The sequence below is a fragment of the Pseudoalteromonas sp. S2755 genome (genome assembly GCF_005886535.1).
In the GTDB taxonomy this organism is placed as follows: domain Bacteria; phylum Pseudomonadota; class Gammaproteobacteria; order Enterobacterales; family Alteromonadaceae; genus Pseudoalteromonas.
Genome location: NZ_PNDS01000136.1, coordinates 1 through 41,201, shown reverse-complemented (window position 1 = coordinate 41,201; position 41,201 = coordinate 1). Strand labels below are relative to the sequence as shown.

Annotated in this window: 37 protein-coding genes; 19 read left to right on the top strand and 18 right to left on the bottom strand. The window is 43.1% G+C overall.

What is annotated here, in order from left to right:
- The first annotated feature begins 352 nt into the window (after window positions 1-352).
- Window positions 353-1,291, top strand: a complete 939-nt coding sequence (locus tag CWC03_RS19445) for a phosphotransferase (protein WP_138583283.1) — start codon at window positions 353-355, stop codon at window positions 1,289-1,291.
- A 3-nt stretch (window positions 1,292-1,294) separates the two neighbouring features.
- A complete protein-coding gene (locus CWC03_RS19440) occupies window positions 1,295-2,125 on the top strand; it encodes an EamA family transporter (RefSeq protein ID WP_138583282.1) in 831 nt (276 codons plus the stop codon).
- Between the two features lie 21 nt (window positions 2,126-2,146).
- Here the strand turns inward: CWC03_RS19440 and CWC03_RS19435 are convergent, their stop codons facing one another.
- Window positions 2,147-3,790 carry a S8 family serine peptidase gene (locus CWC03_RS19435; RefSeq protein WP_138583281.1) on the bottom strand — a complete coding sequence of 548 codons (1,644 nt, stop codon included), beginning with the start codon at window positions 3,788-3,790 and terminating at the stop codon, window positions 2,147-2,149.
- 142 nt (window positions 3,791-3,932) lie between these two features.
- Window positions 3,933-4,994, bottom strand: a complete 1,062-nt coding sequence (locus tag CWC03_RS19430; RefSeq protein WP_138583280.1) for an ABC transporter substrate-binding protein — start codon at window positions 4,992-4,994, stop codon at window positions 3,933-3,935.
- A 188-nt stretch (window positions 4,995-5,182) separates the two neighbouring features.
- Here CWC03_RS19430 and CWC03_RS19425 point away from each other — a divergent pair, with 188 nt between their 5' ends.
- The 4 genes from CWC03_RS19425 to CWC03_RS19410 all read left to right on the top strand — a co-directional run bounded on the left by CWC03_RS19425 (window position 5,183) and on the right by CWC03_RS19410 (window position 12,417).
- Complete coding sequence (locus tag CWC03_RS19425; RefSeq protein ID WP_138583279.1) at window positions 5,183-5,575, top strand: cytochrome b562; 393 nt, start codon at window positions 5,183-5,185, stop codon at window positions 5,573-5,575.
- Between the two features lie 275 nt (window positions 5,576-5,850).
- Window positions 5,851-7,299, top strand: a complete 1,449-nt coding sequence (locus CWC03_RS19420; protein ID WP_138583278.1) for a basic secretory protein-like protein — start codon at window positions 5,851-5,853, stop codon at window positions 7,297-7,299.
- Between the two features lie 196 nt (window positions 7,300-7,495).
- The gene (locus CWC03_RS19415; RefSeq protein WP_138583277.1) at window positions 7,496-10,324 is read left to right on the top strand and encodes a TonB-dependent receptor domain-containing protein; all 2,829 of its coding nucleotides are present in this window, start codon (window positions 7,496-7,498) and stop codon (window positions 10,322-10,324) included.
- Between the two features lie 17 nt (window positions 10,325-10,341).
- On the top strand, window positions 10,342-12,417 hold the full coding sequence (locus tag CWC03_RS19410; RefSeq protein WP_138583276.1) for a basic secretory protein-like protein: 2,076 nt from the start codon (window positions 10,342-10,344) through the stop codon (window positions 12,415-12,417).
- A gap of 57 nt (window positions 12,418-12,474) precedes the next feature.
- Here CWC03_RS19410 and ykgO read toward each other — a convergent pair whose 3' ends face one another.
- Together ykgO and CWC03_RS19400 are read right to left on the bottom strand one after the other, a co-directional pair.
- Window positions 12,475-12,615 carry a type B 50S ribosomal protein L36 gene (gene ykgO / locus CWC03_RS19405; RefSeq protein ID WP_010373066.1) on the bottom strand — a complete coding sequence of 47 codons (141 nt, stop codon included), beginning with the start codon at window positions 12,613-12,615 and terminating at the stop codon, window positions 12,475-12,477.
- Window positions 12,616-12,620: 5 nt separating this feature from the next.
- Complete coding sequence (locus tag CWC03_RS19400) at window positions 12,621-12,878, bottom strand: type B 50S ribosomal protein L31 (protein ID WP_010373063.1); 258 nt, start codon at window positions 12,876-12,878, stop codon at window positions 12,621-12,623.
- Window positions 12,879-13,330: 452 nt separating this feature from the next.
- Here CWC03_RS19400 and CWC03_RS19395 point away from each other — a divergent pair, with 452 nt between their 5' ends.
- Window positions 13,331-13,585 carry a hypothetical protein gene (locus tag CWC03_RS19395; RefSeq protein WP_010373062.1) on the top strand — a complete coding sequence of 85 codons (255 nt, stop codon included), beginning with the start codon at window positions 13,331-13,333 and terminating at the stop codon, window positions 13,583-13,585.
- Between the two features lie 46 nt (window positions 13,586-13,631).
- On the opposite strand, the gene CWC03_RS19390 is transcribed toward CWC03_RS19395, so the two are convergent.
- The gene (locus CWC03_RS19390; RefSeq protein ID WP_017216736.1) at window positions 13,632-14,285 is read right to left on the bottom strand and encodes a DUF6058 family natural product biosynthesis protein; all 654 of its coding nucleotides are present in this window, start codon (window positions 14,283-14,285) and stop codon (window positions 13,632-13,634) included.
- A gap of 174 nt (window positions 14,286-14,459) precedes the next feature.
- On the opposite strand from CWC03_RS19390, the gene CWC03_RS19385 reads away from it, so the two are divergent.
- From CWC03_RS19385 to CWC03_RS19365, 5 genes are all read left to right on the top strand, one after another.
- Complete coding sequence (locus CWC03_RS19385; RefSeq protein WP_138583275.1) at window positions 14,460-15,374, top strand: dihydrodipicolinate synthase family protein; 915 nt, start codon at window positions 14,460-14,462, stop codon at window positions 15,372-15,374.
- A 55-nt stretch (window positions 15,375-15,429) separates the two neighbouring features.
- Complete coding sequence (locus tag CWC03_RS19380; RefSeq protein WP_138583274.1) at window positions 15,430-16,713, top strand: DEAD/DEAH box helicase; 1,284 nt, start codon at window positions 15,430-15,432, stop codon at window positions 16,711-16,713.
- Between the two features lie 245 nt (window positions 16,714-16,958).
- Complete coding sequence (locus tag CWC03_RS19375; protein ID WP_138583273.1) at window positions 16,959-17,855, top strand: helix-turn-helix domain-containing protein; 897 nt, start codon at window positions 16,959-16,961, stop codon at window positions 17,853-17,855.
- A gap of 130 nt (window positions 17,856-17,985) precedes the next feature.
- Entirely contained in the window at window positions 17,986-19,773 is a 1,788-nt protein-coding gene (locus CWC03_RS19370; protein ID WP_249314083.1) for a CDC27 family protein, read from the top strand.
- 266 nt (window positions 19,774-20,039) lie between these two features.
- The gene (locus tag CWC03_RS19365) at window positions 20,040-21,236 is read left to right on the top strand and encodes an alpha/beta hydrolase-fold protein (RefSeq protein ID WP_138583272.1); all 1,197 of its coding nucleotides are present in this window, start codon (window positions 20,040-20,042) and stop codon (window positions 21,234-21,236) included.
- Window positions 21,237-21,303: 67 nt separating this feature from the next.
- Here the strand turns inward: CWC03_RS19365 and CWC03_RS19360 are convergent, their stop codons facing one another.
- The gene (locus tag CWC03_RS19360) at window positions 21,304-21,735 is read right to left on the bottom strand and encodes a nuclear transport factor 2 family protein (RefSeq protein ID WP_138583271.1); all 432 of its coding nucleotides are present in this window, start codon (window positions 21,733-21,735) and stop codon (window positions 21,304-21,306) included.
- A 432-nt stretch (window positions 21,736-22,167) separates the two neighbouring features.
- Complete coding sequence (zapE, locus tag CWC03_RS19355) at window positions 22,168-23,250, bottom strand: cell division protein ZapE (RefSeq protein WP_138583270.1); 1,083 nt, start codon at window positions 23,248-23,250, stop codon at window positions 22,168-22,170.
- A gap of 53 nt (window positions 23,251-23,303) precedes the next feature.
- On the opposite strand from zapE, the gene CWC03_RS19350 reads away from it, so the two are divergent.
- From CWC03_RS19350 to CWC03_RS19340, 3 genes are all read left to right on the top strand, one after another.
- On the top strand, window positions 23,304-23,903 hold the full coding sequence (locus tag CWC03_RS19350) for a Crp/Fnr family transcriptional regulator (protein ID WP_138522891.1): 600 nt from the start codon (window positions 23,304-23,306) through the stop codon (window positions 23,901-23,903).
- 61 nt (window positions 23,904-23,964) lie between these two features.
- Entirely contained in the window at window positions 23,965-24,606 is a 642-nt protein-coding gene (locus CWC03_RS19345; protein WP_138583269.1) for a nitroreductase family protein, read from the top strand.
- Entirely contained in the window at window positions 24,603-25,052 is a 450-nt protein-coding gene (locus CWC03_RS19340) for a DMT family transporter (protein WP_138583268.1), read from the top strand. Before CWC03_RS19345 ends, CWC03_RS19340 begins: the two co-directional genes overlap by 4 nt.
- Here the strand turns inward: CWC03_RS19340 and CWC03_RS19335 are convergent.
- From CWC03_RS19335 to CWC03_RS19310, 6 genes are all read right to left on the bottom strand, one after another.
- Window positions 25,049-25,666, bottom strand: a complete 618-nt coding sequence (locus CWC03_RS19335) for a glutathione S-transferase family protein (protein ID WP_128726608.1) — start codon at window positions 25,664-25,666, stop codon at window positions 25,049-25,051. The genes CWC03_RS19340 and CWC03_RS19335 overlap by 4 nt on opposite strands.
- A 222-nt stretch (window positions 25,667-25,888) precedes the next feature.
- Window positions 25,889-27,493, bottom strand: coding sequence for an AbgT family transporter (locus tag CWC03_RS19330; protein WP_171040286.1), 1,605 nt, complete (start codon window positions 27,491-27,493; stop codon window positions 25,889-25,891).
- 124 nt (window positions 27,494-27,617) lie between these two features.
- Entirely contained in the window at window positions 27,618-29,096 is a 1,479-nt protein-coding gene (locus CWC03_RS19325) for an FAD-binding domain-containing protein (RefSeq protein ID WP_138583267.1), read from the bottom strand.
- Window positions 29,089-29,418 carry a hypothetical protein gene (locus CWC03_RS19320; protein WP_138583266.1) on the bottom strand — a complete coding sequence of 110 codons (330 nt, stop codon included), beginning with the start codon at window positions 29,416-29,418 and terminating at the stop codon, window positions 29,089-29,091. The genes CWC03_RS19325 and CWC03_RS19320 overlap by 8 nt, the downstream gene beginning before the upstream one ends.
- Window positions 29,411-29,674, bottom strand: coding sequence for a DUF3081 family protein (locus tag CWC03_RS19315; protein ID WP_138583265.1), 264 nt, complete (start codon window positions 29,672-29,674; stop codon window positions 29,411-29,413). The genes CWC03_RS19320 and CWC03_RS19315 overlap by 8 nt, the downstream gene beginning before the upstream one ends.
- Window positions 29,675-29,718: 44 nt before the next feature.
- Window positions 29,719-30,258 carry an isochorismatase family protein gene (locus CWC03_RS19310; RefSeq protein ID WP_240036227.1) on the bottom strand — a complete coding sequence of 180 codons (540 nt, stop codon included), beginning with the start codon at window positions 30,256-30,258 and terminating at the stop codon, window positions 29,719-29,721.
- 103 nt (window positions 30,259-30,361) lie between these two features.
- Between CWC03_RS19310 and CWC03_RS19305 the strand changes: the two genes are divergently transcribed.
- Window positions 30,362-31,315 (top strand): ribonuclease Z, encoded by a 954-nt coding sequence (locus CWC03_RS19305; protein WP_212748163.1) that lies wholly within the window; start codon window positions 30,362-30,364, stop codon window positions 31,313-31,315.
- Here CWC03_RS19305 and CWC03_RS19300 read toward each other — a convergent pair.
- Window positions 31,312-32,625: a DUF2252 family protein gene (locus CWC03_RS19300; protein WP_138583264.1), complete on the bottom strand. Its 1,314-nt coding sequence runs from the start codon at window positions 32,623-32,625 to the stop codon at window positions 31,312-31,314. The genes CWC03_RS19305 and CWC03_RS19300 overlap by 4 nt on opposite strands.
- A 3-nt stretch (window positions 32,626-32,628) precedes the next feature.
- On the bottom strand, window positions 32,629-33,459 hold the full coding sequence (locus tag CWC03_RS19295) for a polyphosphate kinase 2 family protein (RefSeq protein WP_138583263.1): 831 nt from the start codon (window positions 33,457-33,459) through the stop codon (window positions 32,629-32,631).
- A 358-nt stretch (window positions 33,460-33,817) separates the two neighbouring features.
- On the opposite strand from CWC03_RS19295, the gene CWC03_RS19290 reads away from it, so the two are divergent.
- On the top strand, window positions 33,818-36,721 hold the full coding sequence (locus tag CWC03_RS19290) for a hypothetical protein (RefSeq protein ID WP_138583262.1): 2,904 nt from the start codon (window positions 33,818-33,820) through the stop codon (window positions 36,719-36,721).
- A 23-nt stretch (window positions 36,722-36,744) separates the two neighbouring features.
- Here the strand turns inward: CWC03_RS19290 and CWC03_RS19285 are convergent, their stop codons facing one another.
- Together CWC03_RS19285 and CWC03_RS19280 are read right to left on the bottom strand one after the other, a co-directional pair.
- Window positions 36,745-37,686 (bottom strand): formylglycine-generating enzyme family protein, encoded by a 942-nt coding sequence (locus CWC03_RS19285; RefSeq protein WP_138583261.1) that lies wholly within the window; start codon window positions 37,684-37,686, stop codon window positions 36,745-36,747.
- A 129-nt stretch (window positions 37,687-37,815) separates the two neighbouring features.
- Window positions 37,816-38,721 (bottom strand): formylglycine-generating enzyme family protein, encoded by a 906-nt coding sequence (locus CWC03_RS19280; protein ID WP_138583260.1) that lies wholly within the window; start codon window positions 38,719-38,721, stop codon window positions 37,816-37,818.
- A 214-nt stretch (window positions 38,722-38,935) separates the two neighbouring features.
- Between CWC03_RS19280 and CWC03_RS19275 the strand changes: the two genes are divergently transcribed.
- Window positions 38,936-39,478, top strand: coding sequence for a cysteine hydrolase family protein (locus tag CWC03_RS19275; protein WP_138583259.1), 543 nt, complete (start codon window positions 38,936-38,938; stop codon window positions 39,476-39,478).
- A gap of 160 nt (window positions 39,479-39,638) precedes the next feature.
- On the opposite strand, the gene CWC03_RS19270 is transcribed toward CWC03_RS19275, so the two are convergent.
- Window positions 39,639-39,998, bottom strand: coding sequence for a hypothetical protein (locus CWC03_RS19270; protein WP_138583258.1), 360 nt, complete (start codon window positions 39,996-39,998; stop codon window positions 39,639-39,641).
- Between the two features lie 226 nt (window positions 39,999-40,224).
- Between CWC03_RS19270 and CWC03_RS19265 the strand changes: the two genes are divergently transcribed.
- A complete protein-coding gene (locus tag CWC03_RS19265; RefSeq protein ID WP_138583257.1) occupies window positions 40,225-41,115 on the top strand; it encodes a hypothetical protein in 891 nt (296 codons plus the stop codon).
- Window positions 41,116-41,201: the final 86 nt, after the last annotated feature.

Genomic DNA, 41,201 nt, shown 5'->3' with positions numbered 1-41,201 from the left:
AGCACTGAGCAGCCCCCCTCACTAGATATAATAAAAAATGCAATAATTCTCCAACCAATTTTAAGTGTTAAATACCATATTAGCGTCGTTAAAAATTTGTTATTTAGAACAACTAAATAGCAAAATTTTTGCCTTGCCTACATGGATGTAGGTACCTTGGCGTGAGCAGGATGCGGAAGCGGTGTTATCGACAAGACTTTCTCGCCTTAAAAGAGATCTCTTAGTTATGCAAGTCGGTATTCGTGATAGTAAGTGAAGGGTTGTACTGTGTTTGAGTAACCTGAATTGGACAATAAAAAGATTGGCTTTTATTGAACAAGTCTCAGGTTAAATAACAAAAAGGTGTAACACAGTGAAAATAAGTATTCCAAACGATGTAATTTCTGCGCCTATTTCAACACAGCCAGAGCAACAATTATGGAGCGGTTGTGGTGATATGTTATTTATCGATCATGATGCTGGGAAGCTTGCAATTAAGCGCACTAAAGTCCCCAGTGACATTGCACATCAGAGAATTGAACAATCTTCAGTGGCGCTTTCGCGTAAAGCTAAGTCTTATCAGGTAGAACGTCACTTTTACAAACATCATGCATGCGAGCTACTCTCGCCCTGCAATACACCGAGCTATTTGGGAGAAGGGGTAAATGAAGGGATGGATTACATCATCTTTAGAGACTTCTCAACTCAAGGTTTTTCGCAAACTACTAAGCCGTCCGAATCACAAATATTAGCGGTGATAGGGTGGTTAGCTAAATTCCATGCTCACTTTTTACAAAGCCCCGCAGAGCATGTGTGGGAACAAGGAAACTATTGGCACCTAGATACACGGCCAGATGAGCTTGAGCGAATGCAACACAGTAGTATTAAACAAGCGGCACCTCGATTACGAGATCGTATCAAAAATAGCCATTGGCATACTTGGATCCATGGCGACGCTAAACTTGCTAATTTTGCCTTCAACGGTGACCAAGCACTAGGATTCGATTTTCAGTATGTCGGAAAGGGTATTGGTGTGTCGGATTTAATGCTGTTTATTACGTCTGTACTGGACGAAAAAGCGCAGCTCCTCCATGCCGATGAGTATCTCAAGTTGTATTTGGATATGTTGAGAATAGAATTATTGGGCAAAGCGGCCTCGATTGATATTGCTCAGATCCTTTCCGAGTGGGAATTGTTGTGGCCGGTAGTGTGGGCTGACTTTTATCGTTTTCTGCTGGGTTGGAAACCGGACCATGTAAAAATTAATGATTACATGAAATTTCAAACGGAAATTGCATTACAACAGGGATAACCAATGGCTATAGCCTTATTCAGTGCGTTAAATTGGGCTGCATTTGATTTTTTACGAAAAAGGCTAGCAAGCCATTATTCAGCCGCGCAAATGTCGGTGATATTTAGTCTCTTAGTCTTACCTGCATACATTGGTTATTGGTTGGTTGTTGACAAACAGCTCCCAAGTTCCGCTTATTTAGCGCCTGCGATAGCGAGCGGAGTTTTGGCTGCAATTGGTAGTGTAAACTTTATTCAGGCACTTGCGCTTGGACGAATGGCGGTTATTCTGCCTCTTTTATCCATCACTCCAGCACTTGCTGGCGTGTTTGCTTGGCTGCTGCTCGGAGAACCTTTAACCGTACTGCAGTCAGTGCTAATTGCTGCGATTGTCTTCGCTTCGTTTTTATTGCAAGGAGGCAGATTCTCTTTTCAAGAGCCTGGTGCAAAACAAGTTGCAATCACCTCTGTTTGCTGGGGGCTTTGTATCGTGTTCGATAAAGAGGCTTTGCAATACAGCTCGCTTTCTTTTCATGCTGGGTTTCTAACCTTTATGGTATTTTTTGTTAATCTGATCTTGCTCCGACCACAGTTTAAAAATCAAAATTTCCGCGCACATTGGTTACTCTGGGCTATTTCTTCGGTGGTATTCGCTGCTGCGGTTCTCTTTCAATTGCAGGCGTTAACGGAAATTCAGCCGGGGCTTGTTGAGGGGTTGAAAAGAGCCATTGGCATAGTCAGCGCGAGTATGCTTGGGATGTGGTTTTTTAAAGAGGCAATTTCAACAAAAGAATGGCTTATGATCTCTGTTATTCTGTGTTGTAGTGCAATGTTGGCGTTAAATAGTGGCGCTTAAGCGCCACTTAAAACAACGCGCTTATTTACATTGCGCGACTTTAGTCCAAACGTTTGAGTAGATTTCAGGGCTTGCGCCTTGTGACCAGAACGTAGCACGGTATTCAAAGCCCTTGAATGAAACTCGGTCGCCCGTATTATAGAACTTAGTTGCACTCCATTCTTGGATACCATTACACCCAGCCGGTGCATCACTAACGGTAACTGCTAGGGTCTTAGAAGCAGTTCTGTTGTTTGCAGCTGTCACAGTGAGTGTCACTTGATATGTACCAGCACTAGCGTAGGTGTGTGATGGGTTGGTTTGTGAGCTTGTTGCACCGTCACCAAACTCCCACTGATAACTACCTGCTGTTGATTGGTTGTTAAATGTCGCTGTGAGGCCGGACACGCTGAAGTTAAAGTTTGCATTGACTGCACCTGAGGTATCACAACCATTATTTGTTAAATAATCAACCGCCGCTTTTGCTTGTACAATACCATAGCCGTAAGAAGTATCACGGCCTGCTTGGCCTTTGTCTTTTGCTGTTGTATTCAACACTTGGCGAATTTGCTGAGCAGTACATTGTGGGAAGTGGCTCCACACTAAGGCAGCGACACCAGAGACATGCGGCGTTGCCATTGAAGTCCCGCTAATACTGCGATACGCGCCATTATTCCATGTTGAGTTTACACCAACACCTGGGCCTGCAATTTCTACTTGGCTGTTGTATTGAGAGAAAGAGGCTTTTGACTCAGAACTGTCTACTGCTGCTACAGACACGACTGCATTATACGATGCCGGGTAGCTCAACGAGCTATTACCCGCGTTGCCAGCAGCTGCAATATGTAGCATGCCGCGCTGATAACTTTGTTCAAACGCATTACGCTCTGCTGTAGAGCTGCCGCTACCACCTAAACTCATGCTGGTTACATTGGCGCCAGCCTGCTCACACTGTTCAATTGCTTTAATGAGATCGGAACCATATGCCCAGCGGCCTTGGTCATTAAACACCTTAACAATATGAAGACCTAGTTGCCCTGATGGATTTACCCCAACTACACCTGTACCATTACCACCTAAAGCGGCGATTGTGCCGGCAACGTGTGTTCCGTGACCGTTACCATCGTTACTCCACACACCTGTGTCGTAGTTACCATAGCCGTCATTACCAGTAACGCCTGTGCTAGGTAAGTCTTGATGACCTAGCGTATAACCTGTATCCATAATACAGACTTTACGGTTGCCGCTGTAGCCATCAGATACTTGGTTAGCTTGCACCATATTAATACCGTAAGGTGTGGTTTCAGCAAGTAAATCAATTGCTGAAGTTTCTACGCTTGGCAAATAACGTTTAGGGTCAATTTCTACTTGCGCAACATTGCCGCTTGCTTGTAGCTGTTGCATTTGCGCAGAAGAAACTTCGGCGACATATGCATTAATGCTTGGCAACGTGTTGACTGCAGCACTGCCTAAGGTTGAGTAGGCTGCTTCAGACAACGCCTGCGCTTTAAACTGTGCCGCTTCTGCTTGATTTAAGCGCACTGGTAGAACATTTGGTGTTGCACTGTCTTTTAACGTGACGATAACGCGCTGTGTATCTGCGTGAGCAACTGAAAGGCTTGCACAAACGCAGGCACTGAGGGTTGAAAGCTTAAGAAGTTTTACTACTGTATTACTGTTTTTCATATTTCACCTGTTTTACATGTTGTTTACGTTTGTTACTAAAACAGGTGTTGACATCGCTGTCAATGTGTAAGGATTAGGCAGGTTTAAATTGCATGATCTTTCTTGGTTCTGTTTAATGCATTAATTAATCTTTCTTAAATTCTCAGTTTTTTATATTATTATTGTGATTATTTTTATTAAGTGAGTGAGTTAGTTCTGTAATGGTAAATTGCGCTGGATCGTTAATGTAACGTAAAAAGTCCAGGTGTTCAGGAAAGTTTCCATGTATGGCATGATACAAAGGTAGGGAAGCGTCATTCAACGATTCGAAAATAGGTAAGGTTACGCTGTCTATTGGTGTGAAGTCTCTATGATATTGTGCTAGTCGAGCTAAGGTATAGGCCCCAAGCAATACATGCCCTCCAATCGAAACATCTAACTTAGGCGCAATACCTTCATCCCAGTTAATCCCACCTATGACGATCTTACGGTTTAATTCTTTAGCAGCGAGTAATGCGCCATAAGCAATAGGATCATTGGCAGCCCAAACTGTTGTGATTGCGGGATCTCGCTGTAACCACGCTTTAGTGAGTCGATAAGCTTCATTCTGAGACCATTGACAATTTGCCTCTGCGATTAATTCTAGCTCTGTATGGTGCTCAAGATAAGCACGCATGCCTTTTTGTCGGTCTAATGCCGCAGTCGTCGCCACGTCACCTAGCAAAGCTAATACATGTTGCGATGGATTGGAGGACCTAAGCGCTTTTCGCGCAAGTTGACGCATTAATTTAAAACCAGCTTGGAAATTGTCTGGCTCAATGGTGCCAATAATTTGGTGTCCTGCCTTTAACAAAGCCACTTCCTCTGTTTTGGTCGGTCCATTAAGCAAGAAAATAATCTTAATGTTGGTGGCTTTAGTGTTTAACAAATAGGGAACGACACTCGACTTTTCGTTAACCAGCACAAGGTAATCAGCATCACTTTTCAAGGCTTGCTCTACGAGCGATTTCATCAAAATATGGTTGCGCTGTGCATAGCTAATTTTAAGGGAAATATTCATGTTAGCAGCGGCCGCAGTCATCACGTTGCTGACGTTATACCAAAAGTCCCCAGTAGGGTTTTTTGTTGCAAAGCCGGGGTTTACAAATTGAACGTTGAATCGTTGTGCAGATAGCACGGCCATCGGCGATAAGAGTAAAAAGATGAACAACAATTTTCGGATCATAAGTCTCTACATTTTTGATATTCAAAAGTGTGCTGCTAAATACGCTACAAGTATAGCTTACGCTAGAATCGTAGCGTTATCTGCCTGTGTTTTGAATGCTATTTAGGATCAGCATATTTTTCATAGCATTGAATTTAGCTCATGCGTTAATTGCTTTATACTAGCGGGCAAAGAGTAAGGGGACTTTGATGAGAAAAATCGTATTTATATTCGTGTTGTTGTTTTCGATGTCAGGGGTTGCGCATGAGTCAAGTGAGCTGAATAAAACCATGAAGGAAATGGGGCATATTTATAAGCAGGCTATGGAAGCGCAATCAGCTCAAGAAATGCAAGCGCACTTAACTGAGCTAACGACACTCGTTAATGAAAGCAAGCAATTTCAGTTTAAGCAAGAGGTGTCTGCCGAGTCAGTTGAGGGCTTGAATAAAGTACTCGAAACCATTACTAAAGCGAGCCAAGAAGTAGACTCAGGAAAAGTTGAGAAAGCCCGTGAAATGCTATTAAAAATTGATGAGTTGAGAAAGCAATACCACAAACTACACGAGCCGCCGAGCTTTTGGGAATTATTATTCGGTAGTTAACCTGAGATTCGAATAGTTATCCTATCGCTGTGGTTATTTCTTGTTCTATCACAACAGCTTGACTTATCGATCTTGGCTTTAGTTGAGCATGACAAAATACTAGCGAGCCGTGGCTTTACCTCTCAGGCTCGTTAGTCCTCCATAAGATCCAAAATCGATGAAATAGCGTTATCCTTTTCTGCACTTATTAGAAATTACGCAAAAATCTACTCAAAAGAAGTTGCATTATCAATTGGAACGATCCAGTATATTTGTTTTTAATCTGGGAAATTTCAATGAAAACCTCCTCATTAGCCAGTCTAATTTTACTTTCATCTTGTAGCTCCTCATTAGCGAATGCCAATGCGCTCTACGACATCACCGAACGCGATACATTCTCTGTAACGAGTGACGTAAAGGAGCAAATCCAAGGTGAGGGGATAGAGCAATTAGTTGATAGGTCGTTAAAAAGCAAATTCTTATCTAAGCAATCTAGCGCCGAGATTGTATTTGATTTGAAAGACGTAAAAGCGCTTAGACAATATCGTCTCACCTCAGCCCAAGATGCACCCGCCCGAGACCCAAAGCATTGGACTGTAGCCGTGTCTATAGATGGTAAGGCATGGCAAGAGGCTGATAAGCGCAACAATATGGTATTTTCAAGGCGAGGTGAAACACTCGCTTTCAACCTACCCAAAACAACGGATGCGAGGTACGTACGCTTTACTGTAGCACAAGAAGGTAAAACACAGTGGGGCGACCGCTTTTTGCAAATCGCTGATCTGGCGCTCTATGCACAAACAAACTTACCGCTGGCAAATTTTACTGCAGATAAAACCGTCGCCAAGCTTAATGAGCCAATTTCTCTGCAGTCGATATCTGCAAACTCACCTACAGAGCTGAGTTGGAGGGTTGAGGGCAAAACGATGCTGCCAACCACAAAAAGTGTTGAAGTAGTTTATGACAAGCCAGGTAACTACTATGTTACTCTAATGACTAAAAATGCGCATGGCTCCGATCTTAAAACCCGTGCGAACTATTTAAAAATATACGATCCAACTCAACCATGGAAAGGCTTTGAGCCGCCAAAGGTCAAAGTGGTTATCGAAGATACTGAGTCGGCAGGGTCGAAACGCCTGCAAGCACTATTTCCTGATATAGCCAGTACGGTGGATGACGTAACTCGCCAACTGGCCCCAAGGTTGTACAAACACTTTGCAGAGCTGCCAGAGTTTGAGCAAGTCACATTTAGGCTGAAGTGGATGGACACAATAGCGTATCGCTCTGGAGACGAAACAAATATGGAAATTGTGTTTAGCTCAAAGTACATCACCGAAAAGCTCGCCGCACAGTCTGATGAGCAAGTGGAATACGAACTCCTTGGTGTGCTCTGGCACGAACTTACCCATGGATATCAGCTATTTCCAAAAGAGAGAAGTTATTCTGAGCCCGATGTACATGCATTTATTGAAGGAATGGCGGATCTCATTCGCATTCAAGCGGGATACCATAAAACCCGTTCACCTAAGCCGTCGGATTCTTGGGTTGGTGGATACACAAATACCGGGTTCTTTCTCGCATGGCTCGCTGAGTCACATCCAGATTTTGCCTATCGTTTTAATCAAACTGCGGTAGAAATAGAGGATTGGTCATTTGAAAATGCAATAAAGTCAGTGACAGGAGAGTCTCTTGATAAGCTCTGGTCTCGCTATCAAAGTGAGCTAACTGCTAAGAAATTGCAGTGAATCAGTAAGGACTAAATAATTATAATTTGTCATCACTGTGCTGTAAATGTACATAATTTGTTGACAGACTTGTTTTATTGCTCATAATTGGAACGTTCCTTTTTTGTGTTTCAGCCTAAAGCTTTGTTGGTTTTGCTACGGGAGAAATAAAATTTTAATAAAAAATTGGAACGTTCCTTTAAATTGTGGGGGTCTTATGACAACAATAATGTATAAACATAGCCTGATCGCCGCTGCTGTTCTTGCAGCGGTAGCAACTAACTCAGTAACAGCCGCAACAGATGAACAAGCAGAAGAAATAGAACGTGTTGAGGTGACAGGATCGCGTATCAAGCGTATCGCCATTGAAGGTGTGACCAATGTTCAAAGTCTCTCTTCCGCTGATATGGTCAGAAGTGGCTTTAACACAGTATATGACGCACTGAGTAGTATTTCAGCCGCCAATGGCGCTGTTCTCGGTGAAGTAGAAACTGGCTCCTATACACCTGGTGCCAAAGAGTTAAACCTATTAGGCGTTGGACCTGAATACACACTTATTCTTGTTAATGGCAAACGCTTGGCCTATTACCCAATGCCTTACGGTGGCCAAACCAATTTTGTTAATCTCGATATGTTGCCAACGGCGATGGTAGAACGCATCGATATTCAATCTGGCGGCGGCTCTGCAATCTATGGTTCAGACGCAATGGCTGGGGTAGTCAATATTATTACCAAAAAAGGTATGGACGAGCATGTCGTTGAAGCATTCTACGGCCAAGATACCTATGGTACGGGTGATAAAAAAGGCTTGTCGTTTGTTGGTGGTTTTGAGCAAGACAACTTTACGTTTGACTACTCACTAGAATACAAGACGGAAGAGGCGCTAACTGGTGCCGACAGACCTTTTCATGACAGCGTTTGGGATAATCCAGACCCAACAAACAAGCGAGAGCTTAATCGTTCAATTACTGTATGGGCAGAAAACACCGAGTTCAAAAATCAATATTCAGCGCAGTACTGCAACACTGATGACAATCCACACCCGACTGCAGTTCAGCACTTTATTAGCCGCAATGATTACGGCCTAAGCTGTGGGTGGGATGAAACCGGTAACAATTTGCTCCGTAACCAAGTTGAAACCATGAGTTTGTATATCAACTCGGTGTACAGTATCAACGACGAACACAGTTTTTTTGTTAACGGATTTTATATCGATCAAGAAAAGAAAGGAGCACGAAATCCGTTCTTCTTTGCTCATGCAGAGTCAATTCACGGATCTATGTTTTGGGATCCTGATATCAAAAATAAAGCTGGTGGCTACGGCGCTCCAGTTAAGTATATGTGGCGGATAGTGAATGATTCAGAATATACAAATGATGGTTTAGGTCGGGTATACGATGATAAATCTTATTCATTTAGTTTTGGTCTTGAAGGGGAGATAGCAGATTACTATTACTCCGTTGGCTTCAGCCGTTCACAATACGATTTCTCTGATAGGTACTTGCACCACACGGTTGAAGGAAATAACTGGCTAAAAGGACCAAAGTTGGGAGAGGTTGATGGTATGCCAATCTACCGTCCAAATTACCAAGCTTTTTTTGCGCCTCTGACCCAGGACAATATGTATAACATGGCTGATTGGGCAACCTACGATGGCTTGTCGTTTAATGAAACTCTAACTGCAGATCTGTCTGGGGATTTATTTGAATTGCCAGCAGGATTTGTGTCTTTTGCAGCGTATATTGAGCTGATGAAAGAAGGGACGAGCGCGACGCCAGATAGCAGAATATTAAATAAAGAATTTGTCGGTCTAACAGGTGTTATCACCGATGGTGAACGTAACCGTTATGCAGCTGCGACAGAATTTATGATCCCTATTACTGAACAGATCTCTAGTGAAATAGCGCTGCGTTATGACCACTATGATGATATTTCTGATGTTGGTGGGGCATTCACTTATCAAGTCGGTTTTAAGTATTCTCCTACTGACGCGCTGATGCTAAGAAGTGCGTATGGCACAACGTTCCGTGGTCCTAGCATGAGCTCAGTATATCAAGGGTTTGCTGGTAACTTTGGACGAGGCTCGGACAGAGTGATTGCAGATGCATGTCTACGTTTTCAAACCACAGGGGATCCCGCTCAATATAATGCTGATGCATTAACTATCAGCTGTGCAGACTTAGACACAACAAATAGCAATGAGCCAAAGCTAGATGCTGACTTTGAGACAATCTCGGCAGGCGATCCAACTTTAAAAGAAGAGTCTGGTCATTCATTAACCTTTGGTCTGGTGTATGAGTACTCCCCTGAGCTGTCATTCAATGTTGATGTTTATGACATTGTCTTAAAAGACAAAATTACTCGACTTGGGTCTGGCGAAATTCTTGATAACGTCTGGAAATGTGAAAACGGCCTAATTGATTCATCCTCTGCTAAATGCGCCAATATGCAAGACAGAGTACAGCGTTTTAACCAAGATGGTCTGGCAACCGACTGGTTAGGGAACACGAAAAAAGGGTTACCGTACACCGCAGCAATTATCAGAGAAGGTTATATAAACGCTGCGGAAAGGCAGCATGGCGGTGTCAACTTTGGTGTGAAGGGCACGTTTGAGTCAGAACTTGGTGAGTTTATTTATAAGCTTGATTACAGCCATGTTTTAAAGAAAAAAGAAAAGCTTCGTCCCGAAGATCCGCTTGAAGATGTGTTAGACAGTCAAGATAACTATAACTTCAAAGATATGGCATCGTTTAACCTGACTTGGCAGTTGGAAAAGACCGCAATTTCATGGCAGGTAAATTATAAAGGAAAAAATTGGAACGGTGCTGATTTTGGTCAAAGAGAAAAGTTACCAGCATGGATAAAGCATAACCTAACCATTGGTCACTATATCAATGACAACACGCGAGTGATGTTTACGGTTCAAAACTTATTAAATGCAATGCCACCTCAGGACGACTCGTTTAGAAGTTACCCATTCTATAAAGCGGGTAATTATGACACGAACGGGCGCGAGTTCTTACTAAAAGTTAACTACCAATTTTAATAATAAAGGGTAACGAAATGAGAAAATTAATGCTATCAGCGGTGGCAATGGCCGTCGCTGCGACACTAATAGGCTGTAATGATGGGTCTGAATTTGTTGAACGTGACAAGCCTGAACAAACTCAATCATCTGGGCAGCCAGACTCTGGTGCACTGCGTAATATCACCTTAGATACTGGGGTTGAGATAGAGGCTATTTTAGCAGATGGTGTACAAGCCTCACCTGCAGGTGAAAGTGTCGACAAACTTATCGACGCTAACACGAGTACAAAATTCCTGGCTTTTGCGTCAAACGTCACTGTAGTGTTTAAAGCCGCTACAGAGATTGAACTTAGAGAATATAGCTTTACGTCAGCAAACGATGAAGCGAACCGAGATCCAAAACAGTGGGTAGTATATGGCTCAAATGATAAATCAGAGTGGATTGAGCTGGACTCAAGAGCGGGAGAAATATTCTCTGCTCGAGGACTGACTCGCAATTTTGAATTGGCCGAAAGCGGCGAAAAGTATCGCTATTTCAAATTTGATTTAGTACATGGTGGTACAGATAGCTATGGTGCTGATATTACGCAACTAGCGGAACTCGAAATCAAAACGGTATCGGATATTCCTATCGTCGCATTTAATGCGACAAACACGACTCCTGAAGTCTCTGAGTATATTGTTTTTAGAGATGAGTCGCTAGTTAACCCGACTCACTGGCAGTGGACGTTTGAAGGTGGTATTCCTGCGACAAGTACAGAGCAAAGCCCATTGGTTAAGTTTGAAGCTTTAGGGCCAAAAACCATTACACTGGTTGCGAGTAACGACAAAGGGGAAGCGACATTAGTTCAGCAAGACTTTATCCGTGTGTGGGATCCAGTCTCGCCATGGGCAGGGTTTCCAGAGCCTGTGATTGAAGTAAAAAAGGAACTACCAGAGCACCCAGGACAGCGGGCGCTTGAACGTGCGGTACCAGATCTAAATGCCCTTATTCATGAAATCTCTTTGAAGATTGCCAAGCGCTTATTTAATAATGTAACCGAAATCAACGTTTTTGAGCACGTTACTTTTATCACCGGAGACTTTGATGCGCCGGCATCAAAGGCCGGTGAAGGCAAATTTATGGAGCTTAGGTTTGATGTTAAGCACATCGCCAACCTAGAGGGTCTTGGAGATGAAGCTATCCGTAACGAAGTCATTGGCGTGCTGTGGCATGAGCTGACCCATGGTTACAACAACGTTCCGGCTGAAGGAGAATATCGTCCGGGCACGGATTATCACACCTATCTTGAAGCGCTGGCTAACTTTATTCGAATTGATGCTGGTTACTTAGAGCATAGACGCGATGGAGTCCGCTGGATGGAGCACTACAATGTTGATGCTTACGATCAAACAGCATTCTTTTTTGAATGGGTAGAAAACAGTCATCGTAACACCGATTTTATCCGCAAGTTTAATGCGGCAGCAAAAACGCTTGATGCGTGGAGTTTAGACACCGCTTTTAAGTCTATATTTGGTGAACAACGTGGGATTGATGCGGTATTTGAAGAGTATCAAGTTTACCTTGCCAGCGTCGGTAAGTTACCACCAGTACCACTTGGCTATCAGAACTTTGCACCCACTAGCACTCAGGTAACAACAAACGGAACTGCACTTGTGCCTTTTAATGAGGGAGCTGATAAGCTTAATGATAGAAATATTACCTCTAAATTTAATGTGGTGTTGGAAGCCCCTGCTTGGCTTGCACAATATGCACCTGACTTGTTGCCGATAAAACAGGTTGATAGGGCCCAGGTTAACTACGTGTTTGACAGCGCTAAAACAGCAAAATACTACTCGTTAGCGACAGCGGGAGACAACCCTCATCGCTTTCCTAACGCGTGGCAGCTACAGGGCTCAAATGACGGTACGAATTGGATTACGCTAGATACTCAACAGTTCAGCGAACTACCTAATACGATGGAATACTATAGCTTTGCTATCGAGAGTCCAAATGCGTATACCCAGTATCGTTTGGAACTTGAGCATACCCGCGAGGGCGGTGGAATTGGCGGTGCTAGCGGACGCCTAATTCAACTAGGCGAATTCTCATTGTGGGAAGCAAAAGAATAGCTTTTTAGTTAAAAGGTGGGCAATGCCCACCTTTTTAAAACGTACTTATTTTGACTTTTAACGTTTCTTCTTCTTTTTACCTTGAACCGCTTTAAATCGCGGATTAGATTTACAAATTACGTAAACCCGACCGCGTCTTTTTACGACTTGGCACCCCGGTCTATTTTTAGCGCTTTTGAGTGAGCTCAGTACTTTCATTTGGTTTATCCTTTTTTAGTCGCAAGGTTTTTAAAGCGACGGTTAAATTGTGCAACTCGACCATCACTTGCCACCAACTTCTGTTTACCTGTGTAGAAAGGGTGAGACGCACTAGAGACGTCAATTGGGAAGTAAGGGTAAGTCTTACCATCTAGTTCAACGGTTCTGTCTGATTTAATGGTTGAACCGACAATAAAGTACTTATCAACCGATGTATCATGGAAGGCAACAAGTTGATAATCAGGGTGGATATTGGGTTTCACGACAACGACTCCTAAATAATGTGTTGTTATATTGTATCAATATAAATTAAATAAAAACTATTCTCAACAACTAATTTGTTGTTGCCGCTATTTAGCGCGATACGCCTAATTTGTCGACGCATGCGGAACTAAACTGAGTGCATCTTGAGCAGTTGATTAAAAGGGGCTTACTTTCCTTAAAATTGCCTGATATAACTAGTTCTAGATAGTTTCTCAAGTAGTCATGTTGGTGTTGGCCCTTAACCGGAATAGTAGCGAATAGACTTTTTTGGAATATAACTATCGATGTAAGCCTGTTGGTTTGATAGATATGAGATAAAAGAGTGGGATTCAATTGAGGCTAGTGGTTAGTAACCTTCACTAAATGAGAGAGGCCTAGCAAATAATTAAAACCTAGTACGTTCGCGAAAGTACTTTGTTCGCCAACGCAATACAGATATAGAGCATTTATTATGGATAAACATGCTGAGTTAGATAACTCAATTTTAGCTAAGCTTCACAGCAGCGATGACAGCGCGTTACAGCAAGAATTAGATACACTTTCTTGCACACATAGTGACATAGTGACACTACTGGCACAGTATCAAACGCTCAGTGAGCAAGATGATGAACTGTTCGATGCTTGGTACGACAGCTTATGTAAAGATCAGTTAAAGGTCTTAAAAGCATTTGAGATAATTCGTGCGCACATAGAACAGCAAATATAAAGACGCATAGATTGTCTGGCGAAACGGTTGTGCGCCAGACGGCAGATTATTTGATTGATAAGTCGTACTTACTAATCAATTGGTCAATGTATCGAGTGCGTAGCGACTCTGTTTGCTCAGCTTGAGTATTGGCCGCTAGTGCTTTGTTCAGTAGCTTCATGGCGCTGTGTACTTGACTACGTTGCTCTGGGGCAATGCTGCTGGCGGTTCTTGCTTCTGTAATGTCGTCGATAATCGCGCGGCCTAGATCAATATAAAGCGCTTCCTCTACGAGACCATTTTGGCTGATCACTCCATACTTGCCACATAAAAACTGTTGCCAAACTTGTTGTACATGCTCTGTAAGATCATCACTAAAGCTTGGATCTTCGGTGTAAAAGCCTTTTTCAATACATTTCGCAAGTGCTTCACAGTAACGCTGTTGAAATAACTCAAATGCACTACTTGATTGATCGACTTTATGTTTAAGTAAAAGTTGCCCCCAATTGAGTAGGCCTCGGGCATAAAAATCAGTATATTCTTCACATTCGTACAGGCCAAAGTACGAACTACACTTAATTTGATTTTGAATACTATAACTAGGATTTGGGAATAGGCTCATTTGTTGCCATTCTAAGAGCTGTTCTTCAGGTATCTTTAAGCTGCTGCTCAGCTCCAAAGTGGTATAAAAGTGCGTATTTAGAAAATGTGTCAGTCCCATAAAATTAAACTGGATAAATATACAGTGCTTTTGATTTTGCTGGATCTTTACGCAAATAACAAGTACTAAAGTTAAATTTCGTTAGATTTAACCGATTTACTCAGGTTTATGGGTCGGATCTCAGTCAGATTTATGGTAAAAATGGCTGTCAACTGGAAGAGTAATAGAAAGACAATGCATCAGATCCAATCAATAAAAAAAGCAAGCTTAATTACCGCTATTAAAACCCCTTACACAATGGCGGGTGAAATTGACTTAGATACTTACGACAAGCTAGTCGAAGCGCAAATTGCAGGCGGTGTCGATGGTATTGTTGTCGGTGGCACCACAGGTGAAGGCCAACTAATGAATTGGGAAGAGCACTTAATGCTCATTGCCCATTCTGCGAATAAGTTTGGCGATAAACTGCTGATTGTTGGCAACACTGGCAGCAATAACACCAGAGAAGCAAAAAAAGCGACTGAATATGGGTTTGCATCAGGCATGCACTGTGCATTACAAATAAACCCGTATTATGGTAAAACCTCAATTGCGGGTGTGAAGGCTCACCTGAAAGAAGTATTAGAAATCGGTCCTGGTTTTATTTACAACGTGCCAGGTAGAACGGGACAAGATATTACGCCTGATATCATTGAGCCGCTGGCCAACCACAAGCATTTTGTTGGCATGAAAGAATGTGCGGGTGATGAGCGTATCGCACACTATGAAGCGAAAGGTATTGCGTGTTGGTCAGGTAACGATGACCAAGCTCACGATAGCCGCCATAACAGTCAATCTCACGGTGTTATTTCAGTTGCTTCAAACATCATTCCGGGCTTATTCAGACAATTGATGGATATGCCTAACCAAGCGCTTAACCAGTCATTGCAACCGTTAATGAACTGGCTCTTCTGCGAACCAAATCCAATTGCTATCAATTCGGCTTTGATTATGACTGGCGCAGTCAAACCGGTATTTAGATTGCCTTATGTACCACTGTCGCCAGCACAGCAAAAAGAAGGGATTGAACTACTTTCTCAGTTAAAGGAAAGTGACTTTGTTGGCTCGACACCAAAATTAATTGACGAAACCTTGCTTAAGTTTTGTTAAAAGTCGGTTTGTCATTTATAATCTGCGACCGTTTTTGACTCGGTCGTAGGTTATTATGGCAACGTTTTCTTCATTTAGTTTCGCACAGCCTCTTTTAGATGCGCTGCAAGACATCAATTTTCATACATTAACGCCAATTCAACAGGCGGCTATCCCAGCTGTCCGTCAAGGTAGTGATGTGCTCGCAACAGCGCAAACTGGAACTGGGAAAACCGCAGCTTTTGCATTACCTATCATCCAAAAATTGCTTGAGGCTGAAGCACAGTCGACGCCAAGAGCATTGATTTTGGCGCCAACGCGTGAGCTTGCCGAGCAAATTGCCAACAACTGCGCGACATTTGCAAAGTACACAGACTTAAAAGTGCAGGCACTATTTGGCGGGGTTAACGCCAATGGCCAAGCTGAGCGCTTAAAGCAGGGCGTGGATATTTTGGTGGCGACCCCTGGACGCTTGTTAGATCATATTCGCTTAGGTAATGTCACGTTAAGTAACGTTAAACATTTAGTGTTAGATGAAGCCGACCGCATGTTAGACATGGGCTTTATCACCGACATGCAAAAAATCATTGAGCTGGTGGATAAGCAAAAGCAGCTATTGTTGTTTTCTGCAACTTTCCCGTCGGCAATGAAACAGTTCGCGAAACAAGTCTTGGATCACCCTAAGTTAATCCAAGCGGCGCCAGAAAATAGTACAGCCGACACGGTTCGCCACGTTGTTTATCCAGTTAAAGAAGAACGTAAGCGCGAGTTACTATCTGAGCTGATCGGGACCAAAAACTGGCAACAAGTGCTAGTGTTCGTCAATATGAAAGAAACAGCGGACAAGCTAGTTGAAGAGCTAAAGCTGGATGGCATAGATGCAAATGTATGTCATGGCGACAAGACTCAAGGCGCTCGTCGTCGCGCTTTAAGAGAGTTCACCGAAGGCAAAGTACGCGTGATGGTTGCAACCGAAGTCGCAGCTCGCGGATTGGACATCGTTGGCCTGCCACGCGTGGTTAACTACGATGTGCCTTATCTTGCCGAAGATTATGTTCACCGTATCGGAAGAACTGGTCGTGCAGGTCAGTTTGGTTATGCGATCACCTTTGTAAGTCGCGAAGAAGAATCTGATCTTATTCATATTGAACAGTTAATTGAGCAGCAAATTTCCCGCTATTATCTGCCAGGCTACGAAGTGGCAAACCGTGAAAGGCTGGTTGAAACAATACAGAAGAAACCAGCGCATCAACGTCGTAAGGCGCGGGTGAATAAGCCTTCGAATCAAGCAAGTGCAGAAGCAAGATTAAAAAACCGCTCTCGTATTGCAAATGTACGTAAGCAGCAAAAGAAGAAGTAAGATTGTGTTTTTGCTTTATTTACAACGCCAGCTAGCACGCTGGCGTTGTTGTTTTTAGCCAATGTGGCGTACAATGGCGAAAAATAATTATAAAAATACGGCTTGTGCTTCAGTCATTTCACATTGTTCCAGTTAATGTAATCCAACTCGTCTCTGTTGGGGCCTATCTCCTCGCAATATTAATTTTTGCCAATCAACCACGCGCACGAATGCTCCTCATTTATTTGTTATTTCAATGTGTACTGATGGCAACCAACTTCGCTGAAGAAGCGTTAGGGGTTAGAAGTTATTTACTTATCACGCCTGTATTTACCCTAGCTACTGGGCCTTTCGTCTATTTTCTGTTTAAAAATTTACTGCACGCCAATCAACATAAGCAAGAGCTAAGGTTAGTCCATTTCTTACCTGTTTTTCTGGCGCTTCCATTTACTGAACACACCCCGCTTGTGATTGCGTTTGGTACAGTTAGTCAGTTGATTTATTTTGCTTTTACGGTACAACTTGTTGGTAGTTACCAGCGAGCATCCGCGGAGATCAGAGCGGACGTCAATACGCGCGATTTACAGTGGATCAGAACAACGGTTGTCTTGTTTATGATCTTTGCTACGGTGGATTTAGTCAGGCTCAATATGCAAACATACAACAACATCAGCACTAAAGCACTTTGGTATTTTATTGACTTAGTGTGGTTACTTGCAATTAATCTTTACCTAGTTGTCAAAGTACACAATCAACCACACCTCGAAGATTCCATAACGCAAGCTCAAGAAATAACGCTCAATGAGGTGGATAAACAGTTAGAGGATCCAACCGAGATATTCAATGCAATTCATAACACGATTATGCAGCACTATTTATATCGCCAGCCACGATTGACTATTCACGATGTTGCTGAGGTAGTTGGACTTGGGGTAAAGGATATTTCTTGGGCCATCAATACTTGTGGTGGTTACAACTTTAATGAGTATATCAATAGCCTGCGGGTCGATGAGGTAAAACAGCAACTACAGTGCGAAAAGCAAGCAACGCCCAACTTGTTAGCGCTCGCAATGAGTGCTGGGTTTAACTCAAAATCCTCGTTTAACAGTGTTTTTAAAAAGCAAACGGGTTACACTCCAAGTCAATTTTCAAAATTAATATAAGTATATTAACCAATTGCTTATACTGAATTCTGGGTGTTTTTTAAAGTCCTAGAAGTACAAAATCCTGATATTGCACGCCTTATAAAGTCGTTATAGGTAATCTTGGGTTAAATCGATAACAAGGATAAAGATGATGTATTCAAGTTTTCTCACTCATGTGGCCACTTGCCTGACTTTTAGTAGTTTGTTTATCGCGCAGCCTGCAAAGGCTGAATCTATTCGGGCGCTGACATCAACGAGCGAACAAGCACATGTTGCACAGCAACAAACTGTTAAATCCCCAGTAGATTACCTAAATACACGGATCAACGCACTAGCGTTGGTACGTAGCAAAAATTGGCAACAGGCGTTACCACAACTGCAAAAGCTTACTAGGTCGTATCAAGATGACGGAGACACTTGGTATCTATTGGGATTAACGCAAATACAATTAGCGCATTATGAGCAAGCTATCATTGCGCTGAAAAAGGCGTTGTCACTGGGTGTAAACCTAACCAATGTACCTACCGGTTCGCGCCCCTCAAATGACATTATGATAAAGATTGCAGGCGCGTATGCTGCACTAGGTAAAGTGGATGAAGCTAATCAGTGGCTGAGTAAGTCTTTGTCAGCGCGGTACGACGAACGCAGTAGCTTAGCAAATAAAGGCGTTTTCGACTCCATCAAAGATAATATGCAATTTCAGCGTCTTACAGGTAACTATAAAGACACTTCGCTCACTCGGGATCAGCAGTGGAATGCAGATTTAGATTTCTTACTCTCAGAAATTAAGCGGTTGCATGTTAACGAACAGGCTAGTAACAACCTGGATTTAATTACGTTGGCAAATAATTTGCGCTCAGATATACCCAAGTTAACTGATCAGCAAATTGTCTTCGGTATGATGCAAATGATAGGCAGGCTTGGTAACGGGCATAACTTTATCGTACCGACCTTCGGAGAAAAAGGGAATTTCACTCGTTTGCCAGTGCAGTTTTATGCCTTTATCGATGGCCTTTACATTGTTGATGCTGAAGCTGAGTTTAGTGATTTAATCGGCCATAAAGTCACAGCCTTTGGACAAACACCAACCGCAGAAGCAATGGCGAAAGTTGCCGAAATTAATCCACGAGATAATGAAATGCAGCAGCTTTGGCTTGCGCCTTATTACCTCGCCATGCCCGAAGTACTCGCAGGACTAGAGTTAAGCGATGCGTCAAATGAGGCGTCTATCACGGTAGAAAATGCACAGAATATGCAAAAGACCATTCGCCTTAGAGGTCGAACATTTGAATTTCGCGGCTTTCCGACTTTGCCAGAAAATAATCAAAAAAGCCCACAATATCTGCAAAACGTCACTAAACCTTATTGGTACGAAGTGGATAAAAGCAATGGGATTTTGTACGTACAGTTTAATGCCGTTGCACAGATGAAAACGCAGTCGCTAGCGCAATTTAGTGCGGAGTTGATAGAGAAAATAAAACACGGTGAAGTAAGCCACTTGGTGCTGGATTTACGACACAATAGTGGTGGCAATGGCTCCATCTTACCACCATTACTAAAGGCACTTATTTATTTCGAAGCGGCAAAGCCAGCAGGCAAGTTATTTGTAGTGATGGGACGTAATACCTTTTCAGCAGCGCAAAACCTCTTAACCAATATCGATAGCTTTACCAATGCAATCTTGGTTGGAGAACCAAGTGGCTCTCGGCCAAATCATATTGGTGAAGCTGGAAGGTTCCGTTTACCGTTCAGTGGGGTGTTTGGGCTCGTTTCGTCGCAGTTTCATCAAACTTCTCGCGCAGAAGACCACCGTATTTGGATTGCACCACATATGCCGGTATTGCCAGACTCTACGAGCTACTTCAATGGTGTAGATCCCGCCATGAAAGCCATTTATAGTGTATTGGATAAAAACGTCGATGGTTTGAGTAAGTAACCAACCATTGCGTTAGTTGAGCGCTTTTTTAGGTCAAACCATAAAAGGAAGTGGCAGAAATGATAATTCCGGCAGCGTTATTGTTGCCGGTGTTTTTTGAGTGGGTTGTTTTCTTTGTGATTGCCGCTTTGCTGTATTTCTCCGTTTAAGTGCATGCGCAGACTATCTCAAACGTAAGCCTGCAAAAAGAGGAACATGGGGTGCTATCAATTCCTGAACCGTTATGCTAGCTTTGTTAGTGAAATCAAATAAATGGAATAATAATAATGAAAATAGGTAACGCAGTTCGGTGCTTGTTTGCTGTGATTTTTGCGGCTTTCTTTTCGGGAGCAGCGATGGCCGAGTCCGAAGAAAAGACAAAGCAAGGATATGAGCAACAAACAAAAACCTTGATGTCAAAAGTGCTTGATGAAAAGAGAACTTTTACAATTCAACTACCCAAAAGCTATCACACCAACCCCAATAAAGAATACCCTGTGATTTATCGCCTTGATGGTAAAGGCAACCTTCCGTTGATGACCGCAGTACTTGAGCGTTTGCACGGAGCAAACGTTTCTGCGGCACCTGAAGTTATTATTGTTGCAATCGAAAATACAGACAGGTTAAGAGATCTCTATCCAACTAAGAATAAAGAGCCTGCAGGACCTATGGATATTGGTGGAGGAGCACCCAAGTTTTTAGAGTTTATCGAGACTGAGCTTATTCCTTATGTGAATCAGACCTACCGCACTCATGATTTTAAAGTCATTGCCGGTGCATCTGCAGCGGGTACTTTTGCGCTTTATGCTTTGCAGGCAAAGCCTGAGCTATTTCAAGCACATATTGCTTATAGTCCAGCGGTATGGTGGAACTTTGGCGCGACAGCAAAGAGTACTAAAGCGTTTATTTCCAAAACGAAGCAGTTAGATAACTTTCTGTATATCACAATTGGTGAGGAAGGCGGCGTGATGCGCGAAAGATACGACGATATGGCGCGCTTTCTAGCAGCAAATCAACCACATGATTTGCGCTTTTTCAGTGAGTCCTACGACAATGTTCCTCATGGACTTGTGTCTGCAGCTGGTATGTTTAGCGCGTATCAAAAGCTGTTTTTGCCAACTCAAATGCCTGCGCGTGCGTATACCGGTGAATTGAGCTCTATTACTAAGTATTATCAACTACTGTCTGCTCAATATGGCGAGGTTTTTGAGCCACAGGAAGCCGTGATCAGAGAGCTTGGCTATTACCACGTAAGCATGGGTAACGTGAAAGAAGCAATTAAGTTGTTTAAGTTTGGCGTTTCACGCTATCCAAATAATGCAGATGCCTACAACGGCTTAGCATATGGCTATGAAACCGACAAACAATACCAAGCATCTTTAGAGCAAGTAAACAAAGCGCTGGCATTGTCATCGAAGGGTGATGGTGGCTACGATGTCTTTGTTGCTCGTAAAGAGCGGCTAACTAAACTACTTGGTGAGTAATAATCAAAATCGTAAATAGGCCACTTAGGTAATCCATGTGGTCTATTTTTTGAGTATTTATTGCCACTTAAAAATAGTGGCGAATACGCTTTATTTTTTCGCCGCTAAACTCAAACAGTGTCATAAGCTTTTGTTTATTTTCTTTTTCATCCGAGTTACCTTGCTGATCAACGCAAGGATGCAAATACTCAACGGTCACCGCATTAAGGCCTTCAATGATGTTTGTGACTTCGATATCGCATTTTCCGTATTGGCCTAGATAGCTGAGTAAGCCTTTTTTGTATTCTTCTTTTGATAATACGGCATTAAAGCGAGGGTGCTCGAATGAGGCGTCTGGCGTCAAAAGCGTAAGTAGGTGGGTAACATCAGACTCTTTTGAATATTGGTGTTCAACGGCTTTTTGTGCCTCGAAGTAAACGTTAACCTTGTTGCTCAGTGTATCAGCGAAGCAAAGACTTGGAACCAGCATGAGTGGCAGCAGTGCATATCGAACTTTCATTATGATTTTCCTTAATTTATTTACTCTGTATTGAATGCAACGTTTCGACCGGGAAATACAAGTTTAGAAAATGGCCATGCCGTTTTTAACCAATAAGTAATCGTTTTATGAACTATTTACCCCATTTAGTTTTATCGAAGTCTGTATCATATTCTTCGTGTTCATATTTTACGTTGTCATGTAATTGAGACAGTAGTGCGTCGATATCTTTGACTGTTGAACCTTTAATAAAAACCGTAACAAGACTGTCGAGCTAATTCTGTGTTTGAGCTTGCATGCGCGTGTTGTCGCACAGTGCTTCTGTTGTTAATGGGGGGAATGAGATAAAAAGAGCAATGAGTGTGGTTTTCTTCATGAAAATATCCCTGTTTATTATTATTTGCAACAGGTTAGCACTCGGTTGTAATTTATACAATGACAAGGATTGTAAGCTCAGCAGGCGCGAAGAGACCAACTTTGCATTTCTGTCACTCGACTAATACAGCGAGCGAATGCAAATGCCAGTTGCTCTCCTTGGTAAATTTGCTCAATCGGCGCATCTGCCAAAAAGACAACCAGTACTTTGGCTTCGTAACACTCATCGATAAGCGCAATCAGGCGTCTGGCTTCATCATCACCAATTCTAGCTTGTGTTGTATCACTTGGGCGGATATAGCCTTCCTCAGTTCCTTGCGCTACATCTTTGTTTTCAGGGGTGACACCCAGTAGCGGTAACTCAGAGATAAAAATACAGCTAAATTGCTGTGCAAGTTCGATATAGTCATTGGTAGCGCGAGGGCTTGAGCAGATCTCCATAAAATCAAAACACGCGATGCTTTCATTTGCGCCAAGCACGTTAATTAGACGATGATTAATCTCCAGAACGCTCGGTTTGAATATGCCACCGGCATTAGTAAAGGCGTCCCCAAACGCTTGTTTATCGTTGACGAAGTAGTGGTTTGCCGTTGTGCCTTTGCTAAATCGGTGATCTGTCTCACCACACACTGATATCACATCGCAGTGACTTATAAGCAGTGCTATCGTTGGCTCAAAGCGGTCTCGGTGTAATCCATCTTTATATAACTCGGTTGGGTGACAATTAGAGGTTGCAACTAAGGTCACGCCAGCTTCAAAAAGGGCTTCAAACAATCTCGCCATGATGATGGCATCGCCGATATCGGTGACAAAAAATTCATCAAAGCACAATAACGAAGTGTGCTCTGCCCAATTTTTGGCGATCCGCTTTAAAGGGTCTTTCACGCCTTGTATCTGATTGAGTTCTTTATGCACCTGCTGCATAAAGTGATGAAAGTGAAGGCGAGTTTTATCTGTGATGTTAGTGAATTCATAAAACCAATCCATCAGCATTGTCTTGCCACGCCCGACAGGGCCATAAAAATAGATGCCTTTAGTCGAATGACCACTAGCGAGTGAGTGAGAAAGGGTATCTAACGCTGAAATTGCAGCTTGCTGCGCTGCATCAGGAGTAAGATTTCCACATTCAATTTGTGCTTGATAATGGCTAGAGATTGACATAGACACTGCAAATAGGAATAGTTAATCCGAATAATATCATAAAGCTAGAACTCATGGATGCACTAACAAGATTAAAACAAGCAGTAGACGCCTATTATCCACTTTCTCAAGAAACCTGGTCCGCTATTGCTGCGATCACCAGCATCAAACTACTCGAGAAAGATGAGTGGCTATACCAAGAGGGTGAATACCTAACAACTTTTGCATTTTTACATCAAGGGTTAGTTAGATTAGTAAACACCAATGCTGCTGGGCAGGAATACAACAAACGCTTTTTTGTAGCTGGGGAGTTTCCAGGTGTGATGCATGCTTTACACCGTGCTGAACCCGCTAATCAGGGGATCCAAGCCTTAGAACCGACTGAGGTTGTGCTAATTAATTTTAAACAGTTTAGAGCACTGCTTATGGATAATCCGGAATTAATGCGGTTTCAAATATTGTATCTTGAGAAGAACTGGTTGTTAGAAAAGGATAAGCGAGAACTTTATATGGTGCAGTTAGATGCCACGGAGCGTTATCTTTCATTTTTAAAAGAGCAGCCAGAACTTGCTGAGCGTGTACCACAATACCATTTAGCGTCACACCTTGGGATCACTCCTACGCAGTTAAGTCGGATAAGAAAATCGTTAAAAAACTCTGGCTCGTTTACATAGGTAAATGAGCCAAGCTCTTCACCTTGTTAAAGTTGCCTCAACACATAATGGAGAGCAACTTATGAATACATCACAATTAGAGTCATTATTAAATTGGCGTTACGCCGTCCGCAAGTTTTCACCGTTGTCAGTAGAGCAAAGTAAGGTAGACAAATTAATTGAGCTTACTGGTTTGAGTGCGTCCTCTTATGGTTTGCAATCATACAAAATACTACAAATTACAGATCAAAAAACCAAACAAGCCTTGTTTCCATATTCTTACGGACAACAGAAAGTGGTAGATAATAGCCACCTTTTACTGTTTGCAGCAGACATGTCGCCGCTGGATCGACAAATAGACAGGTATATGGCCGACTTTAAGAGTAATAGAGACTTAAGCGATAATGTCTATTCTCTGATGGCTGCGGGGATGAAAGAAGTGCTTGGAGGGATGGGTCCAGAGGCTCAGTATCGTTGGTGCTCAGAGCAAGTCCATCTAGCGTTAGGTACTTTACTCGTTGCTGCGGCAAGTATGGAAATAGATGCTTGTCCAATAACAGGAATTGAGAAGAAAGCGATCGATGTAAAACTGGGCCTTGCTGAAAAGCAGCTAAGTACGGTTTTGGTTGTGCCGCTTGGGATCCGCTGTGCTTCAGATAAAAGTGCGATTGCACCAAAGGTTAGAAAGACCCAAGAACAACTGACCGAAGAGATGATGTTATGATCTTTGGGTTACTTGCTATTTTCGCAGGTGGCGCTATTGCGGTGCAAGCGAGTATGAATGCACAACTTGGCGGCTTGTTAAAAAGTCCGATATTAGCTGCTGGCGTAGCATTTACCGTCAGCGCATTCTACGCTTTTATTGCCTTTCGGATATCTGATAATGTGCTGCCAGCCCCGTCCGAGCTGAAAGCCGTACCTTGGTATTTGTGGTGTATAGGTGGGATGCTAAGTGCCACGGGGGTAGGGCTATGCTATTTTTTGATCCCCAAAATGGGTATTGGCAACCTGATGGCTTATTACTTATGTGGTCAAATGGTGGTTGCTATGGTGATCGGTCAGCTTGGACTTTTCGGTGTACCTTATACGCCTATTAACCTACAAAAGGTCGTGGGCGTGATTGCTGTGCTGACCGGTATTGTGCTTATTAACGTTAATCGTTCAGGCTAAAACTCAGCCATTTCTAAGGCTTTGTTGATAGCTGGTGTTGCCGAAATTTGGCGATAATAACGGCGTAAATTTTTAAGTGAAGGAGTTCTTTCTAAAAATGTCTTCGCACGCTCACAAAGCATAAATAAATAGCTGTCGCATAGCGTAAATTGATTTGCAAACAGGTAATGATTGTCTTGGAGTAGAGCATCTACGATGCCAAAACCTTGTTCTAATCGACCTTGCTGTGAGCGAATAAGATCGTCATACATCAAGGCACTTTGGGTATGTCGTTCTGGGTAGGTGTACATCAATAAGTCGCTGTGAATAGAAGCGCTCATAAAATGCATCCATTGCAGGCACTGTGATTTCAGTTTTAGCTCAGTTGGAATAAGCTGCTTGTCGATGTGTTTCTCTGCAAGGTACTGAGAAATGGCAGCGCTTTCAAACAAGGTAAAATCGTCATCAACGAGCGCTGGCACCTGCCCAGCAGGACTAAGTTTTAAATATTGCGCACTACGGTTGGCATTTTTTTTGATATCAACTAGTTCAAGTTGATACGGCTCGCCTATGAGTTCTAATAAAATATGAGGTGCAAGGCTCGCACTTTGTGGATAGTAAAAGAGTGTATACATAATTCACCTAATGTTAGGTCACGTGTATCACTAAGGAAAAGGGCATAAAATAGCAGTGAACACGTGAAGTTAGCTCAATACCAATGCAAAAATATCAATGTTATTGGTATCCAAAATCGGCTCCTTCTTCGTTGTCTCCTATTCAACTTTAGGTGAGGGTTGAGGTTTTCACAAATAAAAATGCCAGCAAATGCTGGCATTTAGATAATTTTAAACTGTTACCTACGGTGTATAGTAGATGGGAGAGTTTGGCCCCACAGGCAGGCCAAAGCCAAATACCCACACGTAGAATAGCGCTACCCAGCCGATAAAGAAGAACATGCTGTACGGCAACATAGTTGCCACTAGGGTACCTATACCCATGTCTTTTTTGTATTTTGTCGCAACCGCCAATATCAAGCCAAAGTAACTCATCATAGGAGTGATGAGGTTAGTGACTGAATCTCCAATTCGGTACGCTGCTTGAATGGTTTCTGGCGCATAGCCGATAAGCATCAGCATTGGAACAAATATCGGTGCAGTGACTGCCCATTGAGCGGATGATGAACCAAGGCTTAGGTTTACTAGAGCACACATAAGAATAAATAGTACAAATACTTCAGGACCAGTCAGGTTGAGTGCCTGTAACAATGCAGCGCCATTAATTGCAAGGATAGTACCTAGATTTGTCCATTTAAAAAATGCAACAAACTGAGCAGCAAAGAATACCAATACGATATACATGCCCATAGAGCTCATGCTTTTGCTCATAGCGTCAATGATATCACGGTCATTTTTCATGGTGCCAACTACGCGGCCGTACACAAAACCTGGGATAGCAAAAGTAACAAAGATAAATACCACAATCCCTTTTAAAAATGGTGAACCTGCCACTTCGCCTGTTACCGGATGACGTAAAATACCATCTTCCGGTACTATGGTTAACGCAAGCAGGATGCTGACCAACAGGAGTGATACACCCGCCCATTTGAGACCTGATTTTTCTTTTACTGAAAGCTTCTCAATATTGTTTTCGCTTAAATCAACACTTGCTTCTTTCGGATCATATTTTCCTAAGCGCGGCTCTACGATTTTCTCGGTGACTAAGGTTCCCACGATAGCAATTAGGAATACTGAAATCATCATGAAGTACCAGTTCGCTTCAGGACCCACCTGATAATTAGGGTCAATCATCTGCGCCGCGGGAGTCGTGATACCCGCTAGTAGTGGATCGATTGTGCCAAGCAATAGGTTTGCGCTGTAGCCACCAGATACGCCGGCAAATGCGGCGGCTAAACCGGCGAGTGGATGTCTACCAAGGCTATGGAAAATCATTGCGGCAAGTGGAATCAACACAACATAGCCAAGTTCCGATGCGGTGTTAGACAAGATAGCAGCAAACACAACCATGAACGTAACCAAGCGTTTTGATGCACCCATTACCATACCACGCATTGCTGCTGACAACATGCCTGAGTGCTCTGCAACACTCACCCCAAGTAATGCAACAAGTACAGTGCCAAGTGGTGCAAAGCCAGTAAAGTTAGTCACAAGACCAGTCACAATGCGTTGCAGACCCTCAGCACTCATCAAGCTTACGACTTCAATGACACCGTCGGGGTCGCGACCTGCGGAGCCTTCTGGGCGAGGATCGATGGCAGATAACCCCATCCAATCGGCAATACCACTGAATACCACGATGGCGATACAAAACATTGCAAACAAAGTAATAGGGTGGGGAAGCATATTCCCTAAGAACTCAACAGTTGCCAAGAAGCGATTAAATAATCCCCCTTTTTGCCCCTGTTGGTCTTGACTATCAGCTTGCGTCTTTACAGCATTTGACATAGCTAAATTCTCAGTTCCAAAAAATGGCGCAACCTTAGCATTTTTTTTACATGAGGTCATGCTTAAGCGGCTATTTGTCCTCTTTCTGGGTTGAAAGGTGGGGCGTTGTGCAAAAACAAATCAGTTAGAATAGCTTAAGCTGATTTTTATTAGAACTCGCTTGCTTTTTGCGCCCACGACTTGAACGACGTCTTGAAGCGTGAGTGTGACGCACTCTGCCTGTTTCGTCTTTATCTAGGTGCTGTTTATAAAACGTAGAGATTTTTTCACGGGCAATTTTTGCTGCGTCATCGGGTAATTTGGCAGGGCGCTGATATTGGTCTTCTTTTAAACCAGTATAAAGCCAAGGTGTATGCAAGTAATGTGTAGGAACATGATCAAGCTCAGGAATGTAGCGGCGAATGAATTGGCCTTCAGGATCATATTTTTGTCCCTGAGTTATGGGGTTATAGATACGAAACGGATTTATCCCTGTAGTGCCTGACTGCATTTGTACCTGAGGATAGTGGATCCCAGGCTCATAATCGACAAAAAGAGTGGCAAGTCTTGCGGCAGGCCTTTGCCAATCAAGCCATAGGTGATAGCTTGAAAACGCCATCAACATGGCGCGCATGCGAAAGTTTATCCAGCCTGTTGTGATCAGCATTCGCATACAGGCATCTATAAAGGGGACGCCCGTGTTACCGTGAGCCCAAAGTTCATAACGTTGGTGACTAAATTCACTCGCACGCATATCAATTAAGGACGCATGCACAGCACGCTCTGCATAAAGCGGCTCTGATTCTAGCTTTTGCACAAAATGGCTATGCCAGTAGAGTCGGGATAAAAAACCGCTCTTATTGCGTTTTGAGTCAAAATTTAGTGCAAGAGTTTGTTGCAACACATCTCTGAGGCTTAGCACGCCATAGGCCAAATACGGGCTGAGTCTGGAGCTACTGGTTACGGCTTTTACTGGGCTTGAGATACCAAATAGGTAGTTGTCTATCCTATGATTAAAAAAGCTATTCAAGGTTTGCTGCGCGGCTTTGAGTCCACCTAATTGTGGCTTTGGGGCTGAGTCGCTGTCATTCCCAGGGTAGTCATTTAAAAGTGCAATACCACTATGCTGTTGCAGCAGTGGATTGATTTTTGAAGGAGTTGGTAGGCGGTTGCTTTGCAGCCAGTTTTCGGCTCGCTGTTGCCACTCATCACGATTAACTTTTCCCCTAAATACGGCTTGTTGGCGATACTCTTCATACGATACGTGTCTTTCTTTGCACCAGGCAATAACACGCAAATCGCGCTCAAATGTCCACGTATTCCCCGTTTCTTGATGGCAATAAAGGGTTGCTATCGCGATATGTTGATGGATCTTTTCTAGTATTTCAATGATATCACCCTGGCGAACCGTCAGCGTGCCTCCTAAAAGCTGCAGCTGCTCAGCAAGGCTTAGCAGCGACTCTTTCACAAATTGAAACTGTCTTTCGCTGGTATCGAGGAGTTGCCAGTATTCGGGCTCAATAACATACAATATCAGGGTTGGTCTGCCATTATTACACGCTTCGTAAAGTGGCCTATGATCGAACACTCTTAAGTCACGTTTGAGCCAAACAAGATTAATCATCTAACACACCCTTAAACAATAAAGGGTAACGGCGTAGGCGTTTGCCTATGTAGTCGTCGGCGAGGATCTGCTGGCAAATCCGCTCTGCATCATCGTCCACTGCAAACACCCAATCAAAGCGTTCAATGGCGAGCAAAAAGCCACGTTTTAAAAAGCGTTGCTGACGAAATTCATCGCAGTTCTGTTTGATTATTTTGAGTTTATTTGGATTTTCCCTAAGCGCTTCGACTACCTTGTTTAGGTATGCTCGGGTTTGTTTGCTTTCGGGGCGGGGACGTCTAACGCGACGTCCTCGGTTGGTATTTGGATATAAGCTACTCATTAGCCTCTTTAAAAATGTAGTCTAGCTTCTTAACAAAATCGTCTTTGTGCTTATCGTGTTCATAGTCCAAGTGGTAAGTATTATGGAATCCAGAGCGCAGCAACACGCCACTGCCTTGCAGGTATATGGTGTAACCATCTGGATCTGAATAGGCCACTATGCCCTCATAGCGTTTGCCTTCCTCGGTTACTTCACCGTGCTTTTGAATATGCTCGAACACCGTTAACAAGAACTTGCTATCTAATTCATTTTTCATCGTTCACCTCGATACTTGAAATACGCTTTCACTGTGCTAGCCGATCACTTAACTAACGCTGAAATTGCCTTAAATTGTTCATTTTTGGCTGATTTTAGCCACTGAAATAAAATAGACTCTAAAGCCAAAAAGCGTGCGCCATCTGCCTGCATCTGCATTAGCGCCCAATCAGTGTGTTTTGGATTGCGTGAGCAAATACCATCGGCAACTATCACAACGTTGAAATTGTCCGCAAGCAGGTCATTGACGGTTTGTTGTACACAGATATGACTTTCGAGACCAACCACGACGATGGTGTCGCGTTTATATTCTTGAATAGCTTGTTTGCAGGATTCAACGTGGTAGGCACTAAACGCGGTTTTTTCGATAACCGGGAGATCAAATTCAAGTAAGCTCGGTGCTGTATGGCCAAGCCCTTTGGGATATTGTTCAAAAATCAATGCGGGAACAGCCAAATGTTCTGCAGCTTGTAGCAGGGTGGTTACTTGGCGCTCGATATCGCCAAATACCTCAATATGAGGGCGAAATTTTTCTTGAATATCGATCACTAAGATCATGCTGTCCGAAGGTATCAAATTCATCATCTTCTCCTTAGAGATTACGTTGCAAGGCGAGCACGCGCGCTTCGCTATAACGTTATTTATTCGTTACAATGGTATACCCACTTAAAAAGTAAACGGTTTTGGCGTGAAAGTACATTTTCTTGGCACTTCTTCAGGTAGCCCATCTAAGCAACGTAATATGTCGGCAGCGGCAGTAAGCTTTGAAAATACCAAAGCCTGGGTACTAATTGACTGCGCCGAAGCGACCCAGCACGCGCTGCTGCACAGTGAGTTAACCCTATATCATCTCGAAGCGATTTGTATTACCCATCTTCATGGGGATCATTGCTATGGATTACCCGGACTTATTTCATCCATGGCGTTAAACTCTCGCAAAGCGCCGCTAAAATTAATTGCACCGAGGGCCGTTATTCATTTTGTGCAAAGTTGTTTTACACTGACAGAGGTGAGGCTAAGTTTTGACTTAATCACCATCGCACTTGAAGAAATAAACGATAAGTTACAGCTTGAATGTTGCGACATCGACATCATAGCGCTACAACACAGAGTGCCTAGTGTTGGCTATAAGATCACGGAAAAGTGCATTCCTCGCAAGTTAAAAATAGACAAACTTCAGCAAGATGGCATTGCGTCTGGCGGTCACTACAACCTGTTGCAAAAGGGTCAAGACGTAGAATACCAAGGCCGACTTTTAACCTCAGATGACTACAGTTTTTATAGTTGGCAACCTCGAGTTGCAATAATTTGTGGTGATAACGAAAAGCCCGGCTTGCTAACGCAGATGATAAAAGGGGTCGATTTACTTGTTCATGAAGCTACCTTTACCGCTGCTGATCTTCATAAAGTGGGCTTCCATACAGGGCATAGCGATGCCAAGCGCATCGCTCAATTTGCACAACTACATCAAGTACCCATGCTCGCGCTCACTCACTTTAGCGTGCGCTATCATGGCGAGGGCATGCTGCAACCTCTTATTGAAGAGGCCAAGTTGCACTTTAGCAATGCATTCATCATCGCAGAGGATGGCCTAATTGTAGACATTCCAAAGCAAAAGCAAGTTGAGTGCGCAACTGCTTAGCCCTGGGATTGCTCGCAAAACCAACGCCAGTCGGCTACGACTTGCTCGCTGTAATGACTGGCCGATTTGACTAGGTCATCAATGAGGCTAGGTAAGATGGCTACGGCATCCTCCTGAAATTGTAAGGATCGTCTATCTGCTCGCATATGTGAAAGAGCAAGTGCTTCACCGCAAGCTTCTGCATATTGGCTAAAGCCGGATTTAGTTGCTGCACGCTTACCAATGGTGATGTCTTCTGGGTCTATACCAACACGAGCATGATGGCGCGAGCGTACCAGCCAGTGACTGCCTTGCCACAGTGCATTATCTAAAATGAGATCGGTACGGCGCTGCATTTTTCTTTGACTATTGACGGTTAAGTGTGCGGGATCTAAACGATTCACAGGGCTTAAATTTGCAAAATAAGCAAGAGGCGAAGCGAGCTGCTGTTGTTTTACCTCAACAATGTGGCATAGCGGCAGAATATCTTTAGTGGGTTTTTGCACGTTTGGGCCAACCAACAAGTAATATCTGCTCAGATGCAATGAGCCTGTGCCTTGGTCGATACGCTCAACACAATCTAAAATTTCGTCATCAACGTAGGGCGCAAAGTGATGAATAAGGTTTTCTTTTAAATCGGGATCAAGTTGCTTAAACTTCAGTTTGTCTTCGCGAAAACGTAGCGGCTTAATGCTAAGGTCGATTTCCTTAGCAAGTGTGCTTTTTATCGTAAACGCGGCACCCCCCGCCATTCTTTGTAACCCTTTTTGCCATCGTTTATGCAATATATGGTTGTTATTAAACTCGATTAGGCCTGTGTTGCTATCGACCTTATGTTCCAGCGACAACTGACAGGCTTTTAGATAGCTGTGTAAAAAGTCCAATTGTGCTTGGGCAACCAGCTCTTTACTGACTAAAGGTTTACTTCGGTCTTTAATATCTTGTGCTTGCTCTTGAATACGTCCACCTTCTAGTTGGGTAAGCGGTAAACTCACTAAAAAGCGAAACAGGTCCCACACTGCGTGTCCGACGCAGGCATCATCGAAGTCATTAGGTTCAAAGATTAAGGTATCGCCATGGCTGCCTTCTTCACTATGAAAGCCAAAATTGCCCGTATGACAATCTCCCATTATGTAGGTGAGTGGCAGGCTGGTGGCCGCTTCAGGCAACTGCAGTTGCTGCTCCAGTAAATCCTTATACATAAGCGCGGCACTGCCACGAAAGAACCGAAATGGACTGAGTCTCATTTTGTCGAATTTACTGCACTCACTGTTTGCGTGGATACCTTCACGCTCATTAAAGTACGATGCAAGATAGTCGTGACGATTCATGGATTAGTCCTCCCTTTGAACAATACCCAATTGAGATTTTGCCAGTTTTACAACGGCTTTATCGATAGGTGGGGGACTAATATCAACCCCCTTGCTTAACGCTTCGACAATGGTTTTCATCACTTGTACGCGGGCATACCATTTATGCTCCGCGAGGATCAAATGCCAACCCGCTAAATTTGTATCGGTTTTAGCAAACATATCATCAATTGCTTGCTCATAATCTTGTCGCTTTTGGCGGTTGCGAATATCTTCTTCCGTTAGTTTCCAGCGCTTATACGGATTATTTAAACGCTCTGTAAAGCGCTTGAGCTGTTCATCTTCGCTAATGTGTAAAAATAGCTTAACAATGCGGACGTTATCATCTGTTAGCAGACGCTCAAATTCGTTGATTTCTTGATAGGCACGACGCCACTCTTGCTCACTAGCAAACGCTTCAACTCGTTCTACCAACACTCGGCCGTAATATGAACGGTCAAAAATAGTCATAGTGCCCCGAGGTGGTAGCTTAGTTTGAAAGCGGTATAGGTAATGCCGGCCTTGCTCCTCGGGTGTTGGTTTTGCGATTGGATAGACCTTAACGCCGCGCGGATCGAGCTTTTCTGTCATGCGGCGAATAGCGCCTCCTTTACCAGCCGCATCCCAGCCTTCAAATACTAAAATAGCGCGCTTCCCTTGATGAAAATAGGCTTGTTGCACATGTAATAGTTGGGTTTGCCAGTATTTTAACTCGTTTTTGTAGTGTTTTTTCGAATCAATAGCGGGGTGTGTCATGGGAGGCTTAACACTTAGCCCGCGATTTAGCGCTTTTATTTCTGATACATAACTGGTCATGCTAACTCCTTTAATCGCCTTTGGTTAAGTTGGCCCTGTTGCTGTCAAAGCGAAAATATTATCGCACCAACTAACTTTTGAGCGTGTTAGAGTAACCTAGAGTAAACTCTACAGGGACTTTTTGACAATGATATGTCATACCATTTTGTCTTACACTTCCTTAATTTGAGGGAGCTAATCAGGTGCTAACGGCGTTAAAAATTTCTCATCATTTAGAACAGATAAATAGAAAATTTTTCCTTGATTGAATAACTGACTCCATCAGTATAAAATCTACCCCAGATTATATCTCGCGCTCATTGATGAGTAGCAAATTGCATTGATGAGGAACAACCGGAATTAACAAGGAAGGATTGGCATGAAGCCTTTTGACAAGTGGCCTGCACTTGTGCAAGACGCACAGCAAGGTACATTCGATGATTCACTTTTTCAGTCAGATTCAGACGTAAAAAACTCGGTACAACCAACCAGATTGCCGATGGCTAAAGTGCCCAACATCATTCTTAAAGCACTTAACCCCCATCACACTGACTATATTCGTATTGACCCAAAAGAAGCTCGTTACTGGCATGGTGGACTTCATCATCATGACGATAGACAACTACTTGTTATTTCAAATAACCAAGTACAACGTCTCAAAACGGTTTCTCAAGGCAATATAAAGGAGATCTTTGCGTTTATTAAAAAGTCAGCGCTTGAGGCTAAAGTGGAAGGTCAGTTCGGTTCTGGTGGCAGTAGAGGCTTCTCGGGTGGGGCGGGAGAGTTAAGCCAAAACGGTGCACATTTAGGTGCTGCAGCTAAATATGCTGCTACAAGCGATTACTCAAAAAATGATGGTGTGGGCTTCAATAGTAGCCAAGGATCAGGTACAACGCGCCCGTCAATGGGTAAGAGTAACGCTGGGATTCAAAAAACACCCACTAAGCTAGAAAGTACAGCACAGCCCATAGATACTATTGCGCCATCTGTCATTATTGGTCAACCTAATCCAAAGCAGATCGTAAAACTAGAGCAAAACCAAGCCACTAAAAGACGTTTTGCAAATCATGTATTAGGACCGGGAGAAACTGCTGCGAGTGTTGTCGATCAGTATACAGGCACACCAAATGAAAGCCGTATATATGGCTTCAACCATCCTCAGTTTACTATAAAAAACCCTCCCAAAGCAGGTGATAAAGTCAGGGTGAATACCGGCTTTGACGTACTAGTTAAAGGGCAATTTTATAACAGCAACAGCGTTAACCTAATCTGGAAAGGGCCAACGTCGGGTTCAAAATCAGCCATATTGGAGCAAGTGAATGGCAATTATCTACCAGACAGAGGCTACGATTGGGAGTTGGCACTACCGCTTGTGGCGGGGGAATATACATTAACTGCTGAAGCCGGAGGGGCGACGCACTCCGTGAGTTTTTCAGTTGAAGAATCTGAAGATCAACTGGAAATTATTGACTTTTTATATATTCCAGAAGATAACAGCTTTATAGCGGTCACGCAGTCACTTGCGGATATTTTAGAGCAAGAAATGGAAGTACTTAACCCTCCCATGGAGCAGCTTAAGCAAGCGCTGGCTGGACAACAAGACCTCTCGCAACAAGATGATAAAGTAATTGATGCCAAAAAGGCGTTAAACGAGACCCTAAAACCACTTGTTTCAGGCCCTACCGCTAATAAAATTACCGAAGTCATTGGCTTTAAAGGCCGAAAGTATACCTATGTGCGTAGTGATAAAATGGCCAACCACTTTAGACGCTATAAAATTGATACGGACATTCGAAACGGTCGTCGTTTTAGCGATGCGAATGGCAACTTAGACCGTAAGAAACTGAACAAAGCGCTTAAAAATGATTTGAGCAAGCTAAAGGTCAATTTTAAGTATGATAAGAAGCTCGTCGACACGTATACAACCATATGGGGCGAATGGGCTAGGGAGCTTAATGAAGATCTAAAGATAAAAAGGTTTGAAAAAAGCGACTATTTTGACGCCAGTGCAGAGGCGCGATTAATGCGCTACACCCATGGTGCAGGCATTGCGGCAAACTTTAGCCCAAAGGATGGTGTCTTTTCATTTCAAGCTGATGCCAAAGTTGATTTTGCTGTTGGTGAAGCAAAAGCTGCAATGAGTGGTTACTACCCTAATAAAAAAGGGTATGAATTTAAGTTTATGATGCCACTTAAAAATTCGACCAAAGAGCGTGAGATAAACTTAGGCGCGCTCCGATTAAATGCGACCATTGCCTTTTTTGGCTATGCTGGCGCGAAATTACAAGCGGCGGCGAATGTAGGCTGTACAGTAAAGCAAGGGAAAATGATGCTTGAGGGATTAACCCCTGAACAAGTAAAAGCACTTAGCCGCGCCGATCGCAAGTTTGAACCTATAAAAGGCGAGCTCAGCGCATTTGCTGGGGTATCCGCAGGCTGTGAGTTAACTGGTGCTTTGCAGTGGGATAACCCAGAAAAATCTGGTGAATCTAGTTTTTGTGATCTAGCTAAACTAGGTGGAAAGGCAGAAGGCGCATTTGGCGCTGGTGCACATGCCGGATGTTATATTGGGTATGAAGACGGAAGGTTTATACTTCGTGCGAAATTGGGACTTATCTGGGGCGTAGGTGCTGGCGGAGAATTAGTCTGTGAGATAGGTGTAGATGAAATCGTCACGCTTGCCCAATTTGTTTATCACCAGCTTAAAAATAATGATTATGATTACCTTGAATTTATACAGCCATTGGCATTTAACGTGCTTTATAAAGCAGTAGCCATGCATATTGCGACAGGTAAAGATATTATGGAGTTTATTGGCGGTTCTGCTGAGGATATAGATGAGTGGTGGCAGACAAAAGTGTTTATTCATGAACAAGCAAAGGAAATTATGGGTAGGGTACGGCTGAAACCAGAAATGCTCAAATTCACCGTACCTGAGGGTAAAGGTGCAATGTTAAATTTACTCGCTAATCCAAATTTAGCGAGTTTAATTGACTCGGGTACCTATAGCTGGTCTGGCTTAAATGAGCAGCGCGAGAATGCGATTATTATCATACTTAAGCATATTCTCTGCACTGAAGAGCTAGATGAAGTATTACAGCATATGGGAGAGGGCGGCGCAAAATGTAGCCGAAAAGAGGGCTTATCTCAGCTTAATAGTATTTTAGAAGGTGCTCAGCAGCGTGAGTTTGATGCATGGAGACGTAAACTACCAAGTCGAGCACGTTCCGGTTCTGTTGCAGTGGCTATGCTCAATACAAATCCATTTGTTGCAATGGTATAATAGATGCTGTGCAGCCAAAGCTGTTACTTTGACTGCACAACTAGGGGATTAGATTGATTTAGAGCACAACGAAAACCAGTAACTCTATACGGTTTTTCCAATTTTTCAGATTCTTGGCGGGTATATACATTACTACCGCGAGGAGATTCCAAGAACATCCCGCCACGCCTTACTTTTTTAGTTCCCGAGCTAGGCCCTTTAGGATCCTGTTCTGGGGAGTGTTGATAGTAATCCTCAGCCCACCAGTCATTGACCCACTCAATCATATTGCCACTTAAATCATAAAACCCCAATGGGTTAGGTGGATAGGTGCCACTAATATGCGGTTCAGGCTCTTCGGCGAGAGAGTAATTTACACCGAGTTCAAGCATACCTGTATTGGTGGCAAACAAAATATTTTCGCCACGGTTTCGTGCTGCAAATTCCCATTGTGCCTCAGTGGGTAAATCAAAGGGGAGCTGGGTAAGCTCAGCGAGCCATAAGCAATAGTTTTTTGCGCTATACCAACTCACTCCCGCAGGGAATTCAGGTGCGCGCCAAACTTCCCCTTTACCCCAATCCTCCCACATGGTTTTTGGTAGGTCATTTACTGCGGTATATAAATCAAAATCTTCATAGCTTACCTCATAAGCGCCCATTGAATAGCTGGTAAGGGTCACCTTATGAGCGGGTTTATTATCGCGGGCTATGGTCCAAGGTAAGTTATTAGGACCACCGCCATCGCCCATCATAAAGCTGCCGCCTTCAACAAACACCATTTGGGCTTTAGTGCGCTCAATAAGTGCTTGCACTTGTTTGTCTTGCTCGCCAGTAAGCGCGTCTATTTGTTGGCCAAGGCCGTCACACCCGGTCATTACCACACACAGTACTGCGAGGCTGGGAACAGTTGTATTTTGATTGGCGAGAATATCGCGCCGGTTAATGTTGGCAAAGCGGGAGAATGAATGTATCCGTTTATTTTCCATATGGTGACTTTCCGTATGTTATTTATCCTTAGTGCAGCTCAAGCATACCAAGCACACCAGCGAAATCAAAATTGCCACAGCATAAAGTAAGCAGTTTGAATAAACGCTGACTTTTACGATGACAATGAACTAGTTAACTGATTGAACAGGAATTGGCTTAGCTTGATTAAGCACGCAGCGAAATCCAGTTGCCCTGTATGCCTTTTTTAGTTTCTCAGATTCTTGCCGTGTATATACATTACTACCGCGGGGAGATTCTAAAAAACTGCCACCTCGCATGACCTTTTTTGTGCCTTCTTTTGGTCCTTTAGGAGCCTGTTCCGGTGAGTGTTGATAGTAATCCTCAGCCCACCAGTCATTAACCCACTCAATCATATTGCCACTTAAATCATAAAACCCCAATGGGTTAGGTGGATAGGTGCCACTAATATGCGGTTCAGGCTCTTCGGCGAGAGAGTAATTTACACCGAGTTCAAGCATACCTGTATTGGTGGCAAACAAAATATTTTCGCCACGGTTTCGTGCTGCAAATTCCCATTGTGCTTCTGTTGGTAAATCAAAGGAGAGCTGTGTGAGTTTTGCCAGCCATAAGCAATAGTTCTTAGCATCATACCAATTCACCCCCGCAGGGAATTCAGATGCACGCCAAATTTCATTTTTATCCCATTTTGTCCACATGGTTTTTGGTAGGTCATTTACTGCGGTATATAAATCAAAATCGCCATAGCTTACCTCATAAGCGCCCATCGAATAGCTGGTAAGAGTCACCTTATGAGCGGGTTTATTGTCGCGGGCTATGGTCCAAGGCAAGTTATTCGGACCACCGCCATCGCCCATCATAAAGCTGCCGCCTTCAACAAACACCATTTGGGCTTTAGTGCGCTCAATCAGTGCTTGCACTTGTTTGTCTTGCTCGCCAGTAAGCGCGTCTATTTGTCGGCCTAGGTCGTCACACCCGCTTATGACCAAGCATAGTAATGTCGTTAAAGGGGTTAATATCTGGTTATCAATCTTGTCCATAAGTGTGCTATCCATAAGGTATTTGCATACACATTTATCATAACTTGTTTAGCTGTATTGAGACATAGCTAATGTGGCAGTAAGACCAATGTATAAATATTAAAATGACAATATAACGCTTGTAATTTATATTGCTTGGGCACTACAACCCTTTGAAAGAATGAATGCTGTTCAAGATGTTGGCGGCTTTTGAATTTATAAGCAAGATTATGCCCAAAAAGAGTATGCTATGAAATCTGCAGTATTGGTAATTGATGTACAGAGTCTTTTATTCGACCCAGAGCCCAAACCGTATGCAAGTGAAGAGGTGTTAAGCCAAATTAACTTAGTGACAGATTGGGCTCGAAAGCAAGGCATGCCAGTTATCTATATTCAACATGAGCAAAACGGTACTGCGATTGAGTATGATAGTGAAGGTTGGCAATTACAATCAGTACTTCAAGTTGACGCCAATGATCAGTTCGTGCGTAAAACCACCCCAGACTCATTTTTAAACACAAATCTATCTAACATACTTGAAGAACATGGAGCTCAACATATTTATGTTTGTGGCTATGCTACAGAGTTTTGTGTTGATACAACGAGTCGGCGAGCCGCGGGTTTGGGTTATGCAGTTACAATAGTGGCGGATGCCCATACCACACATTGCAAAAAGCACATGTCAGGTGAACAAATAAGAATACATCATAATGCCACACTGCCAAGTATCTCCAGTTTTGGAGTGAAAATATCCGCGGTGTCTACTGCCAAAATTATCGCTTTAGGTGACTGATATAGTCTAGTTTTGTTGAGGGATTACCATTTCCTGTCACTGTTTTCACTTACTCGTCCTAATAACCGGCTGTTAAGGGTTATACATGTTATTACACAAGTGTGAAGCAAACCGGAAACGGTCCTCCTATAAGTTTTAACTAAGCCTTTGGATCAAGGGGTTATTCAATCCACATCCATGTAATTAATGGTGGGTTAGTCGCGTTTGTAAATGTGATATTAATTACGATATCGTTTTGCGTGTTCTCGTATTTCGCTGCAAATATCAGCATTGTATCCTGTCCTCTTCGAAGAGACGCTAATAAGGTTTTGGATTTTAAGCTGCTAAGCTGCGGCGCGATTTCGCGGTATGCCCGCAAAAATCCCTCCTCAGAAACTTTTTTGGCTAAGTCGGTGGTTATTACAGATAAATATGCTTGATAGTTTCCTCTCTCATGCGCTTTCAAAGCGCTGTCGACAACAGGCATAAGAAGGCGAAGTGCCTCTTCTTCTGTTGAACCAAATGTTCCAAAATAATTCATAACTATTATTCTTGTCTAATCCTACTGGTTTTTCACCAACAGGTAATGAATATAAGCAATATTTTTAAGTGTCTCAAACACTGTAAAAGTCTAAGTACCTATTTCAATTGTGAGGTTAATACTTTTATACTAGGGCCTGTTGATCTTTGCTGCTGCAAAAACAAACTTGAAAAATAAACAGGCCCTAACTTACGAGTAAGCAACGTTATTTAATAAGGAGATAGTAATGAATGCTTATAATATCGAGATATTGAAACAATCCATCGACGATAAAACGCGCTTTGATGGCTGGGTATTTGGTTTGCCCCCCGGAATTAAAGCCAATCAATGGCCGCTTGATCCACATACCGGTTATCCGCTAAAGCACAGCTTTACACTAAAATTGCCAGAGGGCTATCGCACTGATGAGAATACGTATGCGGTTAGCTTTTTTGCAATCGCGGTTGATCATAATGATGGCGGACCCGAATATATTGAAGGGTTAGAAGAGGCGTTATTTGCTGAGCAGTCGCCAAATGAACCGCTATTCGAGCCCTTTTGGCAGGCGATGCAAACGGTTCATCCTAGCTGTAAGTTTGCAGCGGATACGCTCGATTGTTATTACGCAACGCTCCTGCTTAGTGAAGCTGAGTTTTACGGCGAGCTCTGTTCACCGCCAGCCATTCTTGAACGGCATTTTGAAGATGATGTTTGTGCTCCTGAATGGCTAGTCGAGGGTGGGGCGAGTTGCTTTTGGAAAATGAACTATTCCCAGTACCTCAGTTTGCCAGCTGAAGAGTACCAAATATATCGCGAGCTTGGTGGAATTCCCCCAGAAGCAGTGAGTTTTAACCGTGCGATTGCGCTTGTCGCCAACCCTAGTGATCCTAATGCGGGCAAGACACCTAGCGAATATGAAGATACAGGTTATATTGACCCGTATGAAGGCGATCCTGAGTGGTTAGAGAGTGTTTCGCCAAATCATTTAGGTGGGACGAGTTTAAACGGTCAAGGGATCCCTGATTTTCTTACACCTTACTACATCGAATTCGAAGAGATCTTAGGTGGGCATAACTTTGGCGGAGGGATAGGTATACTTGATTTGGTAAACCGCGAGTTTGATTGGAGTTGTGGCTAATATTAACTAATACCAATTTATCTTAATACTTGCTCAATTTGAAGGAGTAAATCTGACGCTAACGGCGTTAAAAATTTCTTATTAAT

Excerpts from the sequence above, each read along its gene's own strand:
- CWC03_RS19440 (WP_138583282.1), top strand. The coding sequence starts at position 1,295 with ATGGCTATAGCCTTATTCAGTGCGTTAAATTGGGCTGCATTTGATTTT.
- CWC03_RS19435 (WP_138583281.1), bottom strand. The coding sequence starts at position 3,790 with ATGAAAAACAGTAATACAGTAGTAAAACTTCTTAAGCTTTCAACCCTC.
- CWC03_RS19430 (WP_138583280.1), bottom strand. The coding sequence starts at position 4,994 with ATGATCCGAAAATTGTTGTTCATCTTTTTACTCTTATCGCCGATGGCC.
- CWC03_RS19425 (WP_138583279.1), top strand. The coding sequence starts at position 5,183 with ATGAGAAAAATCGTATTTATATTCGTGTTGTTGTTTTCGATGTCAGGG.
- CWC03_RS19420 (WP_138583278.1), top strand. The coding sequence starts at position 5,851 with ATGAAAACCTCCTCATTAGCCAGTCTAATTTTACTTTCATCTTGTAGC.
- CWC03_RS19415 (WP_138583277.1), top strand. The coding sequence starts at position 7,496 with ATGACAACAATAATGTATAAACATAGCCTGATCGCCGCTGCTGTTCTT.
- CWC03_RS19410 (WP_138583276.1), top strand. The coding sequence starts at position 10,342 with ATGAGAAAATTAATGCTATCAGCGGTGGCAATGGCCGTCGCTGCGACA.
- ykgO (WP_010373066.1), bottom strand. The coding sequence starts at position 12,615 with ATGAAAGTACTGAGCTCACTCAAAAGCGCTAAAAATAGACCGGGGTGC.
- CWC03_RS19395 (WP_010373062.1), top strand. The coding sequence starts at position 13,331 with ATGGATAAACATGCTGAGTTAGATAACTCAATTTTAGCTAAGCTTCAC.
- CWC03_RS19390 (WP_017216736.1), bottom strand. The coding sequence starts at position 14,285 with ATGGGACTGACACATTTTCTAAATACGCACTTTTATACCACTTTGGAG.
- CWC03_RS19385 (WP_138583275.1), top strand. The coding sequence starts at position 14,460 with ATGCATCAGATCCAATCAATAAAAAAAGCAAGCTTAATTACCGCTATT.
- CWC03_RS19380 (WP_138583274.1), top strand. The coding sequence starts at position 15,430 with ATGGCAACGTTTTCTTCATTTAGTTTCGCACAGCCTCTTTTAGATGCG.
- CWC03_RS19375 (WP_138583273.1), top strand. The coding sequence starts at position 16,959 with ATGGCAACCAACTTCGCTGAAGAAGCGTTAGGGGTTAGAAGTTATTTA.
- CWC03_RS19370 (WP_249314083.1), top strand. The coding sequence starts at position 17,986 with ATGATGTATTCAAGTTTTCTCACTCATGTGGCCACTTGCCTGACTTTT.
- CWC03_RS19365 (WP_138583272.1), top strand. The coding sequence starts at position 20,040 with ATGAAAATAGGTAACGCAGTTCGGTGCTTGTTTGCTGTGATTTTTGCG.
- CWC03_RS19360 (WP_138583271.1), bottom strand. The coding sequence starts at position 21,735 with ATGAAAGTTCGATATGCACTGCTGCCACTCATGCTGGTTCCAAGTCTT.
- zapE (WP_138583270.1), bottom strand. The coding sequence starts at position 23,250 with ATGTCAATCTCTAGCCATTATCAAGCACAAATTGAATGTGGAAATCTT.
- CWC03_RS19350 (WP_138522891.1), top strand. The coding sequence starts at position 23,304 with ATGGATGCACTAACAAGATTAAAACAAGCAGTAGACGCCTATTATCCA.
- CWC03_RS19345 (WP_138583269.1), top strand. The coding sequence starts at position 23,965 with ATGAATACATCACAATTAGAGTCATTATTAAATTGGCGTTACGCCGTC.
- CWC03_RS19340 (WP_138583268.1), top strand. The coding sequence starts at position 24,603 with ATGATCTTTGGGTTACTTGCTATTTTCGCAGGTGGCGCTATTGCGGTG.
- CWC03_RS19335 (WP_128726608.1), bottom strand. The coding sequence starts at position 25,666 with ATGTATACACTCTTTTACTATCCACAAAGTGCGAGCCTTGCACCTCAT.
- CWC03_RS19330 (WP_171040286.1), bottom strand. The coding sequence starts at position 27,493 with ATGTCAAATGCTGTAAAGACGCAAGCTGATAGTCAAGACCAACAGGGG.
- CWC03_RS19325 (WP_138583267.1), bottom strand. The coding sequence starts at position 29,096 with ATGATTAATCTTGTTTGGCTCAAACGTGACTTAAGAGTGTTCGATCAT.
- CWC03_RS19320 (WP_138583266.1), bottom strand. The coding sequence starts at position 29,418 with ATGAGTAGCTTATATCCAAATACCAACCGAGGACGTCGCGTTAGACGT.
- CWC03_RS19315 (WP_138583265.1), bottom strand. The coding sequence starts at position 29,674 with ATGAAAAATGAATTAGATAGCAAGTTCTTGTTAACGGTGTTCGAGCAT.
- CWC03_RS19310 (WP_240036227.1), bottom strand. The coding sequence starts at position 30,258 with ATGATGAATTTGATACCTTCGGACAGCATGATCTTAGTGATCGATATT.
- CWC03_RS19300 (WP_138583264.1), bottom strand. The coding sequence starts at position 32,625 with ATGAATCGTCACGACTATCTTGCATCGTACTTTAATGAGCGTGAAGGT.
- CWC03_RS19295 (WP_138583263.1), bottom strand. The coding sequence starts at position 33,459 with ATGACCAGTTATGTATCAGAAATAAAAGCGCTAAATCGCGGGCTAAGT.
- CWC03_RS19290 (WP_138583262.1), top strand. The coding sequence starts at position 33,818 with ATGAAGCCTTTTGACAAGTGGCCTGCACTTGTGCAAGACGCACAGCAA.
- CWC03_RS19285 (WP_138583261.1), bottom strand. The coding sequence starts at position 37,686 with ATGGAAAATAAACGGATACATTCATTCTCCCGCTTTGCCAACATTAAC.
- CWC03_RS19280 (WP_138583260.1), bottom strand. The coding sequence starts at position 38,721 with ATGGATAGCACACTTATGGACAAGATTGATAACCAGATATTAACCCCT.
- CWC03_RS19275 (WP_138583259.1), top strand. The coding sequence starts at position 38,936 with ATGAAATCTGCAGTATTGGTAATTGATGTACAGAGTCTTTTATTCGAC.
- CWC03_RS19270 (WP_138583258.1), bottom strand. The coding sequence starts at position 39,998 with ATGAATTATTTTGGAACATTTGGTTCAACAGAAGAAGAGGCACTTCGC.
- CWC03_RS19265 (WP_138583257.1), top strand. The coding sequence starts at position 40,225 with ATGAATGCTTATAATATCGAGATATTGAAACAATCCATCGACGATAAA.